This is a genomic window from Escherichia albertii NBRC 107761 = DSM 17582 (genome assembly GCF_000759775.1).
GTDB classification, from domain to species: Bacteria; Pseudomonadota; Gammaproteobacteria; order Enterobacterales; family Enterobacteriaceae; genus Escherichia; species Escherichia albertii.
In genome coordinates this window covers 1-47,816 of sequence record NZ_BBMY01000023.1, presented here as the reverse complement: position 1 = coordinate 47,816, position 47,816 = coordinate 1, and the positions used below count along the sequence as shown (strand labels likewise).

At 51.6% G+C, this 47,816-nt stretch carries 42 protein-coding genes, 4 tRNA genes and 2 pseudogenes; 34 read left to right on the top strand and 14 right to left on the bottom strand.

Features of this window, described 5'->3' with window-relative positions; genetic code table 11:
- A pseudogene (locus EA14781_RS25640) lies at window positions 1-180 on the bottom strand (hypothetical protein); the annotation flags it as partial.
- A gap of 278 nt (window positions 181-458) precedes the next feature.
- Between EA14781_RS25640 and EA14781_RS24700 the strand changes: the two are divergent.
- Together EA14781_RS24700 and EA14781_RS06635 are read left to right on the top strand one after the other, a co-directional pair.
- A pseudogene (locus EA14781_RS24700) lies at window positions 459-554 on the top strand (type II toxin-antitoxin system RelE/ParE family toxin); the annotation flags it as partial.
- The gene (locus EA14781_RS06635) at window positions 551-892 is read left to right on the top strand and encodes a helix-turn-helix domain-containing protein (protein ID WP_000560823.1); all 342 of its coding nucleotides are present in this window, start codon (window positions 551-553) and stop codon (window positions 890-892) included. The pseudogene EA14781_RS24700 and the gene EA14781_RS06635, both read left to right, overlap by 4 nt.
- 2 nt (window positions 893-894) lie before the next feature.
- On the opposite strand, the gene ilvY is transcribed toward EA14781_RS06635, so the two are convergent.
- A complete protein-coding gene (gene ilvY, locus EA14781_RS06630) occupies window positions 895-1,782 on the bottom strand; it encodes an HTH-type transcriptional activator IlvY (protein WP_000365782.1) in 888 nt (295 codons plus the stop codon).
- 149 nt (window positions 1,783-1,931) lie between these two features.
- On the opposite strand from ilvY, the gene ilvC reads away from it, so the two are divergent.
- Entirely contained in the window at window positions 1,932-3,407 is a 1,476-nt protein-coding gene (gene ilvC, locus EA14781_RS06625; RefSeq protein WP_002460484.1) for a ketol-acid reductoisomerase, read from the top strand.
- A gap of 130 nt (window positions 3,408-3,537) precedes the next feature.
- Here ilvC and ppiC read toward each other — a convergent pair whose 3' ends face one another.
- The gene (gene ppiC, locus EA14781_RS06620; protein WP_001140258.1) at window positions 3,538-3,819 is read right to left on the bottom strand and encodes a peptidylprolyl isomerase PpiC; all 282 of its coding nucleotides are present in this window, start codon (window positions 3,817-3,819) and stop codon (window positions 3,538-3,540) included.
- A gap of 86 nt (window positions 3,820-3,905) precedes the next feature.
- On the opposite strand from ppiC, the gene rep reads away from it, so the two are divergent.
- Window positions 3,906-5,927, top strand: a complete 2,022-nt coding sequence (rep, locus tag EA14781_RS06615; protein WP_001238847.1) for a DNA helicase Rep — start codon at window positions 3,906-3,908, stop codon at window positions 5,925-5,927.
- 55 nt (window positions 5,928-5,982) lie between these two features.
- Here the strand turns inward: rep and gppA are convergent, their stop codons facing one another.
- Window positions 5,983-7,467, bottom strand: a complete 1,485-nt coding sequence (gene gppA / locus EA14781_RS06610; RefSeq protein ID WP_002460487.1) for a guanosine-5'-triphosphate,3'-diphosphate diphosphatase — start codon at window positions 7,465-7,467, stop codon at window positions 5,983-5,985.
- A 114-nt stretch (window positions 7,468-7,581) separates the two neighbouring features.
- Complete coding sequence (rhlB, locus tag EA14781_RS06605) at window positions 7,582-8,847, bottom strand: ATP-dependent RNA helicase RhlB (protein ID WP_000047489.1); 1,266 nt, start codon at window positions 8,845-8,847, stop codon at window positions 7,582-7,584.
- 130 nt (window positions 8,848-8,977) lie between these two features.
- Between rhlB and trxA the strand changes: the two genes are divergently transcribed.
- From trxA to EA14781_RS06495, 21 genes are all read left to right on the top strand, one after another.
- The gene (gene trxA, locus EA14781_RS06600; RefSeq protein ID WP_001280776.1) at window positions 8,978-9,307 is read left to right on the top strand and encodes a thioredoxin TrxA; all 330 of its coding nucleotides are present in this window, start codon (window positions 8,978-8,980) and stop codon (window positions 9,305-9,307) included.
- Window positions 9,308-9,446: 139 nt separating this feature from the next.
- The gene (locus EA14781_RS06595) at window positions 9,447-9,545 is read left to right on the top strand and encodes a rho operon leader peptide (RefSeq protein ID WP_010335530.1); all 99 of its coding nucleotides are present in this window, start codon (window positions 9,447-9,449) and stop codon (window positions 9,543-9,545) included.
- An 87-nt stretch (window positions 9,546-9,632) separates the two neighbouring features.
- Window positions 9,633-10,892 carry a transcription termination factor Rho gene (gene rho / locus EA14781_RS06590; protein ID WP_001054527.1) on the top strand — a complete coding sequence of 420 codons (1,260 nt, stop codon included), beginning with the start codon at window positions 9,633-9,635 and terminating at the stop codon, window positions 10,890-10,892.
- Window positions 10,893-11,131: 239 nt separating this feature from the next.
- The gene (gene wecA, locus EA14781_RS06580; protein ID WP_001050963.1) at window positions 11,132-12,235 is read left to right on the top strand and encodes a UDP-N-acetylglucosamine--undecaprenyl-phosphate N-acetylglucosaminephosphotransferase; all 1,104 of its coding nucleotides are present in this window, start codon (window positions 11,132-11,134) and stop codon (window positions 12,233-12,235) included.
- Window positions 12,236-12,246: 11 nt separating this feature from the next.
- Window positions 12,247-13,293, top strand: a complete 1,047-nt coding sequence (gene wzzE / locus EA14781_RS06575; protein WP_000193464.1) for an ECA polysaccharide chain length modulation protein — start codon at window positions 12,247-12,249, stop codon at window positions 13,291-13,293.
- 55 nt (window positions 13,294-13,348) lie between these two features.
- Complete coding sequence (gene wecB / locus EA14781_RS06570) at window positions 13,349-14,479, top strand: non-hydrolyzing UDP-N-acetylglucosamine 2-epimerase (RefSeq protein ID WP_000866668.1); 1,131 nt, start codon at window positions 13,349-13,351, stop codon at window positions 14,477-14,479.
- Window positions 14,476-15,738: a UDP-N-acetyl-D-mannosamine dehydrogenase gene (gene wecC / locus EA14781_RS06565; protein ID WP_000006635.1), complete on the top strand. Its 1,263-nt coding sequence runs from the start codon at window positions 14,476-14,478 to the stop codon at window positions 15,736-15,738. The genes wecB and wecC overlap by 4 nt, the downstream gene beginning before the upstream one ends.
- Complete coding sequence (gene rffG / locus EA14781_RS24690) at window positions 15,738-16,805, top strand: dTDP-glucose 4,6-dehydratase (RefSeq protein WP_001226766.1); 1,068 nt, start codon at window positions 15,738-15,740, stop codon at window positions 16,803-16,805. Before wecC ends, rffG begins: the two co-directional genes overlap by 1 nt.
- Window positions 16,806-16,811: 6 nt before the next feature.
- Window positions 16,812-17,693 carry a glucose-1-phosphate thymidylyltransferase RfbA gene (gene rfbA, locus EA14781_RS24685; RefSeq protein ID WP_000676047.1) on the top strand — a complete coding sequence of 294 codons (882 nt, stop codon included), beginning with the start codon at window positions 16,812-16,814 and terminating at the stop codon, window positions 17,691-17,693.
- Entirely contained in the window at window positions 17,671-18,345 is a 675-nt protein-coding gene (gene rffC / locus EA14781_RS06550; protein WP_001143960.1) for a dTDP-4-amino-4,6-dideoxy-D-galactose acyltransferase, read from the top strand. The genes rfbA and rffC overlap by 23 nt, the downstream gene beginning before the upstream one ends.
- 4 nt (window positions 18,346-18,349) lie before the next feature.
- Window positions 18,350-19,480: a dTDP-4-amino-4,6-dideoxygalactose transaminase gene (rffA, locus tag EA14781_RS06545; protein WP_000612028.1), complete on the top strand. Its 1,131-nt coding sequence runs from the start codon at window positions 18,350-18,352 to the stop codon at window positions 19,478-19,480.
- 1 nt (window position 19,481) lies between these two features.
- Window positions 19,482-20,732 carry a lipid III flippase WzxE gene (gene wzxE, locus EA14781_RS06540; RefSeq protein ID WP_000050232.1) on the top strand — a complete coding sequence of 417 codons (1,251 nt, stop codon included), beginning with the start codon at window positions 19,482-19,484 and terminating at the stop codon, window positions 20,730-20,732.
- A complete protein-coding gene (rffT, locus tag EA14781_RS06535) occupies window positions 20,729-21,808 on the top strand; it encodes a TDP-N-acetylfucosamine:lipid II N-acetylfucosaminyltransferase (protein WP_000217214.1) in 1,080 nt (359 codons plus the stop codon). Before wzxE ends, rffT begins: the two co-directional genes overlap by 4 nt.
- Window positions 21,805-23,151: an ECA oligosaccharide polymerase gene (gene wzyE, locus EA14781_RS06530; RefSeq protein ID WP_000055148.1), complete on the top strand. Its 1,347-nt coding sequence runs from the start codon at window positions 21,805-21,807 to the stop codon at window positions 23,149-23,151. The genes rffT and wzyE overlap by 4 nt, the downstream gene beginning before the upstream one ends.
- A gap of 9 nt (window positions 23,152-23,160) precedes the next feature.
- Window positions 23,161-23,901, top strand: a complete 741-nt coding sequence (wecG, locus tag EA14781_RS06525) for a lipopolysaccharide N-acetylmannosaminouronosyltransferase (RefSeq protein ID WP_000370731.1) — start codon at window positions 23,161-23,163, stop codon at window positions 23,899-23,901.
- Window positions 23,902-24,089: 188 nt separating this feature from the next.
- On the top strand, window positions 24,090-25,475 hold the full coding sequence (gene thrP / locus EA14781_RS06520) for a bifunctional threonine/serine APC transporter ThrP (protein ID WP_000774722.1): 1,386 nt from the start codon (window positions 24,090-24,092) through the stop codon (window positions 25,473-25,475).
- A 102-nt stretch (window positions 25,476-25,577) separates the two neighbouring features.
- Window positions 25,578-25,654 (top strand) — tRNA-Arg (locus EA14781_RS06515).
- Between the two features lie 58 nt (window positions 25,655-25,712).
- Window positions 25,713-25,788 (top strand) — tRNA-His (locus EA14781_RS06510).
- A gap of 20 nt (window positions 25,789-25,808) precedes the next feature.
- Window positions 25,809-25,895: transfer RNA gene (locus tag EA14781_RS06505), tRNA-Leu, on the top strand.
- Between the two features lie 40 nt (window positions 25,896-25,935).
- Window positions 25,936-26,012: transfer RNA gene (locus EA14781_RS06500), tRNA-Pro, on the top strand.
- Between the two features lie 147 nt (window positions 26,013-26,159).
- Complete coding sequence (locus tag EA14781_RS06495) at window positions 26,160-27,395, top strand: anaerobic sulfatase maturase (protein WP_000941497.1); 1,236 nt, start codon at window positions 26,160-26,162, stop codon at window positions 27,393-27,395.
- A 153-nt stretch (window positions 27,396-27,548) separates the two neighbouring features.
- On the opposite strand, the gene aslA is transcribed toward EA14781_RS06495, so the two are convergent.
- The 5 genes from aslA to hemC form a co-directional block, all read right to left on the bottom strand.
- Entirely contained in the window at window positions 27,549-29,204 is a 1,656-nt protein-coding gene (aslA, locus tag EA14781_RS06490) for an arylsulfatase AslA (RefSeq protein WP_000406038.1), read from the bottom strand.
- Between the two features lie 680 nt (window positions 29,205-29,884).
- Window positions 29,885-31,081, bottom strand: coding sequence for a protoheme IX biogenesis protein HemY (hemY, locus tag EA14781_RS06485; RefSeq protein ID WP_000921779.1), 1,197 nt, complete (start codon window positions 31,079-31,081; stop codon window positions 29,885-29,887).
- 2 nt (window positions 31,082-31,083) lie between these two features.
- Complete coding sequence (hemX, locus tag EA14781_RS06480; RefSeq protein WP_000139129.1) at window positions 31,084-32,289, bottom strand: uroporphyrinogen-III C-methyltransferase; 1,206 nt, start codon at window positions 32,287-32,289, stop codon at window positions 31,084-31,086.
- A gap of 21 nt (window positions 32,290-32,310) precedes the next feature.
- Window positions 32,311-33,051, bottom strand: coding sequence for a uroporphyrinogen-III synthase (hemD, locus tag EA14781_RS06475; protein ID WP_000026039.1), 741 nt, complete (start codon window positions 33,049-33,051; stop codon window positions 32,311-32,313).
- A complete protein-coding gene (gene hemC, locus EA14781_RS06470) occupies window positions 33,048-33,989 on the bottom strand; it encodes a hydroxymethylbilane synthase (RefSeq protein WP_002460502.1) in 942 nt (313 codons plus the stop codon). Before hemC ends, hemD begins: the two co-directional genes overlap by 4 nt.
- Window positions 33,990-34,376: 387 nt before the next feature.
- Here hemC and cyaA point away from each other — a divergent pair, with 387 nt between their 5' ends.
- Window positions 34,377-36,923, top strand: a complete 2,547-nt coding sequence (cyaA, locus tag EA14781_RS06465; RefSeq protein WP_002460503.1) for a class I adenylate cyclase — start codon at window positions 34,377-34,379, stop codon at window positions 36,921-36,923.
- A 39-nt stretch (window positions 36,924-36,962) separates the two neighbouring features.
- Here cyaA and cyaY read toward each other — a convergent pair whose 3' ends face one another.
- Both cyaY and EA14781_RS06455 read right to left on the bottom strand, forming a co-directional pair.
- Window positions 36,963-37,283: an iron donor protein CyaY gene (cyaY, locus tag EA14781_RS06460; RefSeq protein ID WP_000999946.1), complete on the bottom strand. Its 321-nt coding sequence runs from the start codon at window positions 37,281-37,283 to the stop codon at window positions 36,963-36,965.
- Window positions 37,284-37,330: 47 nt separating this feature from the next.
- Window positions 37,331-39,355, bottom strand: a complete 2,025-nt coding sequence (locus EA14781_RS06455; protein WP_024164679.1) for a hypothetical protein — start codon at window positions 39,353-39,355, stop codon at window positions 37,331-37,333.
- 188 nt (window positions 39,356-39,543) lie between these two features.
- Here EA14781_RS06455 and lptM point away from each other — a divergent pair, with 188 nt between their 5' ends.
- The 6 genes from lptM to uvrD all read left to right on the top strand — a co-directional run bounded on the left by lptM (window position 39,544) and on the right by uvrD (window position 45,167).
- Window positions 39,544-39,747 carry an LPS translocon maturation chaperone LptM gene (lptM, locus tag EA14781_RS06450; RefSeq protein ID WP_000799882.1) on the top strand — a complete coding sequence of 68 codons (204 nt, stop codon included), beginning with the start codon at window positions 39,544-39,546 and terminating at the stop codon, window positions 39,745-39,747.
- A gap of 36 nt (window positions 39,748-39,783) precedes the next feature.
- On the top strand, window positions 39,784-40,608 hold the full coding sequence (dapF, locus tag EA14781_RS06445) for a diaminopimelate epimerase (RefSeq protein ID WP_001160661.1): 825 nt from the start codon (window positions 39,784-39,786) through the stop codon (window positions 40,606-40,608).
- A complete protein-coding gene (locus EA14781_RS06440) occupies window positions 40,605-41,312 on the top strand; it encodes a DUF484 domain-containing protein (RefSeq protein WP_000812776.1) in 708 nt (235 codons plus the stop codon). Before dapF ends, EA14781_RS06440 begins: the two co-directional genes overlap by 4 nt.
- Window positions 41,309-42,205 (top strand): tyrosine recombinase XerC, encoded by an 897-nt coding sequence (gene xerC, locus EA14781_RS06435; RefSeq protein ID WP_000130684.1) that lies wholly within the window; start codon window positions 41,309-41,311, stop codon window positions 42,203-42,205. Before EA14781_RS06440 ends, xerC begins: the two co-directional genes overlap by 4 nt.
- On the top strand, window positions 42,205-42,921 hold the full coding sequence (gene yigB, locus EA14781_RS06430; protein ID WP_001213595.1) for a 5-amino-6-(5-phospho-D-ribitylamino)uracil phosphatase YigB: 717 nt from the start codon (window positions 42,205-42,207) through the stop codon (window positions 42,919-42,921). The genes xerC and yigB overlap by 1 nt, the downstream gene beginning before the upstream one ends.
- A gap of 83 nt (window positions 42,922-43,004) precedes the next feature.
- The gene (gene uvrD / locus EA14781_RS06425; protein WP_000383382.1) at window positions 43,005-45,167 is read left to right on the top strand and encodes a DNA helicase II; all 2,163 of its coding nucleotides are present in this window, start codon (window positions 43,005-43,007) and stop codon (window positions 45,165-45,167) included.
- 109 nt (window positions 45,168-45,276) lie between these two features.
- Here uvrD and EA14781_RS06420 read toward each other — a convergent pair whose 3' ends face one another.
- Window positions 45,277-46,041, bottom strand: coding sequence for a phosphodiester glycosidase family protein (locus tag EA14781_RS06420; protein ID WP_000951651.1), 765 nt, complete (start codon window positions 46,039-46,041; stop codon window positions 45,277-45,279).
- A 161-nt stretch (window positions 46,042-46,202) separates the two neighbouring features.
- On the opposite strand from EA14781_RS06420, the gene ysgD reads away from it, so the two are divergent.
- Window positions 46,203-46,259: a protein YsgD gene (gene ysgD / locus EA14781_RS25420; protein WP_211180520.1), complete on the top strand. Its 57-nt coding sequence runs from the start codon at window positions 46,203-46,205 to the stop codon at window positions 46,257-46,259.
- A gap of 151 nt (window positions 46,260-46,410) precedes the next feature.
- The gene (gene corA, locus EA14781_RS06410) at window positions 46,411-47,361 is read left to right on the top strand and encodes a magnesium/cobalt transporter CorA (protein ID WP_000947161.1); all 951 of its coding nucleotides are present in this window, start codon (window positions 46,411-46,413) and stop codon (window positions 47,359-47,361) included.
- A gap of 42 nt (window positions 47,362-47,403) precedes the next feature.
- On the opposite strand, the gene EA14781_RS06405 is transcribed toward corA, so the two are convergent.
- On the bottom strand, window positions 47,404-47,784 hold the full coding sequence (locus tag EA14781_RS06405; RefSeq protein WP_000031248.1) for a DUF2628 domain-containing protein: 381 nt from the start codon (window positions 47,782-47,784) through the stop codon (window positions 47,404-47,406).
- Window positions 47,785-47,816: the final 32 nt, after the last annotated feature.

The window sequence follows — 47,816 nt, the reverse complement described above, 5'->3', positions numbered from 1 at the left end:
TGAGTGGTCATGACCTGGGGCGAAAAAGGCATCCGCTGGCGTGCGTTCGCGATAATGAGACGTTAAACACTCCTTCAGCGCCAGGTACTTCACATCCTGAACGGTGATTCCTTTTGGTTTGGCTTGCACGCTGCAACTTACCGCCAAAACCAGAAATAATATCCACTTCCTTATTGTCATTAAGTTGCCCTCTAATATCCGGATACCATCTTCCCCCAGTTTATTGCGCTTTTCTGCCCGAAAACAGGTCGTTTCCGGAGCATCCAGTCATTCAATTTTGCGAGACGTTTTCCAGAAGGCGCTCGACCTGCTTGTGGTGAAATTCTGCTCACCCTATCGTCAACTCCGCTATCACTTGCACCTGTTAAAATAGATGTATAAAATTTTATACACAAGGATGTTATGTTACTCACCCAAGCTCTCCCCAATGAAAAAGAAATCCGATGGGCAGAAACCATTTCCAAAAACAGACGCAACAAACCAGTCAACATGATAAAAACATCGCCAGAACGCGTTATAACCGGGTGGTGCAACAACGGAGAAATAGCCTGTGATTGCCAAAACTGATAGTGATATTCGCCATGTGACGCCATCTGGCGGTAATGTTTTTGCTGATTTGGGGTTTGATAAGCAGGACGCCGAAAAACTTTACGCTGATTCCCTGCGTGAAATCGAAAACACCTTAGCGATCAAAGAACAACTGATGGAAGAAATTACCCTCTGGATTACGCAAAACCAGACGAAGCAAGCCGAGGTGGCAACCGTTTTACATATATCCCGACCACGAGTGTCGGATGTCGTCAACAAGAAATACAGCAAATTCACCATCGATGCTCTGGTGAATATGCTTAGCCGTATTGGTAAGCCCGTCAGGGTAATGGTGGGGCCGTAAAACTAATTCGGCAAAATTTTCCAGAACGCCTCAATCAGCGGCTCATGCAGCCGCTTTTTCTGCGCACAGACGCCCAGTTCAAAAGGTGTTTTCTCATCGCTGCGCTCCAGAATCATCACGCGGTTACGCACCGGTTCCGGGCTGTTTTCCAGCACCACTTCCGGCAGCAGCGCCACGCCACAGCCGAGCGCCACCATCGATACCATCGCTTCATGTCCGCCGACTGTGGCGTAAATCAGCGGGTTGCTGATTTTGTTGCGTCGAAACCATAATTCGATGCGGCGGCGTACCGGTCCCTGATCGGCCATGATAAACGGCACCGTTGACCAGTCGGGCTTTTCAACGGATACCTGGTTACGCACCGGGCAGGGCAGCGCAGGCGCAATCAACACCACCGCCAGATTCTCCAGCATCGAAAATGCCACCGCGCCGGGCAATGTCTCTGGCTTACCGGCAATCGCCAAATCTGCTTCGCCCGTGACCACCTTTTCCATTGCATCCGCCGCATCTCCGGTAGTGAGCTTAATCTCCACCGATGGGTGCTCGGCGCGGAAGCGGTCGAGAATCGGTGGCAGATGGCTGTAAGCGGCAGTCACCGAGCAGAAAATATGTAGCTCGCCAGAGAGCGACGGCCCTTGCTGATCGATGGTGTGGCGCAGTTGTTGATACTGCAATAGCGTTTGTTGGGCGAAAACGCGCAGTTCTTCCCCTGCTTCGGTCAGCGTCACTGTCCGGTTATCACGCACAAATAGCGGCTGGCCTAAGTCTTCTTCCAGGCGTTGAATCTGCCGGGAGAGCGTGGACGGGCTGACGTGCATTGCTCGCGCACTGCGGCCAAAATGGCGGCTTTCCGCCAGATGCAGGAAGGTTTTCAGATCGCGTAAATCCAATGGCGCAGCCCTCAATGTTGACGTTGCAGAAATTGCAATGTGATGTTGTGAATATATCAATTTCCGCAATAAATTTCCTGTCATATAGTGAATTCAATCTCGCCAACGCGAACCGAACAATAACAAGCACAACATCACGAGGAATCACCATGGCTAACTACTTCAATACACTGAATCTGCGCCAGCAGCTGGCACAGTTGGGCAAATGTCGCTTTATGGGGCGCGACGAATTCGCCGATGGCGCGAGCTACCTTCAGGGTAAAAAAGTGGTCATCGTTGGCTGTGGCGCACAGGGCCTGAACCAGGGGCTGAACATGCGTGATTCTGGTCTCGATATCTCCTACGCTCTGCGTAAAGAAGCAATTGCTGAGAAACGCGCGTCGTGGCGTAAAGCGACTGAAAATGGTTTTAAGGTTGGCACTTATGAAGAGCTGATCCCGCAGGCGGATTTGGTGGTTAACCTGACGCCAGACAAGCAGCACTCCGACGTGGTGCGCGCTGTACAGCCGCTGATGAAAGATGGCGCGGCGCTGGGCTATTCGCACGGTTTCAACATCGTGGAAGTGGGCGAGCAGATCCGTAAAGATATCACAGTGGTGATGGTTGCGCCGAAATGCCCGGGCACCGAAGTGCGTGAAGAGTACAAACGTGGATTCGGTGTACCGACGCTGATTGCCGTTCACCCGGAAAACGATCCGAAAGGCGAAGGAATGGCGATCGCTAAAGCGTGGGCGGCCGCAACTGGCGGTCATCGTGCTGGCGTGCTGGAGTCTTCCTTCGTGGCGGAAGTGAAATCTGACCTGATGGGCGAGCAAACCATCCTGTGCGGTATGTTGCAGGCGGGTTCTCTGCTGTGCTTCGACAAGCTGGTGGAAGAAGGCACCGATCCGGCATATGCCGAAAAACTGATTCAGTTCGGTTGGGAAACCATCACCGAAGCGCTGAAACAGGGCGGCATCACCCTGATGATGGACCGTCTCTCTAACCCGGCGAAATTGCGTGCTTACGCGCTGTCTGAACAACTGAAAGAGATCATGGCGCCGCTGTTCCAGAAACATATGGACGACATTATCTCTGGCGAATTTTCCTCCGGCATGATGGCGGACTGGGCCAATGACGATAAGAAACTGCTGACCTGGCGTGAAGAGACCGGCAAAACCGCGTTCGAAACCGCGCCGCAGTATGAAGGCAAAATCGGCGAGCAGGAGTACTTCGATAAAGGCGTACTGATGATCGCGATGGTGAAAGCGGGCGTTGAGCTGGCGTTCGAAACGATGGTGGCTTCCGGCATCATCGAAGAGTCGGCTTACTACGAATCACTGCACGAACTGCCGCTGATTGCTAACACCATTGCCCGTAAGCGTCTGTATGAAATGAACGTGGTTATCTCGGATACCGCCGAGTACGGAAACTATCTGTTCTCATATGCTTGTGTGCCGCTGCTGAAACCGTTTATGGCAGAATTGCAGCCAGGCGATCTGGGTAAAGCTATCCCGGAAGGGGCGGTAGATAACGCGCAACTGCGTGATGTGAATGACGCGATTCGTGGTCATGCGATTGAGCAGGTAGGTAAGAAACTGCGCGGGTATATGACGGATATGAAACGTATTGCGGTTGCAGGATAAGCTGCCACATGCAGTGCCGGATGGCGGCGTAAACGCCTTATCCGGCCTACAAAAAGAGCACGATTCGTAGGCCTGATAAGCGCAGCGCCATCAGGCAAAAACCCGGTGTTCAGAAGCACCGGGTTTTTTGTTAGTTACGGTACAGCACCTTAATGATGTGGTAACCGAATTGGGTATGCAGCGGTCCGGTTGGCTCCAGCACCGGGCAGGAGAAAACCACTTTATCGAATGCCGGAACCATTTGACCCTGACGGAATTCACCTAAATCACCGCCGCGTTTGCCTGACGGGCAAATGGAGTGTTTCTTCGCCAGCTTGCCGAAATCAGCGCCGTTCTTAATCTGCTCCAGAAGTTCCAGAGCCAGTTTCTCTTCTTTTACAAGGATATGCAGTGCTGCCGCTGTTTTTGCCATGATCGTGCCTTGAGTGGTAAGGATGAGGCTGGCTATACTACCACGCTGTTATTTTCCCCTCCCGACTTTCATTGAGCGATTTTTCTATGCGTCTAAACCCCGGCCAACAACAAGCTGTCGAATTCGTTACCGGCCCCTGCCTGGTACTGGCGGGCGCGGGTTCCGGTAAAACTCGTGTTATTACCAATAAAATCGCCCATCTGATCCGCGATTGCGGTTATCAGGCGCGGCACATTGCGGCGGTGACCTTTACCAATAAAGCGGCGCGTGAAATGAAAGAGCGTGTCGGCCAGACGCTGGGGCGCAAAGAGGCGCGTGGGTTGATGATCTCCACTTTCCATACGTTGGGGCTGGATATCATCAAACGTGAGTATGCTGCGTTGGGGATGAAAGCGAACTTTTCGCTGTTTGACGACACCGATCAGCTGGCGTTGCTCAAAGAGTTGACTGAGGGGCTGATTGAAGATGACAAAGTTCTCCTGCAACAGCTAATTTCGACCATCTCTAACTGGAAGAACGATCTTAAAACTCCGGCGCAGGCGGCGGCAGAGGCAAAAGGCGAGCGGGATCGTATTTTTGCCCATTGTTATGGGCTGTATGATGCGCACCTGAAAGCGTGCAACGTTCTCGACTTCGACGATCTGATTTTATTGCCGACGTTGCTGCTACAACGCAATGAAGAAGTCCGCGAACGTTGGCAGAATAAAATTCGTTATCTGTTGGTGGATGAGTATCAGGATACCAACACCAGTCAGTATGAGCTGGTGAAACTGCTGGTGGGGAGTCGTGCGCGCTTTACCGTGGTGGGAGACGATGACCAGTCGATCTACTCCTGGCGCGGCGCCCGTCCGCAAAACCTGGTGCTGTTGAGTCAGGATTTCCCGGCGTTGAAGGTGATTAAACTCGAACAGAACTACCGTTCTTCCGGGCGTATTTTGAAAGCGGCGAACATCCTGATCGCCAATAACCCGCACGTCTTTGAAAAGCGTCTGTTCTCCGAACTGGGCTACGGTGCGGAGCTAAAAGTATTAAGTGCGAATAACGAAGAACATGAAGCCGAGCGCGTTACTGGCGAGCTGATAGCGCATCACTTCGTCAACAAAACACAGTACAAAGATTACGCCATTCTCTATCGCGGTAACCATCAGTCGCGGGTGTTTGAAAAATTCCTGATGCAAAACCGCATCCCGTACAAAATATCCGGCGGCACTTCATTCTTCTCTCGCCCGGAAATCAAAGATTTGCTGGCTTATCTGCGCGTGTTAACCAATCCAGACGATGACAGCGCATTTCTGCGTATCGTCAATACACCGAAACGGGAGATTGGTCCGGCGACGCTGAAAAAACTGGGCGAGTGGGCGATGACGCGTAATAAAAGCTTGTTCACCGCCAGTTTTGATATGGGGCTGAGTCAGACGCTTAGTGGACGCGGTTATGAGGCGTTGACACGTTTTACCCACTGGCTGGCGGAAATCCAGCGTCTGGCAGAGCGGGAGCCGATTGCCGCGGTGCGCGATCTGATCCACGGCATGGATTATGAATCCTGGCTGTACGAAACATCGCCCAGCCCGAAAGCCGCCGAAATGCGCATGAAGAACGTTAACCAGTTATTTAGCTGGATGACGGAGATGCTGGAAGGCAGTGAACTGGATGAGCCGATGACCCTCACTCAAGTGGTAACGCGCTTTACTCTGCGCGACATGATGGAGCGTGGTGAGAGTGAAGAAGAGCTGGATCAGGTGCAACTGATGACCCTGCACGCGTCAAAAGGACTGGAGTTTCCTTATGTTTACATGGTCGGTATGGAAGAAGGATTTCTACCGCACCAAAGCAGCATTGATGAAGATAATATTGATGAGGAGCGGCGGTTAGCCTATGTCGGTATCACTCGCGCTCAGAAGGAATTGACCTTTACGCTGTGTAAAGAGCGACGCCAGTATGGCGAACTGGTGCGCCCGGAGCCGAGCCGTTTCCTGCTGGAGTTGCCGCAGGATGATCTGATTTGGGAACAGGAGCGTAAAGTGATCAGCGCCGAAGAACGGATGCAGAAAGGACAAAGCCATCTGGCAAATCTGAAAGCGATGATGGCGGCAAAACGAGGGAAATAATCACTCCCTGGAAACGCCGGATAAGATGTCAGCATCGTATCCGGCACCTTACACGTTAATGCACTTCCAACGGCCAGTGGACGTAGCTCTGCCACTGGCTTTCTTGATCAATAATCTCTTTGCCCAGCGGATGCTGCTCCAGCCAACCTTGCGGAAGCGTTAACGTTAACTGTTCATGGTTGGCCTGTAATTTAATTTCCGGCACTAAATCATCACGGCGACGGCTGGCAAAAATAATTGCCAGACGTAGTAAACGGCAGAGTTGTTCTGCGACGCGCGGCGGTACGGCATTTTGCTGATGAAGAGACGAGAGATCGATAGGGTTAGTCTGGTTGAGCAACAGTGTCGCCAGCAGTTTTTTCTGTGCGGGAGTAAACCCTGGAAGATCCAGATTACGTACCAAATAAGCGGCATGTTGCGGCGCTTGCTTGAAATCGACGCTCAGACCAATTTCATGAAGCTGACAGGCGCTGATCAGCAAATCGCGGCTAATTGCTTCCAGATGCCACTCATTTTCTACTTTTTCGAAGAAGTTAGCGGCAACCTTAGCTACTCGCTGCGCTTGATCGATATCAATCATAAAGCGACGTTGAATATTACGCAGTGTACGGCTGCGAATATCCTGTTCGACGGCCAGATGCAACATACCGTAGACCAGGCCTTCACGTAGCGCTCCGCCCGCCAGCGTCATACACTGAATATTCAACTCGGTAAAAATGGCGATGAGAATCGCCAGACCACTTGGGAAGACTAACGCGCGCTCCAGCGTTAACCCATCAATCTCCAGTTCTTCCAGACGACCGCAATGAATGGCGCGCTGTTTCAGTTGCTGCAATTTCTCCAGGGTAATGCGTTCATCCATCCCCTGCGCCATCATGATTTCTTGCAAGGCCTGCACGGTGCCGGAAGCGCCAACGCACACTTTCCAGCCGTGATGCCGCAATTCATCCGCAACCGGACGTAACACTTCGCGCGCGGCTTGCTCGGCAGCGACAAAGTTTTCTTGTCCCAGATGACGATTAGCAAAATAACGTTCCAGCCAGGTAACGCAGCCCATCGACAGGCTGAACAAGGCGGTGGTTTGCGCACCTGTGCCGGTTACCAGTTCGGTACTGGCTCCACCGATATCAACCACCAGTCGCTGATCGGCACCGCCAGTGGTATGAGCAACACCCTGATAAATCAGGCGAGCTTCCTCCTCACCGCTGATAACTTGTACCGGACAACCGAGGATTTCCTGTGCTGTAGCGATAAAATCACAGGCATTGACGGCAAGACGTAACGTCGCCGTGGCGACAACGCGAATTTGCGAGGGTGGGATATCTTGCAGACGTTCAGCAAACAGGCGCAGACATTGCCAGCCGCGCTCCATTGCTTCATTAGAGAGGGCATTTTCGCTGTTCAGGCCAGCAGCCAGACGCACTTTGCGTTTTATTCGCGTCAGCGTCTGGATACTGCCAGCCACCTCGCGCACAACCAGCATATGAAAACTATTCGAACCGAGATCAATAGCGGCATATAGCGACGAGGTGGAACCCATACTCTTCATCCTTCAATTTGTCTCTGCATTGACTGCGCTACAGTAAGCCCATCGGGACTCATTTTCTTGCCATCTTGATGCAGTTTGAATGATTTTGAGTATGGCATTGTTTATTTAACCCGAACGACGACGATTACGCGGAGCGCCAGTACGACGCGGACCATTACCTGGGCGCGTGCGCGTCAGGCGCAGCGGTTTTGGCAGATCGGTCATCAATGCGTCTGGATTGTATTTGCTTACCGGAATTGAGTGACCAATATAGGTTTCAATTGCAGGCAAATTCAACGCATATTCTTCACACGCCAGGCTAATGGAGTGACCACTTGCTCCTGCGCGCCCGGTACGACCGATACGGTGAACGTAATCTTCACAGTCATCAGGTAAATCGTAGTTAAAGACGTGTGTCACGGCCGGGATATGCAAACCACGCGCGGCAACGTCGGTGGCAACCAAAATATCCAGATCGCCGCGGGTAAATTCTTCGAGAATACGCAGACGTTTTTTCTGTGCTACATCGCCAGTTAACAAACCGACACGATGACCATCTGCCGCCAGGTGACCCCAGATCTCTTCACAACGATGTTTAGTGTTAGCGAAAATAATCGCTCTGTCTGGCCACTCTTCTTCGATCAGCGTTTGCAGCAAACGCATTTTTTCTTCGTTAGAAGGGTAGAAAAGCTCTTCTTTAATGCGGTGGCCCGTTTTCTGTTCCGGTTCCACTTCGATGTATTCGGCGTTGTTCATCTGCTCGAACGCCAGTTCACGTACCCGGTACGAAAGCGTGGCGGAGAACAGCATGTTGAGGCGCTGATTCGCAGGCGGCATGCGGCGGAACAGCCAGCGGATATCTTTAATAAAGCCCAGATCGTACATACGATCTGCTTCGTCCAGCACGACTACTTGAATGGCGCCGAGGTTAATGTGGTTCTGCTTGGCGTAGTCAATCAAACGCCCCGTGGTGCCAATCAGAATGTCAACGCCGCTTTCCAGCACTTTCAGCTGTTTGTCGTAGCCATCGCCACCGTAAGCCAGCCCCAGCTTCAGGCCGGTTGCCTGCGCCAGCGGTTCCGCATCGGCGTGGATCTGCACGGCAAGTTCACGCGTCGGTGCCATAATTAAGGCACGTGGCTGGTTCACCTTGCGATCGGCAATCGCGGGATGAGAGAGAAGATAATGAAAAGAAGACGTAAGAAACGCCATCGTTTTCCCGGTACCGGTTTGCGCCTGCCCGGCTACGTCACGACCCGCCAGCGTCAGCGGAAGGGCCAGTGCCTGAATGGGCGTGCAGTTATGAAACCCTTTTTTTTCAAGGGCTTCTACAACCTTCGGATGCAGGGCGAAGTCGGAAAACTTCTGTTCTGTTAAATGTGTTTTGCTCATAGTGTGATAGAATATCAGCTTACTATTGCTTTACGAAAGCGTATCCGGTGAAATAAAGTCAACCTTTAGTTGGTTAATGTTACACCAACAACGAAACCAACACGCCAGGCTTATTCCTGTGGAGTTATATATGAGCGATAAAATTATTCACCTGACTGACGACAGTTTTGACACGGATGTACTCAAAGCGGACGGGGCGATCCTCGTCGATTTCTGGGCAGAGTGGTGCGGTCCGTGCAAAATGATCGCCCCGATTCTGGATGAAATCGCTGACGAATATCAGGGCAAACTGACCGTTGCAAAACTGAACATCGATCAGAATCCTGGCACTGCGCCGAAATATGGCATCCGTGGTATCCCGACTCTGCTGCTGTTCAAAAACGGTGAAGTGGCGGCAACCAAAGTGGGCGCTCTGTCTAAAGGCCAACTTAAAGAGTTCCTCGACGCCAACCTGGCATAAGGGAACGTCATGTTCGGGTGCCCCGTCGCTAAAAACTGGACGCCCGGCGTGAGCCATGCTAACTTAATGTTGACTTCGTATTAAACTTACCTTATTAAGTTTGAATCTTGTAATATCCAACGCTTCCCGTTTTTATCTAATGCGAAGTGAACAGATTTCTGGTTTGTCACTCAATCCGTCTTGTCGTTTCAGTTCTGCGTACTCTCTTGTGACCAGACAGCGAAAAGACATGAGCTGATAACCGTAAACAGGCATGGATGATCCTGCCATACCATTCACAACATTAAGTTCGAGATTTACCCCAAGTTTAAGAACTCACACCACTATGAATCTTACCGAATTAAAGAATACGCCGGTTTCTGAGCTGATCACTCTCGGCGAAAATATGGGGCTGGAAAATCTGGCTCGTATGCGTAAGCAGGACATTATTTTTGCCATCCTGAAGCAGCACGCAAAGAGTGGCGAAGATATCTTTGGTGATGGCGTACTGGAGATATTGCAGGATGGATTTGGTTTCCTCCGTTCCGCAGACAGCTCCTACCTCGCCGGCCCTGATGACATCTACGTTTCCCCCAGCCAAATCCGCCGTTTTAACCTCCGCACTGGTGATACCATCTCTGGTAAGATTCGCCCGCCGAAAGAAGGTGAACGCTATTTTGCGCTGCTGAAAGTTAACGAAGTTAACTTCGACAAACCTGAAAACGCCCGCAACAAAATCCTCTTTGAGAACTTAACCCCGCTGCACGCAAATTCTCGTCTGCGTATGGAACGCGGTAACGGTTCTACTGAAGATTTAACGGCGCGCGTACTGGATCTGGCATCGCCGATCGGTCGTGGTCAACGTGGTCTGATAGTGGCGCCGCCGAAAGCGGGTAAAACCATGCTGCTGCAGAATATCGCCCAGAGCATTGCCTACAACCATCCAGACTGTGTACTGATGGTTCTGCTGATCGACGAACGTCCAGAAGAAGTGACCGAGATGCAGCGTCTGGTGAAAGGTGAGGTTGTGGCTTCTACCTTCGATGAACCGGCATCTCGCCACGTTCAGGTTGCGGAAATGGTGATCGAGAAGGCAAAACGTCTGGTTGAGCACAAAAAAGACGTTATCATCCTGCTCGACTCCATCACCCGTCTGGCGCGCGCCTACAACACCGTAGTTCCGGCGTCTGGTAAAGTGCTGACTGGTGGTGTGGATGCTAACGCTCTGCATCGTCCGAAACGCTTCTTCGGCGCTGCGCGTAACGTGGAAGAGGGCGGCAGCCTGACGATCATCGCAACGGCGCTGATCGACACGGGTTCCAAAATGGACGAAGTTATCTACGAAGAGTTTAAAGGTACAGGCAACATGGAGCTGCACCTCTCTCGTAAGATCGCTGAAAAACGCGTCTTCCCGGCTATCGACTACAACCGCTCCGGTACGCGTAAAGAAGAGCTGCTCACTACCCAGGAAGAGCTGCAGAAAATGTGGATCCTGCGTAAAATCATTCACCCGATGGGTGAAATCGATGCAATGGAGTTCCTCATCAATAAACTGGCGATGACCAAGACCAATGACGATTTCTTCGAGATGATGAAACGCTCATAAATTTGTCTTATGCCAAAAACGCCACGTGTTTACGTGGCGTTTTGCTTTTATATCTGTAATCTTAACGGCGCACTGGCAATATTGGGAAAATTCCTGGATTTTGCTCGTGTGTTATGCAATTTGCATATCAAATGATTAATTTTTGCACAGGGCTGGTGGGTTTGGACGGGAGTTTCCCTTCTGAATAAAGGCCTTCGTGGTTATACTTCTGCTAATAATTTTCTCTGAGAGCATGCATTGTGAATTTACTGACAGTGAGTACTGATCTCATCAGTATCTTTTTATTCACGACACTGTTTCTATTTTTTGCCCGCAAGGTCGCAAAAAAAGTCGGTTTAGTGGATAAACCTAACTTCCGCAAACGTCACCAGGGATTGATACCGCTCGTTGGGGGTATTTCTGTTTACGCAGGGATTTGCTTTACGTTCGGAATTGTCGACTACTATATTCCGCATGCATCTCTCTATCTCGCCTGTGCTGGTGTTTTGGTGTTTATTGGCGCACTGGATGACCGCTTCGATATCAGTGTAAAAATCCGTGCCACCATCCAGGCTGCTGTTGGCATCGTTATGATGGTGTTCGGCAAACTTTATCTCAGTAGCCTGGGCTATATCTTCGGTTCTTGGGAAATGGTGCTCGGGCCGTTTGGCTACTTCCTGACGCTGTTTGCCGTTTGGGCCGCAATCAACGCTTTCAACATGGTTGATGGTATTGATGGTCTGCTGGGAGGTCTCTCCTGCGTCTCGTTCGCGGCAATCGGTATGATTTTGTGGTTCGACGGGCAAACCAGCCTCGCTATCTGGTGCTTTGCGATGATCGCCGCCATCCTGCCATATATTATGCTCAACCTTGGGGTTCTGGGCCGCCGCTACAAAGTCTTTATGGGGGATGCGGGTAGTACGCTGATTGGTTTCACCGTTATCTGGATCCTGCTGGAAACCACCCAGGGCAAAACGCATCCGATTAGCCCGGTGACTGCATTATGGATAATCGCCATTCCGCTAATGGACATGGTGGCAATTATGTACCGTCGCTTGCGTAAAGGTATGAGTCCATTCTCGCCTGACCGCCAGCATATTCATCATTTGATCATGCGCGCCGGGTTTACTTCTCGTCAGGCGTTTGTGTTGATTACCCTTGCCGCCGCACTGCTCGCCTCCATTGGCGTGCTGGCGGAATACTCTCATTTTGTCCCTGAATGGGTCATGCTGGTGCTCTTTTTGCTAGCATTCTTCCTCTATGGCTATTGTATTAAGCGTGCCTGGAAGGTTGCTCGCTTTATTAAGCGTGTGAAACGCCGACTGCGCAGAAATCGTGGTGGCAGCCCCAACTTAACCAAATAAACGAGGATGTAATGACGCAACCAATGCCTGGGAAACCAGCCGAAAATGCTGAAAATGAACTGGATATTCGTGGGTTGTTTCGTACCTTGTGGGCTGGGAAGCTGTGGATTGTTGGCATGGGACTGGCGTTTGCTTTAATCGCGCTGGCGTATACATTTTTTGCCCGTCAGGAGTGGAGCGCGACGGCGATTACCGATCGTCCAACGGTGAATATGTTGGGGGGATACTACTCGCAACAGCAGTTTCTGCGTAACCTGGATGAGCGCGCCGGTACGACTCCTGCCGATCAGCCATCGGTAATGGACGAAGCCTATAAAGAGTTTGTTATGCAACTGGCGTCGTGGGATACCCGCCGCGATTTCTGGCTGCAGACGGACTATTATAAACAGCGGATGGTTGGTAACAGTAAAGCCGATGCAGCGTTGCTGGATGAAATGATCAACAACATCCAGTTTATTCCCGGTGATTCTGCCCGTGCAATCAATGACAACGTGAAATTGATTGCCGAAACCGCCCCTGATGCTAATAACCTGCTGCGTCAGTATGTCGCATTCGCGAGTCAGCGCGCGGCCAGCCATTTGAATGATGAGCTGAAAGGCGCATGGGCGGCGCGCACCATCCAGACGAAAGCTCAGGTAAAGCGTCAGGAAGAGGTTGCGAAAGCGATCTACGACCGCCGGGTAAACAGCATTGAGCAGGCGCTCAAAATTGCCGAACAACATAATATCTCTCGCAGTGCGACAGACGTTCCTGCGGATGAATTGCCTGATTCAGAAATGTTTCTGCTTGGGCGCCCTATGCTGCAGGCGCGGTTAGAAAATTTACAGGCCGTCGGCCCGGCCTTTGATCTCGACTATGATCAGAATCGGGCTATGTTGAACACCCTTAATGTTGGTCCAACCCTGGATCCGCGTTTTCAGACCTATCGCTATTTGCGTACGCCGGAAGAACCGGTAAAACGCGATAGCCCGCGTCGTGCCTTCCTGATGATTATGTGGGGCATTGTCGGGGGGCTGATCGGGGCTGGTGTCGCATTAACCCGCCGTTGCTCGAAATAGCAACACTGCTGCGGCGAGCGCCTGAGAGCTCGCCGCTTTTTCGAAGAGAATCGATGTGAAAGTACTGACTGTATTTGGCACGCGCCCGGAAGCCATTAAGATGGCGCCGTTGGTGCATGCGTTGGCAAAAGATCCTTTTTTTGAGGCTAAAGTTTGCGTCACTGCGCAGCATCGGGAGATGCTCGATCAGGTGCTAAAACTCTTTTCCATTGTACCTGACTACGATCTCAACATAATGCAGCCGGGACAGGGACTGACCGAAATAACCTGTCGGATCCTGGAAGGGCTAAAACCTATTCTTGCCGAGTTCAAACCTGATGTGGTGCTGGTGCACGGCGATACCACCACCACGCTGGCTACCAGTCTGGCAGCGTTTTATCAGCGTATTCCAGTTGGTCACGTTGAGGCGGGGTTGCGCACGGGCGATCTCTACTCGCCGTGGCCGGAAGAGGCTAACCGCACGTTGACCGGGCATCTGGCGATGTATCACTTCTCCCCTACCGAAACGTCGCGGCAAAACCTGCTGCGTGAGAACGTCGCTGATAGTCGAATCTTCATTACCGGTAATACGGTCATCGACGCCTTGTTGTGGGTGCGCGATCAGGTTATGAACAGCAACGCGCAACGAACAGCGCTGGCGGCGAATTACCCGTTTATCGACCCTGATAAAAAAATGATTCTGGTGACCGGTCACCGACGCGAAAGCTTCGGTCGCGGTTTTGAGGAAATCTGCCATGCGCTGGCGGAAATCGCCACGACTCACCAGGACATCCAGATTGTCTATCCGGTACATCTCAATCCGAATGTCAGAGAACCGGTCAATCGCATTCTGGGGCACGTGAAAAACGTTATTCTGATCGATCCGCAAGAGTATTTACCGTTTGTCTGGCTGATGAACCACGCCTGGCTGATTTTGACCGATTCCGGCGGCATTCAGGAAGAAGCGCCCTCGCTGGGGAAACCGGTACTGGTGATGCGCGATACCACTGAGCGCCCGGAAGCGGTAACAGCGGGTACGGTGCGTCTGGTTGGCACAGATAAACAGCGGATTGTCGAGGAAGTGACGCGTCTTTTAGAAGACGAAAACGAATATCAAACCATGAGCCGCGCCCATAACCCATATGGTGATGGTCAGGCATGCTCTCGCATTTTGGAAGCGTTAAAAAATAATCGGATATCACTATGAGTTTTGCGACCATTTCTGTCATTGGATTGGGTTACATTGGGCTGCCGACGGCGGCGGCGTTTGCCTCCCGACAAAAACAGGTGATTGGCGTCGATATCAACCAACAGACGGTTGATACCATCAATCGTGGCGAAATCCATATCGTCGAACCTGATTTGGCGAGCGTGGTAAAAACTGCCGTGGAAGAGGGTTTTTTGCGAGCGAGTACCACGCCCGTTGAGGCCGATGCCTGGCTGATTGCTGTACCGACGCCGTTTAAAGGCGATCATGAGCCGGATATGGCCTATGTTGAATCGGCTGCCCGTTCCATCGCGCCAGTACTGAAAAAAGGCGCGCTGGTGATCCTTGAATCCACCTCTCCGGTAGGGGCAACCGAGAAAATGGCAGAATGGTTAGCAGAGATGCGCCCGGACTTGACCTTTCCGCAGCAGGTCGGCGAGCAGGCGGACGTGAATATTGCCTACTGCCCGGAGCGTGTGCTGCCAGGACAGGTGATGGTTGAGCTGATTAAAAATGATCGCGTGATTGGCGGTATGACGCCAGTTTGCTCGGCGCGCGCCAGCGAATTGTACAAAATCTTCCTTGAAGGTGAGTGTGTCGTCACTAACTCGCGGACGGCGGAAATGTGCAAGCTGACCGAAAACAGCTTCCGCGATGTGAATATTGCCTTCGCTAATGAACTGTCGCTGATTTGCGCCGATCAGGGAATTAACGTCTGGGAATTGATTCGTCTGGCCAATCGTCACCCTCGCGTCAATATTCTGCAGCCTGGTCCGGGCGTGGGCGGTCACTGCATCGCTGTTGATCCGTGGTTTATTGTGGCGCAGAACCCGCAGCAGGCACGCCTTATTCGTACTGCCCGGGAAGTGAATGATCACAAACCTTTTTGGGTAATTGATCAGGTGAAAGCGACGGTAGCTGATTGTCTGGCCGCCACTGATAAACGCGCCAGCGAGCTAAAAATTGCCTGCTTTGGGCTGGCGTTTAAGCCGAATATTGATGACCTGCGCGAAAGTCCGGCGATGGAAATCGCTGAACTGATCGCTCAATGGCACAGTGGTGAAACGCTGGTTGTCGAACCGAACATTCACCAGTTGCCGAAAAAACTGACCGGGCTTTGCACGCTGGCGCAGCTTGATGACGCGCTGGCGACGGCTGATGTGTTGGTGATGCTGGTCGATCATAGTCAGTTCAAAGTTATCAATGGCGACAACGTTCGTCAGCAATATATTGTTGATGTTAAAGGAGTCTGGCGCTGATGAGAAAAATTCTGGTGACAGGTGGTGCCGGGTTTATTGGCTCGGCGCTGGTGCGTTATATCATCAACGAAACCCGTGATGCGGTAGTGGTTGTCGATAAACTGACCTACGCTGGAAACTTAATGTCGCTGGCACCGGTCGCACAGAGCGATCGCTTTGCCTTTGAGAAAGTTGATGTTTGTGATCGGGCAGAGTTGGCGCGCGTTTTTGCCCGGCATCAACCTGACTGTGTGATGCATCTGGCGGCGGAAAGTCACGTTGACCGTTCTATCGACGGTCCGGCGGCATTTATCGAAACCAACATTGTGGGTACTTACACACTTCTTGAAGCGGCGCGGGCTTACTGGAATACGCTGGCGGATGATAAAAAATCGGCTTTCCGTTTCCACCATATCTCTACCGACGAAGTGTATGGCGACCTGCACTCTACGGATGATTTCTTCACCGAAACCACGCCGTATGCGCCGAGTAGTCCTTATTCCGCGTCAAAAGCCAGCAGCGATCATCTGGTCCGCGCCTGGCTGCGTACCTACGGTTTGCCGACGCTTATCACCAACTGCTCGAATAACTACGGCCCTTATCACTTCCCGGAAAAACTGATCCCGCTGATGATCCTCAACGCGCTGGCGGGTAAACCGCTACCGGTATATGGCAACGGGCAGCAAATCCGTGACTGGTTGTATGTCGAAGACCACGCTCGCGCGCTGTATTGCGTGGCGACCACCGGAAAAATCGGTGAAACCTATAATATTGGTGGTCACAACGAGCGTAAGAATCTCGATGTGGTGGAAACCATTTGCGAACTGCTGGAAGAACTGGCACCAAACAAACCGCAGGGTGTGGCGCACTATCGTGACCTGATCACCTTTGTCGCCGATCGTCCTGGGCATGATTTACGTTATGCCATCGATGCCTCGAAAATTGCCCGTGAACTTGGCTGGCTGCCGCAGGAAACTTTTGAAAGTGGTATGCGTAAAACAGTGCAGTGGTATCTGACCAATGAAAGCTGGTGGAAGCAGGTACAGGACGGCAGCTATCAGGGCGAACGTTTGGGGCTGAAGGGGTAAGCAGACATGAAAGGGATTATCCTGGCGGGCGGTTCTGGCACTCGCCTGCACCCGATTACGCGCGGTGTGTCGAAGCAGCTACTGCCGATTTACGATAAACCAATGATTTACTATCCGTTGTCGGTGCTGATGCTGGCGGGTATCCGCGAAATTCTCATCATCACCACGCCGGAAGATAAAGGTTATTTTCAGCGCCTGCTGGGCGACGGCAGCGAGTTCGGTATCCATCTGGAATATGCAGAACAGCCCAGCCCGGACGGCCTGGCGCAGGCGTTTATCATCGGTGAAACCTTCCTTAACGGTGAACCTTCCTGCCTGGTGCTGGGCGATAATATCTTTTTTGGTCAGGGTTTCAGTCCGAAACTGCGGCATGTTGCGGCGCGTACGGAAGGCGCGACGATTTTTGGCTATCAGGTGATGGATCCAGAACGCTTCGGTGTCGTGGAGTTTGACGATAATTTCCACGCCATTTCACTGGAAGAAAAGCCAAAGCAGCCGAAATCAAACTGGGCGGTAACCGGACTTTATTTCTACGACAGCAGCGTGGTGGAGTACGCGAAGCAGGTGAAGCCGTCGGAACGCGGTGAGTTGGAAATAACCTCCATTAATCAAATGTATCTGGAGGCAGGTAACCTGACCGTTGAACTACTGGGGCGCGGATTTGCCTGGCTGGACACCGGTACTCACGACAGCCTGATTGAAGCCAGTACCTTTGTACAGACGGTGGAAAAACGCCAGGGCTTTAAGATTGCCTGTCTGGAAGAGATCGCCTGGCGCAACGGCTGGCTCGACGACGAAGGCGTGAAGCGCGCCGCAAGTTCGCTGGCGAAAACCGGTTACGGTCAATATCTGCTGGAGTTACTCCGTGCCCGTCCACGCCAGTATTGAACCACTCATCTGGGAAAATGCCTTCTTTGGCGTTAACAGCGCCATTGTGCGCATCAGTGCTGAAGCGCCTCTCTTGACGCCAGACGCGTTAGCGCCGTGGTCGCGGGTACAGGCCAAAATTGCCGCATCAAACACCGCTGAGCTGGATGCTCTGCAACAGTTGGGATTCATACTGGTGGAAGGTGAAATCGATTTGGCGTTACCGGTGACTAATGCTGGTGAAAGCAATGCGGAAGTGGCACAAGAGACTGATATTCCCGCATTACGTCAGTTAGCCAGCGCCGCATTTGTGCAAAGCCGTTTTCGTGCGCCGTGGTATGCGCCTGACGCCAGCGGTCGCTTTTATGCGCAGTGGATTGAAAATGCCGTGCGCGGCACCTTTGATCATCAATGTCTGGTTTTACGTTCGGCGTCTGGCGCTATTCGCGGCTATGTTTCCCTGCGGGAGTTGAACGCCACCGATGTGCGAATTGGTTTGTTGGCAGGGCGCGGAGCAGGTGAACAGTTGATGCAGGCAGCGCTAAACTGGGCGTATGCTCGCGGTAAAACAACTTTGCGGGTGGCGACCCAGATGGGCAACACCGCCGCGCTTAAACGATACATACAAAGCGGTGCGAATGTAGAAAGCACTGCATACTGGTTATACAGGTGATCACATGATTCCATTTAACGCTCCGCCGGTGGTGGGAACCGAACTCGACTATATGCAGTCGGCTATGGGCAGCGGCAAACTGTGCGGCGATGGTGGTTTTACCCGTCGCTGTCAGCAGTGGCTGGAACAACGTTTTGGCAGTGCCAAAGTGTTGTTAACGCCTTCCTGTACCGCTTCTCTGGAGATGGCGGCGCTGTTGCTGGATATTCAGCCGGGCGATGAAGTGATCATGCCGAGCTACACTTTTGTCTCCACCGCTAACGCTTTTGTACTGCGTGGGGCAAAAATTGTCTTTGTCGATATTCGCCCGGATACCATGAACATCGACGAAACGCTGATTGAAGCGGCGATCACCGACAAAACGCGCGTTATTGTGCCGGTGCATTACGCGGGGGTGGCCTGTGAAATGGACACTATAATGGCGCTGGCGAAAAAGCATAATCTGTTTGTGGTGGAAGATGCCGCTCAGGGCGTGATGTCCACTTACAAAGGGCGTGCGCTGGGAACCATTGGTCATATTGGCTGCTTTAGCTTCCATGAAACCAAAAACTACACGGCGGGCGGTGAAGGCGGTGCGACGCTGATTAACGATAACGCGTTGATCGAGCGAGCGGAGATCATCCGCGAAAAAGGTACTAACCGCAGCCAGTTCTTCCGTGGGCAGGTTGATAAATATACCTGGCGCGATATCGGTTCCAGCTATTTGATGTCCGATCTGCAAGCGGCGTACCTGTGGGCGCAACTGGAAGCGGCGGATCGCATCAACCAGCAGCGCCTAGCGCTGTGGCAAAACTACTACGATGCGTTAACACCTCTGGCGAAAGCTGGGCGTATCGAACTGCCGTCTATTCCCGATGGTTGCGTGCAGAATGCGCATATGTTCTACATTAAACTGCGGGATATTGATGACCGGAGCGCGTTGATAAACTTCCTGAAAGAAGCGGAAATCATGGCGGTGTTCCACTATATTCCGCTACACGCAAGCCCGGCGGGTGAACACTTTGGTGAATTCCATGGCGAAGATCGTTACACCACCAAAGAGAGTGAGCGTTTGTTGCGCCTGCCGCTGTTCTATAACCTGTCGCCCGTCAATCAGTGCACGGTAATTGCGACCTTATTGAACTACTTCTCCTGATATGTCACTGGCAAAAGCGTCTTTGTGGACGGCGGCCAGTACGCTGGTCAAGATTGGTGCCGGGTTACTGGTTGGTAAATTACTGGCGGTGTCATTTGGTCCGGCTGGACTGGGGTTGGCGGCGAATTTCCGCCAGTTGATTACCGTGCTCGGCGTACTGGCGGGAGCGGGTATCTTTAACGGTGTAACTAAGTACGTTGCCCAGCACCATGATAATCCGCAGCAGCTGCGCCGCGTGGTTGGTACTTCATCTGCAATGGTGCTTGGCTTCTCCACGCTGATGGCGCTGGTTTTTGTGCTGGCAGCTGCGCCAATCAGCCAGGGATTGTTTGGTAATATCGACTATCAGGGACTGGTGCGTTTAGTGGCGCTGGTGCAAATGGGGATCGCCTGGGGCAACCTGTTGCTGGCGTTGATGAAAGGCTTTCGCGATGCCGCAGGTAATGCGTTATCGCTGATGGTCGGCAGCTTGATTGGCGTCATCGCTTATTACGTCAGTTACCGTTTGGGCGGTTATGAAGGTGCGTTGCTGGGGCTGGCGTTGATTCCCGCGCTGGTGGTGATTCCTGCCGTCATCATGCTGATGAAGCGTGGCGTTATCCCGTTAAGCTATCTGAAACCCAGCTGGGATAGCGGTCTGGCAGGGCAGTTGAGCAAGTTTACGCTTATGGCGTTGATTACGTCGGTGACCTTGCCCGTTGCGTACATCATGATGCGTAAGCTACTGGCGGCGCAGTATAGCTGGGATGAAGTGGGTATCTGGCAAGGGGTGAGCAGTATTTCCGACGCCTACCTGCAATTTATTACGGTATCATTCAGCGTATATTTACTGCCCACGTTGTCGCGGCTAACGGAAAAGCGCGATATCACCCGGGAAGTGGTTAAATCGCTGAAATTCGTCTTACCGGCGGTAGCGGCGGCGAGTTTTACCGTCTGGCTGCTACGTGATTTTGCCATCTGGCTGCTGTTGTCGAATAAATTTACCGCCATGCGCGATCTCTTTGCCTGGCAGTTGGTGGGTGATGTGTTGAAAGTGGGCGCTTATGTCTTTGGTTATCTGGTGATCGCCAAAGCGTCGCTACGGCTTTATATTCTGGCGGAAGTTAGCCAGTTCACTTTATTGATGATATTTGCCCACTGGCTGATCCCCGTGCATGGCGCACTGGGCGCGGCGCAGGCCTATATGGCAACCTATATCGTCTATTTTTCTCTTTGTTGTGGCGTGTTTTTACTCTGGCGTAGGCGGGCATGACTGTACTGATTCACGTTCTGGGATCGGATATCCCTCACCATAATCGAACCGTTTTGCGGTTTTTCAACGACGCGCTGGCCGCGACGAGTGAGCACGCGCGCGAGTTTATGGTTGCTGGTAAGGACGACGGCTTAAGTGACAGCTGCCCGGCGCTTTCTGTGAAATTTTATCCAGGTAAAAAATCGCTGGCAGAAGCGGTAATTGCTAAAGCAAAAGCTGATCGCAATCAGCGGTTTTTCTTCCACGGTCAGTTCAACACCGCACTGTGGCTGGCGTTGCTTAGCGGTGGCATTAAGCCCAGTCAGTTTTACTGGCATATCTGGGGGGCAGATTTATATGAAGTCTCCAGTGGGTTGAAATTTAGACTGTTTTATCCCATTCGTCGTTTGGCGCAAAAGCGGGTCGGCTGCGTATTTGCCACTCGCGGTGATTTGAGCTTTTTTGCCAAAACGCATCCAAAGGTGCGGGGCGAACTGCTCTATTTCCCGACGCGGATGGACCCTTCTCTCAATATGATGGCGAACGATCGGCAACGTGAAGGGAAAATGACCATCCTTGTGGGAAACTCCGGCGATCGTAGCAATGAGCATATCGCCGCTCTGCGCGCTGTTCATCAACAGTTTGGCGATACGGTAAAAGTGGTGGTGCCGATGGGCTATCCGCCTAATAACGAAGCGTACATCAACGACGTTCGCCAGGTGGGGCTGGAATTATTCAGCGAAGAAAATCTGCAAGTTCTGAGCGAAAAACTGGAGTTTGACGCTTATCTGGCGCTACTTCGCCAGTGCGATCTCGGCTACTTTATTTTTGCCCGCCAGCAGGGCATTGGTACGCTGTGCTTACTGATTCAGGCGGGTATTCCTTGTGTGCTTAACCGGGAAAATCCGTTCTGGCAGGATATGACGGAACAGCATTTGCCGGTGTTGTTTACTACCGACGATCTCAACGAGGATATTGTGCGTGAAGCGCAGCGCCAGTTGGCGTCGGTGGATAAAAACACCATTGCCTTCTTTAGCCCGAACTATCTGCAAGGCTGGCAACGGGCGCTGGCTATTGCCGCCGGGGAGGTCGCATGAGTCTGCTGCAATTCAGTGGCCTGTTTGTTGTCTGGCTGCTTTGCACGCTGTTTATTGCCACGCTGACCTGGTTTGAATTCCGCCGTGTGCGCTTTAACTTCAATGTCTTCTTTTCATTGCTGTTTTTGCTCACTTTTTTCTTTGGCTTCCCGCTGACCAGCGTGCTGGTGTTTCGCTTTGATGTTAGCGTCGCACCGCCGGAAATCTTGTTGCAGGCGTTGCTTTCTGCGGGCTGCTTCTATGCGGTTTACTATGTCACCTACAAAACTCGCCTACGCAAACGTGTTGTCGATGTATCGCGCCGTCCGCTGTTTACCATGAATCGCGTGGAGACCAATCTCACGTGGGGGATTCTGATGGGCATCGCGCTGGTGAGTGTCGGCATCTTCTTCATGCACAACGGCTTTTTGCTGTTCCGGCTTAACTCTTACAGTCAAATCTTTTCCAGCGAAGTCTCCGGTGTGGCGTTAAAACGCTTCTTTTACTTTTTCATCCCGGCGATGCTGGTGGTCTACTTTCTGCGCCAGGACAGCAAAGCGTGGCTGTTTTTTCTTGTCAGCACCGTCGCGTTTGGTTTGTTGACTTATATGATTGTCGGCGGCACTCGCGCCAATATCATCATCGCATTCGCTATCTTCTTGTTTATCGGCATTATTCGTGGCTGGATTTCGTTATGGATGCTGGCGGTGGCGGGCGTGTTGGGGATTGTTGGCATGTTCTGGCTGGCGCTAAAACGCTATGGAATGAATGTGAGCGGCGATGAAGCGTTCTATACGTTTCTCTATCTCACCCGCGATACCTTTTCGCCGTGGGAGAATCTGGCGTTGTTGTTGCAGAACTACGACAACATCGACTTCCAGGGGCTGGCGCCGATTGTCCGTGATTTCTATGTTTTTATCCCTTCCTGGCTGTGGCCGGGGCGCCCGAGTATGGTGCTGAACTCTGCCAACTATTTCACCTGGGAAGTGCTGAATAACCACTCCGGGCTGGCGATCTCGCCTACGCTTATTGGTTCGCTGATTGTCATGGGCGGCGTACTGTTTATTCCGTTGGGGGCGATTGTGGTTGGGTTGATCATCAAATGGTTTGACTGGTTGTATGAACTGGGCAACCGCGAAACCAATCGCTATAAAGCGGCGATTTTGCACAGCTTCTGCTTCGGGGCGATCTTCAATATGATCGTGCTGGCGCGTGAAGGGCTGGATTCGTTTGTTTCACGCGTCGTCTTTTTTATCGTGGTCTTCGGCGCAAGTCTGATGATCGCAAAACTGTTGTACTGGCTTTTTGAAAGCGCCGGACTCATTCATAAACGCACAAAATCATCGCTCCGGTCACAAAGTTGAAGGATAACAATGGATAACACCACCACGGCACCGACCTATACGCTGCGTGGCTTACAGTTAATTGGTTGGCGTGATATGCAGCATGCCCTCGATTATCTGTTCGCCGACGGGCAACTGAAGCAGGGAACGCTGGTAGCCATCAATGCTGAAAAAATGCTGACCATTGAAGATAATGCTGAGGTCAGGGAGTTAATTAACGCTGCCGAATTTAAATATGCTGATGGCATCAGCGTTGTACGTTCAGTGCGTAAAAAGTACCCGCAGGCGCAGGTTTCCCGCGTTGCCGGGGCCGATCTCTGGGAAGAGCTGATGGCGCGCGCAGGCAAGGAAGGGACGCCGGTATTTCTTGTCGGTGGTAAACCGGAGGTGCTGGCGCAAACCGAAGCAAAACTGCGCGACCTGTGGAATGTGAATATCGTTGGCAGCCAGGACGGTTATTTTAAACCCGAGCAGCGGCAGGCGTTGTTTGAGCGTATCCATGCCAGCGGAGCGCAAATCGTCACCGTCGCGATGGGATCGCCAAAGCAGGAGATCTTTATGCGCGATTGCCGTCTGGTGCACCCGGATGCGCTGTATATGGGCGTTGGCGGGACTTACGATGTCTTTACCGGTCATGTGAAACGAGCGCCAGAGGCCTGGCAAAAACTGGGGCTGGAGTGGCTTTATCGCCTGCTATCACAGCCGAGTCGTATCAAGCGTCAATTGCGTTTACTGCGTTATTTACGCTGGCATTACACTGGTAATCTCTGATTCTCTCCTCTGTAAGCGACGTAGGTGCTCACTCCGTCGCCCTTCTGCTGTTTTATTACACAAAGCATTCAATTTTTTAATGCTTAATTTGCCATTTCTCCTGAATTACGAAAACATTTGCAACACTCGATGTACCCATAACGATACCCGGTAACACCGGAAAACATGCAAACACAACACGAGGATTTATGGCTGATAACAAACCAGAGCTACAGCGTGGGCTGGAAGCTCGACATATCGAACTCATCGCCCTGGGGGGCACCATTGGCGTCGGCCTGTTTATGGGGGCCGCCAGTACCCTGAAATGGGCCGGGCCATCCGTATTGTTGGCCTATATCATCGCCGGGCTGTTCGTCTTTTTCATCATGCGCTCAATGGGTGAAATGTTGTTTCTTGAGCCGGTTACCGGTTCATTCGCCGTCTATGCGCATCGTTATATGAGCCCGTTCTTTGGCTATCTCACCGCCTGGTCTTACTGGTTTATGTGGATAGCGGTGGGGATCTCGGAAATCACCGCTATCGGCGTTTACGTTCAGTTCTGGTTCCCGGAGATGGCGCAGTGGATACCCGCGTTGATTGCTGTTGCGCTGGTGGCGCTGGCGAATCTGGCGGCGGTGCGGTTGTACGGCGAAATCGAGTTCTGGTTCGCAATGATCAAAGTTACCACCATTATCGTGATGATTGTCATTGGCCTGGGCGTGATTTTCTTTGGTTTTGGCAACGGCGGGCAGTCGATTGGTTTTAGCAATCTCACAGAGCATGGCGGTTTCTTTGCAGGTGGCTGGAAAGGGTTCCTGACCGCATTGTGTATTGTGGTGGCGTCCTACCAGGGCGTGGAGCTGATTGGCATCACCGCTGGTGAAGCAAAAAATCCACAGGTCACGCTACGTAGTGCGGTAGGTAAAGTGCTGTGGCGGATCCTGATTTTCTACGTTGGCGCGATTTTCGTTATCGTTACCATCTTCCCGTGGAATGAAATAGGCAGCAACGGCAGCCCGTTCGTACTGACTTTTGCCAAAATCGGTATTACCGCAGCGGCGGGTATTATCAACTTTGTGGTGCTGACGGCAGCGCTTTCTGGCTGTAACAGCGGCATGTACAGTTGCGGACGTATGCTCTACGCACTGGCGAAAAATCGTCAGTTACCGGCGGCGATGGCGAAAGTTTCCCGTCATGGCGTACCGGTTGCGGGGGTAGCGGTCTCAATTGCTATTCTGCTAATTGGCTCGTGCCTGAACTATATCATTCCCAATCCACAGCGTGTGTTTGTCTACGTCTACAGTGCCAGCGTGCTTCCAGGGATGGTGCCGTGGTTTGTGATTTTGATAAGCCAGTTGCGTTTTCGTCGTGCACACAAAGCGGCGATTGCCGATCATCCGTTCCGCTCCATTCTGTTCCCGTGGGCCAACTACGTAACAATGGTGTTCCTGATTTGCGTTTTGATCGGCATGTATTTTAATGAAGATACCCGTATGTCGCTGTTTGTCGGCAGCATCTTTATGCTGGCGGTGACGGCGATTTATAAAATTTTTGGCCTTAATCGCCACGGTAAAGCGCATAAACTGGAGGAATAAGCAACAAAACGCATAAACCGTAACCAAACGCGCATTTTATTTAAAAAGGGACTAGACAGAGGGGCGGGAAGTCCGTATTATCCACCCCCGCAACGGCGCTAAGCGCCCGTAGCTCAGCTGGATAGAGCGCTGCCCTCCGGAGGCAGAGGTCTCAGGTTCGAATCCTGTCGGGCGCGCCATTTAGTCCCGGCGCTTGAGCTGCGGTGGTAGTAATACCGCGTAACAAGATTTGTAGTGGTGGCTATAGCTCAGTTGGTAGAGCCCTGGATTGTGATTCCAGTTGTCGTGGGTTCGAATCCCATTAGCCACCCCATTATTAGAAGTTGTGACAATGCGAAGGTGGCGGAATTGGTAGACGCGCTAGCTTCAGGTGTTAGTGTCCTTACGGACGTGGGGGTTCAAGTCCCCCCCCTCGCACCACGACTTAAAGAGTTGAACTAAAATTCAAAAAGCAGTATTTCGGCGAGTAGCGCAGCTTGGTAGCGCAACTGGTTTGGGACCAGTGGGTCGGAGGTTCGAATCCTCTCTCGCCGACCAATTTTGAACCCCGCTTCGGCGGGGTTTTTTGTTTTCTGTGTATTCCATCACTTCCCCTTCGCAATAAACGCCCGTAGTAATGTTTTGCCGCGCAGTATGATTTCGTCCTTACACTCATCGAAGGACGACTTCAGACAAGGAGCGACCATGCTGCAACAGGTTCCGACGCGTGCTTTTCATATTATGGCGAAGCCGAGCGGTTCTGATTGTAATCTGAACTGTGACTACTGTTTTTATCTTGAAAAACAATCCCTTTATCACGAAAAGCCAGTCACGCATATGGACGATGACACGCTGGAAGCGTATGTCCGCCACTATATCGCCGCCAGCGAACCACAAAACGAGGTGGCTTTTACCTGGCAGGGCGGCGAACCAACGTTACTCGGACTGGATTTTTACCGTCGTGCCGTAGCGTTACAGGTGAAATATGGCGCTGGCAGGCGGATAAGTAATAGCTTCCAGACTAACGGCGTGCTGCTGGATGACGAATGGTGTGCATTTCTGGCAGAAAACCATTTTCTTGTTGGGTTATCGCTGGACGGTCCGGCTGAGATCCACAATCAATATCGCGTGACCAAAGGCGGCAGACCCACGCATAAGTTGGTGATGCGCGCCCTGACGCTGCTGCAAAAACATCATGTCGACTATAACGTACTGGTCTGCGTCAATCGCACCAGCGCGCAGCAACCGTTGCTGGTTTATGATTTTTTGTGCGATGCGGGAGTTGAATTTATCCAGTTTATTCCGGTGGTCGAGCGTCTGGCTGATGAAACAGCTGCCCGTGATGGACTGAAATTACATGCGCCTGGCGATATTCAGGGTGAGCTGACGGAATGGTCGGTGCGCCCCGATGAGTTCGGTGAATTTCTGGTGGCGATATTCGACCACTGGATCAAACGCGATGTCGGCAAGATTTTCGTAATGAATATCGAATGGGCATTTGCCAATTTTGTCGGTGCGCCGGGCGCGGTTTGCCATCATCAGCCAACCTGTGGGCGCTCGGTGATTGTTGAGCATAACGGCGACGTTTATGCCTGCGATCACTATGTTTATCCGCAATATCGACTGGGGAATATGCATAAGCAGACGGTTGCAGAAATGGTCGATTCCTCACAACAGCAGGCATTTGGTGAAGATAAATTTAAGCAGTTACCGATGCAGTGCCGCAGTTGCAACGTGTTAAAAGCATGTTGGGGAGGTTGCCCGAAACATCGCTTCATGCTCGATGCTGGCGGTAAACCGGGGCTGAATTATTTGTGTGCCGGGTATCAGCGTTATTTCCGCCATCTACCGCCGTATCTGAAAGCGATGGCTGATTTGCTGGCGCATGGTCGCCCGGCCAGCGACATAATGCAGTCGCATTTGATGGTGGTGAATAAGTAAAAAGTGGTTGATTGCCGGATGCGATGCTGGCGCATCTTATCCGGCCTACAGAACGCTGCAATATATTGAATTTATACGATCTGGTAGGCCGGATAAGGCGTTCACGCCGCATCCGGCAATGGCAGCGCTGTCCAATACAGCGATAGCGCTGAATTAATCAGATTTAATCTGCGCGCGTGGCGGATATTTTTTCAGGATATCCATATACGCGTGCATTTCTGTCTGTAGCGGCACACCCATTGGGATATGGCGCACCCCGATGGAGTCGCTTTCCTGCGGATCGGTATACAAATTAAATACCGCAGACCCCGCAGTTTGCATTACCGTACCCGAGAACCCTCCCTGGTATCCGCTCTGGGTATACGCATATGGCTGCTGAATCAGCACGTGATACTTGAACTCATCCATACGTACAGCAGAAAGTTTGCCGTTGAGGAAGTAATGCTCCGCCTTACGGTTAGACTGACCATTTGTTCCCAGGAAGAAAGATGTCTGGTCCACACCATCAATAAAGGTTGTTTTCGGCACCAGTTTCGCCACTTTCGCTCCAGGATGACCTGCCAGATCCAGCGCGGTTGGGAAGAGATCCGCCAGATCAACAATACCGTCAGATTTACGCGGTTGGATCATGCCTTTCCAGTAAACGAAAGTCGGTACGCGAACGCCGCCTTCCCAGGTCGAACCTTTAGCGCCACGGAACGGAGTACGACCGTGCGGCGGTACTTCGGCTTCTGGTCCGTTATCGGAAGTAAAGACAATCAGCGTGTTATCCAACTGGCCGTTTTTCTCCAGCGTTTTGTACAGGTTGGCGAAGATATCGTTCATTTCCACCATACAATCGCCATAAGAGGTACGTGCTGGGGAGCTACCGGCATACTTCGCATTCGGGTAGTTATCAAAGTGGCAGCCGCGAGTGCCATAATAGAGGAAGAAAGGCTTATCGCTCTTCGCCATCTTATCGAGGAACTTAACGCCATATTCCATCCAGCGTTGATCCAGGTCTTCCATATATTTCGGTGTAATGTCGGCAATGGCTTGCTGTTCGCCACCACGTACGGCATGAACATCATCTTTGCTGAACGGTAATTGTTTGATGTATTCAGAACGGTCCGGGCTCAGGGCGACCTCTGGGTTGACGTGAACATCGCGCCATTCGGTATACATATCAGAGACAGAGTTAAAGCCGCGGAAATCATCAAAACCGACGTTCTGCGGTTGGGATTCTTTGTTTTCACCCATATGCCATTTACCGATAGCCTGGGTTACATAGCCTTGATCGTGCAGCAATTGCGGCAGAGTCGTTAAGCCTTGTAAGCCTCCTGGTTGCCCGTACATCGGTGGCATCAGAATACCGTGGTGAATTGAGTATTGTCCGGTGAGAATAGTGGCGCGGGTCGGAGAAGAACTTGGTTGTGAATATGCAGAGGTTAAAATCAGCCCCTGACTGGCAACTGAGTCAATGTCTGGCGTTGGATTGCCCACCGCCACGCCGCCGCCGTTAAAGCCAACGTCCATCCAGCCCACATCATCCAGCAAGAAAATAACTACGTTCGGTTTCTTGCCGGTTTTTTTCTCCAGTTCTGCCAGCTTCTGCTGAGTTTCTTTATCCTGTGCAGGATGCTGCATCACCGGCATCATGTTGTCGGCAATTGTGGTTGCCGGTTTAACCAGATATTGATTTGGGTGATCGTAACCAGCAAAACCCTTGCGCGCAGTGGCGGTTGACGGGGTATCTGCAGCGTTGGCGAGTAAAGGAATGGCGGCAGCGACTGCGACCACAAGAAGTTTGGGTGAAAACGAAATTTCCATGCAAAATGCTCCGGTTTCATGACATCAAATTGATGTCGTAATTAAGCATTGATAATTGAGGTCCCTCTCTCTGACAGGATGGCTATATAAATAACTATGATGAAAATAAATTATTTATTTATCCTATAAATGAATTGGAACATCAGGAGAGCGTTTTCAATCCTACCTCTGGTGCGAGAGATATGTAAGGCTGGTTTATTATATCGCGTTGATTATTGATGCTGTTTTTAGTTTGATGTGTGATTAATATATATATTGTTAATTGAATGATTTTAATTATTCATTATATCCATGAAAAAAATTCAGTTGCCAGGGAATATTTGCTCAGGAAACTATTGTGTGTGAAGGGAAAAGAGGTTGCAGAATTATCTTATTATAAGTGTTAAAGGATGTTATTTCCCTGACCGCTGTGGCATAATAAGCGGGTAGATGCTCATTCCATCTCTTATGTTCGCCTTAGTGCCTCATAAACTCAGGAATGACGCAGAGCCGTTTACGGTGCTTATCGTCCACTGACAGATGTCGCTTATGCCTCATCAGACACCATGGACACAACGTTGAGTGAAGCACCCACTTGTTGTCATACAGACCTGTTTTAACGCCTGCTCCGTAAGAAGAGCAGGCGTTTTTTTATACCTTGAGAAAAGCCCCGGAGATACTTATCTCCGGGTGTGAAGAAACTACTGCGGTGGGTTGTTCTGCAGCGTTAACATCAAGCCGTCGCGGCGCATCGCTGCGGCATCTTCCGGCTTGTGCAGCCTGTCCAGAGCGTCGGCAAGCCATGCATAATCGTAGGCGTCAGGACGTTGCTTCAGTGCTGCGCGGAAGGCGATTGACGCTTCCTGCCATTCGCCGTGCTTCATCAGCGATTGTCCCAGCGTGCTCCATAATAACGGACGATCGCCGACGTTTTTGATTTGCTGACGTAGCACTTTTTCCAGTTGTTCTGGGTTATTGGTTTTCAGGCGCGGGATTGGCAGCAGCAGGCGATCATCATACTGACGCTTCAGGCCATCGATGATAATTTGCTGGGCTGTATCATGATCGTCACACTCAATAAGATGTTCCGCCATTGCTACCTGCAACGCCACCTGATGGCGCGTTTTCCGGCTTTGGTTTTTCCACCAGTTACGCAAGCCTTCGCTACCGTCATTGGCTCGCGCCTGATCCATCAGACCAATCCATGCCTGTTGTTCCAGCGCCGCACGGTGTTCTTCATCACCAACGTGAGCTTTTGCCATCGACGGGATAATGTCCAACAGCGAACTCCACGCGCCGGTGCGGATATAAGCCTGCTCCGCCAGACGCAGTACTTCAGGATGGCGTGGCGTGACTTCCAGCAACTTGTCCACGCCGTGGCGAGCGGCATGGTTTTCATTACGGGCAAGTTGCAGGCGTACACGGGTGATTTCTACCGGAATGGTGTCGTTGCCCGCCAGCTCCGCTGCGCGTTCCAGATGTTGGTTGGCGCGAACTTCATCACCGCGTTGTTGTGCGGCTTCGGCAGCCAGCAGATAGTTCACTACTGGCTGTTCAGCGTGATCGGCATTTTTCGCCATCAGCTTTTCAACTTGCTGATAATCGCCTTCCGCCAGTTTCAGTAATGCTTGTTCGGTCTGCTTACGCGCGCGGCGACGCTTACGCCCGACAAACCACCCGCGAGTGTGCGCGCCGGTGCGGAAAATACGCCGTAATAACCACTCGATCGCAAACAGCACCACCATCGCCAGAATAAAGATGATCGCCAGGCCCGTGACGCTGGTTTCGATATTGTAGTTATCGGTCTGGATTAGTACGTAACCTTGATGTCCGGCGATCATTGGACCAACCACAATTCCCGCAATCAGCAGAACAAAGAGCAATAACACTTTTAGCATGGTTATTCTCCTTGCGGCGCGGCTGCCGGAGTATCAGCTTGCGGTGCAGGTGCAGGTGCAGGTGCAGGTGCAGGTGCAGGTTTAGCTTCTGTTGCCGGTGCCGCCGGTTGTGCCAGCAGATTGCGCACTCGGGTCTGCATCAATTTTTCCAGCATCGCCTGACTTTGCAGCGTTTCCGGGAGATCCATCGAAATATTCTGTTGGCTTAGCTGATCCACCTCGTCGAGGAACGCTTTGGTGGTAGCATCGTTAGTGTCGTAATAAGCACGAACCCATGTAGAGACATTCTCCAGTGCCTGGCGGTAGGTTTCTTCCTGATGACGTGGCACAGCCTGGGCTGCGACCAGCAGACGGGAATGAATATTCTCGCGCAGGTAGATATCCTGATTCGGCGCCAACAGTGGTACGGCGGTATCATCACGACGGCGAATCGTAATGAAGTTGTCCATAAAGTTCTGCCAGCTCTTTTGCAGATTGATGCGCCACTCGCTGATAGAACTGGAAAGTTCTTCACCATCAGAATCCATCGGCGAGCCGTCGCTGTCATTATCGGCCAGGCGCAGGTTATCCACCTGATTAGAAAGCTGATTCAGTTTGAGGATGATGCCGTCATAATCTACCTGCGATATTGCAGAAAGGCCGGCGATGTCATCAGTAATCGCACGACGAACGGCGATAAGGCTTGGGTCATTCATGTCGGCCAGACTGGCGTCCGCACTTTTCAGTAGCGCAGCGGCAGTGGTGACGTCCTGATCGCTCCACAATTTCCGTCCGGCAAGTTTCACCAGAAAATCAGCCTGTGCCAGCAGCCAGGTTTTGGCATCGCTGCCGGAAATGGTGGCGACCTTCTGTTGAACTTCATCCAGTTGTTTTGCCAGCGTTTCTTGTTGGCGATTCGCCTGTTCTAACTGCACAGTTTGTTGCTTGATGATATCTTCCAGCTCCGCTTTTTGGCTCTCCTGGGCTTTTTGTAGAGCTGCGAGTTGGTTAGCCAGAGCATCACTGGTAGCCGTCTGATTAACGGCCTGTTGTTTACCCCAGCCATACAAACCGACACCTGTAGCCAGAGCAATAGCGATAGCCACCGCACCTAAAATTAGAGCAGTACTGTTCTTACTCTTTTTTTCTACAGTGGCAGACTGTGGCGTGGTATCCACGGTCTCCCTGGTCTCTTCAACCACGGCGGAGGTTTTTTCTTGTTCCGTCATTATGGCTTCCTGTTATGAGAGTTATTGTAATGCCCGTAATAGCGCATCGTTGTCGGCGTTATCGGCGACCTTAATATCTTTCCAGCCCAGTTCCCGGGCGAGTTTCGCCAGACGCTCACTGACGACCAATAGCCGACAGCAAAGTAACCAGTGTTCACGATACCATTGCGGGATTAGCGTCCAGAGCTGTTGCAACATTTCACCGCTGGTAACAACAATCGTTGTCACTCCGCGGGATTGCCAGCGCATCGCTTCTTCTGCACCATCGTAATGGATTGCGCATCGTTGATAACATTCACAAAAAACGACTTCGGCGCCGCGTGCTGTCAGGTTTTCTCCGATCAGCTCACGACCACCGTTACCACGCAAGACTAGCGCACGTTTGCCTACAATATTTTGTAATTCAGGTAATTGTAGCAAGACTTCACTAATTTCCCGATCCTGTGGGTAACGAACGTTGTGTCCGCTTACGGTATGCAGCGCCAGCGCAGTGGTGCGGCCAATGGCAAAATAGGCGGGAAGCGTGGGCCACTCAAGGCTTTGCTGATGCAACTGTGATTGGGCAAAAGCGACGGCATGTTGCGAAAGCGCAAACAGTAGATCGCCTTCACCAAGCGCTGTCAGCTGGTCGGCAAGTTGTGGTAATTGCCGACCCGGGGAAAACTCGATCAGCGGAAAATGCCAGGCCACCTGCCCCAGTGCGCGCAGACGGCTCACTAACTCTTCTCCAGCGGGAGACGGGCGGGTGACTAGGATACTCATGCTGGCACGTCTCCGTTGTAGACTTCGGCGAGAATCTCGCGCGCGCCGTTATTCAACAACTCTTCCGCCAGCGAAATACCCATTTGCTCGGCATCCTGCGGCGAACCACGGCGCTCACCACGAATAATCTGCGAACCATCCGGCGCGCCAACCAGCGCCCGTAACCAGATTTCGCCGTCAACCAGTTCTGCATAGCTGCCAATGGGGACCTGACAACCGCCTTCCAGACGGGTATTCATGGCGCGTTCAGCCGTGACACGCAGTGCTGTTTCGTTATGATTCAGTGCGGCGAGCAGCTCGCGAGTACGCGTATCATTAAGGCGGCATTCAATGCCCACAGCGCCTTGTCCTACTGCCGGAAGAGAAACTTCGGGCGGTAGTGCGGTGCGAATACGTGATTCCAGTCCTAAACGTTTTAATCCGGCTACGGCAAGAATAATGGCATCGTATTCGCCGTTATCCAGCTTGCTAAGGCGTGTGCCGACGTTGCCGCGCAATGAACGAATAATCAGATCCGGGCGGCGTTCAGCCAACTGGCACTGGCGGCGTAAGCTGGACGTTCCGACGATGCTGCCTGCGGGTAACGCATCCAGACTGTCATAGGTGTTGGACACAAAGGCATCGCGAGGATCTTCACGCTCGCAAATGGTGACCAATCCCAAACCTTGCGGGAATTCAACGGGCACATCTTTCATTGAGTGAACGGCGATATCAGCGCGATTTTCCAGAAGGGCGACTTCCAGCTCTTTCACAAATAAACCTTTTCCGCCTACTTTCGCCAGCGGCGTATCAAGAATCACATCGCCACGCGTCACCATTGGCACCAGTTCAACCACCAGTCCGGGGTGGCTCGTCATCAACTTATCTTTGACATAGTGTGCCTGCCAGAGTGCAAGTGGGCTTTGGCGTGTGGCAATTCTTAAAACATTGTCTAACATGCTTGTTACCGTCATTATCATCCGTGGTCCATCCTAACATCCTTGTCAGAGCGATGTCAGTGTTATGGTGAAACGTAGAGGCCGGCATAAACCGTAAAATGTTGCCTGGTTGTGGATCCTGATTGACGCTTTGAGCCCTCGTAATAAGGAATTTACACAGAATAAACGGTGCTACACTTGTATGTAGCGCATCTTTCTTTACGGTCAATCAGCAAGGTGTTAAATTGATCACGTTTTAGACCATTTTTTCGTCGTGAAACTAAAAAAACCAGGCGCGAAAAGTGGTAACGGTTACCTTTGACATACGAAATATCCCGAATGCCGCGTGTTTCCGTTGATGTTGGCGGAATCACAGATATGACGGGTAGCGAAATCAGGCGATACGTCTTGTACCTCTATATTGAGACTCTGAAACAGAGACTGGATGCCATAAATCAATTGCGCGTGGATCGCGCGCTTGCCGCTATGGGGCCTGCATTCCAACAGGTCTACAGTCTACTGCCGACATTATTGCACTATCACCATCCGCTGATGCCGGGTTACCTTGATGGTAACGTTCCCAAAGGCATTTGCCTTTACACGCCTGATGAAACTCAACGCCACTACCTGAACGAACTGGAACTGTATCGTGGAATGTCTGTACAGGAACCGCCAAAAGGCGAGCTTCCGATTACTGGCGTATACACCATGGGCAGCACCTCGTCCGTAGGGCAAAGCTGTTCCTCTGATTTGGATATCTGGGTCTGTCATCAATCCTGGCTCGATAGCGAAGAGCGCCAATTATTACAACGTAAATGTAGCTTGCTGGAAAGCTGGGCTGCCTCGCTGGGGGTAGAAGTCAGCTTTTTCCTGATTGATGAAAACCGTTTCCGTCATAATGAAAGCGGTAGTCTGGGGGGCGAGGATTGCGGCTCTACCCAACATATCCTGCTGCTTGACGAGTTTTACCGTACCGCCGTGCGTCTCGCTGGTAAACGTATTCTGTGGAATATGGTGCCGTGTGATGAAGAAGAACATTACGATGACTACGTGATGACGCTCTACGCACAGGGCGTACTGACGCCTAATGAATGGCTGGATCTCGGCGGCTTAAGCTCACTTTCTGCTGAAGAATATTTTGGCGCCAGCCTTTGGCAACTCTATAAAAGTATCGATTCTCCGTATAAAGCAGTGCTGAAAACTCTGCTGCTGGAAGCCTATTCCTGGGAATACCCGAATCCGCGCCTGCTGGCGAAAGATATTAAACAGCGTTTGCACGACGGCGAAATCGTGTCGTTTGGCCTCGACCCGTATTGCATGATGCTGGAGCGTGTTACTGAATATCTGACGGCGATCGAAGATTTCACCCGTCTGGATTTAGTACGCCGCTGCTTCTATTTGAAAGTATGCGAAAAACTCAGCCGCGAACGCGCTTGTGTAGGCTGGCGTCGCGAAGTGCTAAGCCAATTGGTGAAAGAGTGGGGCTGGGACGAAGCTCGCCTGGCAATGCTTGATAACCGCGCCAACTGGAAGATTGATCAGGTGCGTGAAGCGCACAACGAGTTGCTCGACGCGATGATGCAGAGCTACCGTAATCTTATTCGCTTCGCTCGTCGTAATAACCTTAGCGTCTCCGCCAGCCCGCAGGATATCGGCGTGCTGACGCGTAAACTGTACGCGGCGTTTGAAGCATTGCCGGGTAAAGTGACGCTGGTAAACCCGCAGATTTCGCCAGACCTTTCCGAACCGAACCTGACCTTTATTTATGTGCCGCCGGGCCGTGTGAACCGCTCTGGTTGGTATCTGTATAACCGCGCGCCAAATATTGAATCGATCATCAGCCATCAGCCGCTGGAATATAACCGTTATCTGAATAAGCTGGTGGCATGGGCATGGTTTAATGGCCTGCTGACGTCACGTACTCGCCTGTATATTAAGGGCAATGGCATTGTTGATTTGCCGAAGTTGCAAGAAATGGTGGCTGATGTTTCGCATCATTTCCCGTTACGCTTACCCGCTCCGACACCGAAGGCGCTCTACAGTCCGTGTGAGATTCGCCATCTGGCGATTATTGTGAACCTGGAATATGACCCGACGACGGCGTTCCGTAATCAGGTTGTGCATTTTGACTTCCGTAAGCTGGATGTTTTCAGCTTTGGAGAGGATCAAAATTGTCTGGTGGGTAGCGTTGACCTGCTGTATCGCAACTCGTGGAATGAAGTGCGTACGCTACATTTCAACGGCGAGCAGTCGATTATTGAAGCATTGAAAACCATCCTCGGAAAAATGCATCAGGATGCCGCTCCGCCAGATAGCGTGGAAGTGTTCTGTTATAGCCAGCATCTGCGCGGTTTGATTCGTACTCGCGTGCAACAACTGGTTTCTGAGTGCATTGAACTGCGTCTTTCCAGTACTCGTCAGGAAACCGGACGCTTCAAGGCGCTGCGTGTCTCCGGTCAAACCTGGGGCTTGTTCTTCGAACGTCTGAATGTCTCGGTACAAAAACTGGAAAATGCCATCGAGTTTTATGGCGCGATTTCCCATAACAAACTGCATGGTTTGTCAGTACAGGTTGAGACTAACCACGTTAAATTACCGGCGGTTGTAGATGGCTTTGCCAGCGAAGGGATCATCCAGTTCTTCTTCGAAGAAACGAATGATGAAAACGGTTTTAATATCTACATCCTTGATGAAAGTAACCGGGTCGAGGTGTACCACCATTGTGAAGGCAGCAAAGAAGAGCTGGTGCGTGACGTTAGCCGTTTTTATTCGTCATCGCACGACCGTTTTACCTACGGTTCCAGTTTCATCAACTTTAACCTGCCGCAGTTCTATCAGATTGTGAAGGTTGATGGTCGTGAACAGGTCATGCCGTTTCGCACCAAATCTATCGGCAACATGCCGCCTGCCAATCAGGAGCATGACGCGCCGCTGTTGCAGCAGTATTTTTCGTGATGCTAATGCCGGAAAGCAAGGCTTATCCGGCATGCAATCTTAGCGAAAACGCACCGTTTCACCTGCCTGCTGTGTAGCTGCTTGCTCCAGCAGATCCCAGAAGGTTTCACCGCTACGATCGCAAATCCACTCGTCGCCTTTCAGATCAAAATGGTAGCCGCCCTGTTTGGTTGCCAGCCACACCTGGTGCAGCGGTTCCTGGCGGTTGATAATGATTTTGCTGCCGTTTTCAAAGGTAATGGTTAGTACACCGCCGTTGATTTCGCAGTCGATATCGCTGTCGCCATCCCAGTCGTCCAGACGCTCTTCAATGGTCAGCCACAGTTGATCCGCCAGACGATGAAATTCACTATCGTTCATTGTAGTTTCCTGTTTTTAGGTGATGGCGGCAGTATAGCGATATGGGGTCAGGGCTTCAAAGTTTGCCCGTCTGCTGTCTTTCGGCACTCTTCCCCCGTCTTCAAGATGATGATGTCATCATTAGATGAAAACATGTTCTGATCCAGATTACGGGTCTTTGCCGGACAGGGCGATGCGGTTCGATAAAGTTGGCTGCCAATCCACGTATAGACATAGTGATTGTCATAAGCAAAGCGTTTGGTGGTCTTCAATGGTCCATCAATGGCAAAAACCTGAATATCATCGCGTAATCGGGAGGAACGCATAAAGTAGCCGTAATTTTCCCCGGCGTTAATTCGTTGCTCCAGGAAGGAGATGGGAGAGTCCAGCTCTATCGTTTCCAGATAGTCTTCACCAAAAGGAGATAATTTCGCAATGTACAGACTATTTTTGTACTGCGCGACACGATCGGTGATGGGATGAAATTCTTTTGGGTCAATATCGGGGAGTTTCTCCCATTGACTCCATTCCTGGTCTGTAGAGCGAAGCTTATGCCAGCTAACATCGGTTTCGCCGACGAGAAAAGCGCTCTCGCCAGCAGAATATTGAGCAATGTTAACGGATGAGTCATAGGGAATTCCCGTTGGAATAAACGTACCGTTTTCCAAAAGCCTGCCGTCCAGTTCACCACTACGATAGTCTGCCCAATAGCCATAACCTGAATGTTCGGTTTTCCATTTCACCCGCACGGCTTTGGTATTGGGCGTTGGGTAGCGCCAGAGCTGTGAGCCATCGAATGCGTAAACATAACGATCGTCGTGTGCATACCATTTCTTGTAATGGGGGCTATCGCCAAGGTGAGCTTCACGTTCGCCGGGAACACGATAATCCAGCAGGATAAGCGGCCCGGAAGACTCAAACACCTGAAGGCTATCTTCTTCTTCACCATCAATTTGTAATTTGGTCAGTAAATAGCCGTGGGTTCTTCCCGCGTTAAAACGTTTATCTATCACCAGATTAGGGTTATCCAGCGTGACGATATCCAGCTTGTTTTCACCAAATTCCGTTTTTTTGATGACGTATAGCTTGTCCTGATACTGCGCGACAGTTTTACTCAGAGGGTGAAATTGTTCTGGATCGAGACCGGGTAGTATTTCTTGCTGGCATTTTGGCCCTTTACGCCATGAAACGTCGTGTTCCTGTACACCGAACGTTGCACAGTTCTTTGCCATATCTTTATCCAGATTCCCCTGATTCAACACCTTTCGGTGCAGGCCGCTTTTATCTCGCCAACTCAATAACGAACCGGGCATCCAGCGTACAACGATGAATGTCTCTGGGTCGGCATTAAGTTGTTCGCCATTGATCATGATTTTCGTCTGTGTGCGGGCTAGCGTATCCCAGGGGCCAAATGGTACGGCAACGCAGGGGTTAAACTCGGTGGAAAACTTTCCTCGCTGATCCCAGGACTTTTGTGCCAGCACGCGGAAACTATCGGGATCTGCGAGGCGATGACCATCGACATACAAGAATTTAGCGTCACGCAATATCAGCCCAAGGAAGTCAGGCTTCCATGGATGAGGAAATTTCACCTGATGCAGTGTTTTAATATCCAGGCTATTTTCCCCGCCATTGCTATCGGCGCGCTTGCCTTCGAAATAGAGACTGTTTTTATCTGCGGCAAAATCACCCCATGCCTTGAACGAGGCGACATCGACGAGTGGTTTGTCGGGAGGGTTTTGCACAACTTTACCCGCGTAGAGGATATAGCGACCATCGCTATGGTAAGCATAATGCGGAAACCAGGCCTGTGCGCCTTCATAGAGGTAGTCGGTTGTCAGATCGGTCAGAGGCGGTATTTCATCCCATTCGTCTAGTGTTTTCGGGTCTATCAATAAATTGGGTAACCGACGTAATCTCTTGTAATTCACGCCAGATAGAAAAAGGTTTGTTTCTTCATAAGGGCGCAGGTACACCACGCCTTTGCCCTGTTGCTGGTAAACATTGTGTTCAGGCTCATCAAGCCGGCATCCCCATGCAGACGATAAGAACAACGAATAAGACAACAAACAAACCACATTGCGATAGTGCATAAAGCCATCCTGGCGCGCGGTGTTGATCACGAAACTACCAGCAAAACATAAATCCCCACGTGTAAGCGTTATACTCGCAGCAATTCCTCACTTTTCAGACTTCATAAAGAGTCGCTAAACGCTTGCTTTTACATCTTCTCCTGCGATGATAGAAAGCAGAAAGCGATGAACTTTACAGGCAATCTATAATGAAAAACGTGTTTAAGGCACTTGCAGTTCTTCTTACTCTCTTCAGCCTGACCGGCTGTGGTTTGAAAGGTCCGCTCTATTTTCCGCCCGCAGATAAAAACGCGCCGCCGCCGACTAAACCGGTAGACACACAAACGCAATCCACGGTGCCGGATAAAAACGACCGCGCCACAGGTGACGGCCCATCTCAGGTGAATTACTAAAAGCCAGTTTCTGTACCCGCGTGAATGGAGTAAATGATGCAGTTCTCGAAAATGCATGGCCTTGGCAATGATTTTATGGTCGTCGACGCGGTAACGCAGAATGTCTTTTTTTCACCGGAACTGATTCGTCGCCTGGCGGATCGGCATCTGAGTGTGGGTTTTGATCAGTTACTGGTGGTCGAACCGCCTTATGATCCTGAACTGGATTTCCACTACCGCATTTTTAATGCCGATGGCAGTGAAGTAGCACAGTGCGGTAACGGTGCGCGTTGCTTTGCCCGCTTTGTGCGTCTGAAAGGGCTGATCAATAAGCGTGATATCCGCGTCAGTACTGCCAATGGCCGGATGGTGCTGACTGTCACCGATGACGATCTGGTGCGGGTCAATATGGGGGAACCCAATTTCGAACCATCCGCCGTGCCATTTCGCGCTAATAAAGCGGAAAAAACCTATATTATGCGCGCCGCTGAGCAGACAATCTTATGCGGCGTGGTGTCGATGGGAAATCCGCACTGTGTGATTCAGGTCGATGATGTTGATACCGCAGCGGTAGAAACGTTGGGGCCTGTTCTGGAAAGCCACGAGCGTTTCCCGGAGCGCGCTAACATCGGTTTTATGCAGGTGGTTAAGCGTGAGCATATTCGTTTGCGCGTTTATGAGCGTGGGGCAGGAGAAACTCAAGCCTGCGGCAGTGGCGCGTGTGCGGCGGTGGCGGTAGGGATTCAGCAAGGTTTGCTGGCCGAAGAAGTCCGCGTGGAACTTCCCGGCGGTCGCCTTGATATCGCCTGGAAAGGTCCGGGCCATCCGTTATATATGACGGGGCCGGCGGTACATGTCTACGACGGATTTATTCATCTATGAAGCAACCAGGGGAAGAACTGCAGGAAACATTCATGGAGCTTGATGACCGGGCGGTTGTCGATTATCTAATTAAGAATCCTGAGTTTTTTATCCGCAATGCGCGTGCGGTAGAGGCAATTCGCGTACCGCACCCGGTACGTGGTACGGTTTCGCTCATTGAATGGCATATGGCTCGTGCACGTAACCATATTCATGTTCTGGAAGAGAACATGTCGCTGTTGATGGAACAGGCTATCGCTAATGAAGGTCTGTTTTATCGCTTGCTCTACTTGCAGCGTAGTCTCACCGCCGCCAGCAGTCTCGACGATATGCTGATGCGTTTTCACCGCTGGGCGCGCGATCTTGGCCTGGCAGGCGCAAGTCTGCGCCTGTTCCCGGACCGCTGGCGTTTAGGCGCGCCGTCGAACCATACTCATCTGGCACTAAGCCGTCAGGCTTTTGAACCACTGCGTATTCAGCGTCTGAGGCAGGATCAGCACTATCTGGGGCCGCTTAACGGGCCGGAGTTGCTGGTGGTGCTACCAGAAGCGAAAGCGGTGGGATCGGTGGCGATGTCGATGCTGGGAAGCGATGCTGACTTGGGGGTCGTACTGTTCACCAGCCGCGATGCCAGCCACTATCAACAAGGGCAGGGAACGCAGTTACTTCATGAAATTGCGCTGATGTTGCCAGAGCTTCTGGAGCGTTGGATTGAACGCGTATGACCGATTTACACACCGATGTAGAACGCTACCTACGTTATCTGAGCGTGGAGCGTCAGCTTAGCCCGATAACCCTGCTTAACTACCAGCGCCAGCTTGAGGCGATCATTAATTTTGCCAGCGAAAACGGCCTGCAAAGTTGGCAACAATGTGATGCCGCGATGGTGCGCAATTTTGCTGTACGCAGTCGTCGTAAGGGGCTGGGAGCGGCAAGCCTCGCATTACGCCTCTCTGCGCTACGTAGTTTTTTTGACTGGCTGGTCAGTCAGAACGAACTCAAAGCTAACCCGGCAAAAGGAGTTTCGGCACCGAAAGCGCCGCGCCATCTGCCTAAGAATATCGACGTCGATGATATAAATCGGCTGCTGGATATTGATATCAACGATCCCCTCGCTGTACGCGATCGGGCAATGCTGGAAGTGATGTACGGCGCGGGCTTACGTCTTTCAGAACTGGTGGGGCTGGATATCAAACACCTCGACCTGGAGTCCGGCGAAGTGTGGGTGATGGGAAAAGGCAGCAAAGAGCGCCGCCTGCCGATTGGTCGCAACGCCGTGGCGTGGATTGAGCACTGGTTTGATTTGCGCGACCTGTTTGGTAGCGAAGACGATGCGCTTTTCCTGTCGAAACTGGGCAAGCGTATCTCCGCGCGTAATGTGCAGAAACGCTTTGCTGAATGGGGCATAAAACAAGGGCTGAATAATCACGTTCACCCGCATAAATTACGTCACTCGTTCGCCACCCATATGCTGGAGTCGAGCGGCGATCTTCGTGGTGTGCAAGAGTTGTTAGGTCATGCCAACCTCTCCACCACACAAATCTATACTCATCTTGATTTTCAACACCTTGCCTCGGTGTACGATGCGGCGCATCCACGCGCCAAACGGGGGAAATAATGCGTTTTTACCGGCCTTTGGGGCGCATCTCGGCGCTCACCTTTGACCTGGATGATACCCTTTACGATAACCGTCCGGTGATCCAACGTACTGAGCAGGAAGCGCTCACTTTTGTGCAAAATTATCATCCAGCGCTGAGCACCTTCCAGAATGAAGATCTGCAACGCCTGCGTCAGGCGGTACGGGAAGCGGAACCCGAGATTTATCATGACGTGACGCGCTGGCGTTTTCGTTCAATTGAACAAGCGATGCTCGATGCCGGGCTGAGTGCGGAAGAAGCCAGCGCAGGCGCACACGCGGCAATGATCAACTTTGCCAAATGGCGTAGTCGGATTGAGGTGCCGCAGCAAACGCACGACACCTTAAAACAACTGAAAAAGAAATGGCCGCTGGTGGCGATCACCAACGGTAACGCCCAGCCGGAACTGTTTGGTCTGGGCGACTATTTTGAGTTCGTGTTGCGCGCTGGTCCGCACGGGCGTTCGAAACCGTTCAGCGACATGTACTTACTGGCGGCGGAAAAACTCAATGTGCCGATCGGTGAGATCTTACATGTGGGAGACGATCTCACTACCGACGTTGGCGGGGCGATCCGTTGTGGAATGCAGGCCTGTTGGATCAGACCGGAAAATGGCGACCTGATGCAAACCTGGGACAGTCGTTTACTGCCGCATATAGAAATTTCCCGGTTGGCATCTCTGACCTCGCTGATATAATCAGCAAATCTGTATATATACCCAGCTTTTTGGCGGAGGACGTGACGCTTCTTCGCCCAACCTATTTTTACGCGGCGGTGCTAATGGACGTTTCTTACCTGCTCGATAGCCTTAATGACAAACAGCGCGAAGCGGTGGCCGCGCCACGTAGCAACATTCTGGTGCTGGCGGGGGCGGGCAGTGGTAAGACGCGCGTACTGGTGCATCGTATCGCCTGGCTGATGAGTGTGGAAAACTGTTCACCATACTCGATTATGGCGGTGACGTTTACCAACAAAGCCGCGGCGGAAATGCGCCATCGTATCGGGCAACTGATGGGCACCAGCCAGGGCGGCATGTGGGTAGGCACCTTTCACGGGCTGGCACACCGCCTGTTGCGTGCGCACCATATGGACGCCAATCTGCCGCAGGATTTCCAGCTCCTCGATAGCGAGGACCAGCTGCGCCTGCTTAAGCGTCTGATTAAGGCGATGAATCTCGACGAAAAGCAATGGCCGCCGCGCCAGGCAATGTGGTACATCAACAGCCAGAAAGATGAAGGGCTGCGTCCGCATCATATTCAAAGCTACGGTAATCCGGTGGAGCAAACTTGGCAGAAGGTGTATCAGGCGTATCAGGAAGCGTGCGACCGCGCGGGCCTGGTGGACTTTGCCGAACTGCTGCTGCGCGCTCACGAACTGTGGCTTAACAAGCCGCATATCCTGCAACACTATCGTGAACGTTTTACCAATATCCTGGTAGACGAATTCCAGGATACCAACAACATTCAGTACGCGTGGATCCGCCTGCTGGCGGGCGATACCGGCAAAGTAATGATTGTTGGCGATGACGACCAGTCAATCTACGGCTGGCGCGGTGCGCAGGTGGAGAATATTCAGCGTTTCCTCAATGATTTCCCCGGTGCCGAAACTATTCGTCTGGAGCAGAACTATCGTTCCACCAGCAACATTCTGAGCGCCGCGAACGCCCTGATTGAAAACAACAACGGGCGCTTAGGTAAAAAATTGTGGACCGATGGCGCGGACGGTGAGCTGATTTCTCTCTATTGCGCCTTTAATGAACTCGATGAAGCGCGTTTTGTGGTTAATCGCATCAAAACCTGGCAGGACAACGGCGGGGCGCTCGCAGAGTGCGCCATTCTCTACCGCAGCAACGCTCAGTCGCGTGTACTGGAAGAGGCGCTGCTACAGGCGAGTATGCCGTACCGTATTTACGGCGGGATGCGCTTCTTCGAGCGTCAGGAAATCAAAGATGCGCTCTCGTATCTGCGCCTGATTGCCAATCGCAACGACGACGCGGCGTTTGAGCGCGTGGTCAATACGCCAACGCGGGGTATTGGTGACCGGACGCTGGACGTGGTGCGTCAGACATCGCGCGATCGCCAGTTAACTCTCTGGCAGGCATGTCGTGAACTGTTGCAGGAAAAAGCGCTCGCCGGACGTGCTGCCAGCGCCTTACAGCGTTTTATGGAGCTGATCGACGCCTTAGCGCAGGAAACTGCCGATATGCCGCTGCATGTACAGACTGACCGGGTCATTAAAGACTCCGGCTTGCGCACCATGTACGAGCAGGAGAAAGGCGAAAAAGGCCAGACGCGTATCGAAAACTTAGAGGAACTGGTGACGGCGACGCGTCAGTTCAGCTACAACGAGGAAGACGAAGATTTAATGCCGCTGCAGGCATTCCTCTCCCATGCGGCGCTGGAAGCGGGCGAGGGGCAGGCGGATACCTGGCAGGATGCGGTGCAGTTGATGACGCTACACTCGGCGAAAGGCCTGGAGTTCCCGCAGGTATTTATCGTTGGTATGGAAGAGGGCATGTTCCCAAGCCAGATGTCGCTGGATGAAGGCGGACGTCTGGAAGAAGAACGCCGTCTGGCCTATGTCGGCGTAACCCGCGCGATGCAGAAACTAACGCTAACCTACGCGGAAACCCGCCGTCTGTATGGCAAAGAGGTTTACCATCGCCCGTCGCGCTTTATCGGTGAGTTGCCGGAAGAGTGTGTGGAAGAGGTGCGCCTGCGTGCCACGGTAAGCCGCCCGGTCAGCCATCAGCGTATGGGGACACCGATGGTCGAGAACGACAGTGGTTACAAACTCGGTCAGCGCGTGCGCCACGCTAAGTTTGGCGAAGGGACTATCGTCAATATGGAAGGCAGTGGCGAACATAGCCGTTTGCAGGTGGCATTCCAGGGCCAGGGGATTAAATGGCTGGTGGCGGCTTACGCTCGTCTGGAGACGGTGTAATTTCGCACCTTATCCGGCCTACAGAAATGGCACCAGGTAGGCCGGATAAGGCGTTTACGCCGCATCCGGCATCTGCACCATATTCTGTATCTGGCACAAAACCATCGTTCTAACTTTTCCGCTCGACGGAAATCATGGTGACAAAAGGATAACGTTGCCACGGGATTGCCCCGCCTTTCACATACATATGTGAAATCGTGCCATCAAGATAAAGCAGCTGCTCGACGTCCAGTTTCGCTTTGGCATAGCAGGCAAAATCATAAAAGTTTGTCCCTTGCTGGCTAAGTAAAAACACGGCGTTCCCTTGTTTATTAATTCCTACTCCATTACGAATTTTGCGTGAGGCGACGTTGGGGAGAATACGCGGATTAATGACGCCGTTTTCCAGCAATAATGGCCCTGACTGCACTGCAAACTGAATCTCTTTACTGGCTTTGAATGCATCCAGACGAACGATGCCGACTTTATCTCCCGCGACATAAAACACGCCGCCAGGACGAATAAAGAAATTCCCTTCCCCTGAGGTGCGATTTAACGCCACTTTCTGCTGACCGTTTTCGATGTACAAACCGAGTGGCGCATAGTTTTCACCATAAATACCGCCGTTCATCGCCATCTGAACCTGTCCTTTGTCATCAATATCAGCCAGCAGTGAATGTAATGTTCCCCACGCTTCGCCATTGGCCTTTTGCCAGTACATTTTTACCCGTTCGGTTTGAAGATTAACGGTATACGCCTGCACGGTCAGCGTTGGATCAGAGAGTGCGCAGTCATCAGCCGCAACAGCAAATAAGGGGAGTAAGACGAGGATGGGTAAAATCCGTTTGAGATTCAAGGTGATCATTCCTTTACCAATGAGTAGCCAATGCGCCATTATAGGCCCTGGATGTGGGATTTTTTTATCCTGTTAGCGACCTTGATGAATACTAAAAAGCGCGAAGTTCAACTATTGTTCTGTGGTGTTCCGTTGCGTGTTGACGGCAAAATTTTGCTGGCGTAACATGCGCGCACGATCACTCTAAGAGGACATTCGCCTTGGACACACCCAGTAGATACTGGCTCACTATCCTGTCATCCAGGATCAACTCCTAAGGCTATCCCTTTTTGCTGATAGCCTTAGCGGTTGTCAGCGACCTCAATTTTTCCCGTCGCGCTGAGTCAGGCTGTTTAATGGTCTGAAACCCAATTTGTTTCTGTGTGCCCACCGAACTGTCCGATATTTTAAGCATTGGGAGTCCCGGTCATGCTGAGCGCATTTCAACTGGAAAATAACCGACTGACCCGGCTGGAAGTCGAAGAGTCACAACCCCTTGTAAATGCAGTATGGATTGATCTTGTCGAACCGGATGACGACGAGCGACTGCGCGTACAATCTGAATTAGGTCAGAGCCTGGCAACCCGCCCGGAACTGGAAGACATTGAAGCATCGGCACGTTTCTTTGAAGACGAAGACGGCTTGCATATTCACTCCTTCTTCTTCTTTGAAGATGCGGAAGATCACGCGGGGAACTCTACCGTGGCATTTACCATCCGTGATGGTCGCCTGTTTACCCTGCGTGAGCGCGAGCTGCCTGCATTCCGACTCTACCGTATGCGCGCCCGTAGCCAGTCAATGGTTGACGGTAACGCCTATGAACTGCTGTTGGATTTGTTCGAAACCAAAATCGAACAGTTGGCGGATGAAATTGAAAATATCTACAGCGATCTGGAACAGCTTAGCCGCGTGATTATGGAAGGGCATCAGGGCGATGAGTACGATGAGGCGCTCTCTACGTTGGCTGAACTGGAAGATATCGGCTGGAAAGTTCGCCTGTGTCTGATGGATACCCAGCGTGCGCTCAACTTCCTGGTGCGCAAAGCGCGTTTACCGGGTGGGCAACTGGAGCAGGCGCGTGAAATCCTGCGAGATATCGAGTCCCTGCTGCCGCATAACGAATCTCTGTTCCAGAAGGTGAACTTCCTGATGCAGGCGGCGATGGGCTTTATCAACATTGAGCAGAACCGCATCATCAAAATCTTCTCAGTGGTATCCGTCGTGTTCCTGCCGCCAACGCTGGTTGCTTCCAGCTACGGGATGAACTTCGAGTTTATGCCGGAACTGAAATGGACCTTCGGCTACCCTGGCGCGATTATCTTTATGATCCTCGCGGGTCTGGCGCCGTATCTGTACTTTAAGCGGAAGAACTGGCTGTAAAAAACGAGAACGGTGGCTTAGCCTGGCTAAGCCACCGATTATTTAAAGGCTCCAGGTATGAATACCTTTTACTTCTTTTTCATAGAACCATCTGTTGGTATTGTATGAAACATAAGCGGCGATAATGAATCCAAATACATTATAGCCAATCATGTAACCAAAAATTAAAGAAAATATCGCCAAGAATAGAACAACAATAGCCTTCTTCCATAAACCCAATACAAATAAATAGACCCACGAGAAGAAAAAAGCAATAACATTTGTTCTAATTGTTATCTTTTGCCTTGTGTTTAATCCTTTTAATGCTTGTTTATATTCTGGGCTTGCACCCCAAAATCCAGGGAAGCCATGTTCATCATAAAACGAAAAGCGGTACTTCCACTTTTCAGTTAATGAGCCATCTGCCATATAATCCTTACTCATAAAATCTCCATTAATTATTTACGGGGGGAATC

What these genes read in the sequence shown, in the direction of transcription:
- ilvC (WP_002460484.1), top strand. Translation starts at nt 1,932, where the DNA reads ATGGCTAACTACTTCAATACACTGAATCTGCGCCAGCAGCTGGCACAG.
- gppA (WP_002460487.1), bottom strand. Translation starts at nt 7,467, where the DNA reads ATGGGTTCCACCTCGTCGCTATATGCCGCTATTGATCTCGGTTCGAAT.
- hemY (WP_000921779.1), bottom strand. Translation starts at nt 31,081, where the DNA reads ATGCTAAAAGTGTTATTGCTCTTTGTTCTGCTGATTGCGGGAATTGTG.
- yigB (WP_001213595.1), top strand. Translation starts at nt 42,205, where the DNA reads ATGCGTTTTTACCGGCCTTTGGGGCGCATCTCGGCGCTCACCTTTGAC.
- EA14781_RS06595 (WP_010335530.1), top strand. Translation starts at nt 9,447, where the DNA reads ATGCGAAGTGAACAGATTTCTGGTTTGTCACTCAATCCGTCTTGTCGT.
- cyaY (WP_000999946.1), bottom strand. Translation starts at nt 37,283, where the DNA reads ATGAACGATAGTGAATTTCATCGTCTGGCGGATCAACTGTGGCTGACC.
- aslA (WP_000406038.1), bottom strand. Translation starts at nt 29,204, where the DNA reads ATGGAAATTTCGTTTTCACCCAAACTTCTTGTGGTCGCAGTCGCTGCC.
- EA14781_RS06420 (WP_000951651.1), bottom strand. Translation starts at nt 46,041, where the DNA reads ATGGCGCATTGGCTACTCATTGGTAAAGGAATGATCACCTTGAATCTC.
- wzzE (WP_000193464.1), top strand. Translation starts at nt 12,247, where the DNA reads ATGACGCAACCAATGCCTGGGAAACCAGCCGAAAATGCTGAAAATGAA.
- rho (WP_001054527.1), top strand. Translation starts at nt 9,633, where the DNA reads ATGAATCTTACCGAATTAAAGAATACGCCGGTTTCTGAGCTGATCACT.
- wzyE (WP_000055148.1), top strand. Translation starts at nt 21,805, where the DNA reads ATGAGTCTGCTGCAATTCAGTGGCCTGTTTGTTGTCTGGCTGCTTTGC.
- dapF (WP_001160661.1), top strand. Translation starts at nt 39,784, where the DNA reads ATGCAGTTCTCGAAAATGCATGGCCTTGGCAATGATTTTATGGTCGTC.
- lptM (WP_000799882.1), top strand. Translation starts at nt 39,544, where the DNA reads ATGAAAAACGTGTTTAAGGCACTTGCAGTTCTTCTTACTCTCTTCAGC.
- hemC (WP_002460502.1), bottom strand. Translation starts at nt 33,989, where the DNA reads ATGTTAGACAATGTTTTAAGAATTGCCACACGCCAAAGCCCACTTGCA.
- rhlB (WP_000047489.1), bottom strand. Translation starts at nt 8,847, where the DNA reads ATGAGCAAAACACATTTAACAGAACAGAAGTTTTCCGACTTCGCCCTG.
- wecG (WP_000370731.1), top strand. Translation starts at nt 23,161, where the DNA reads ATGGATAACACCACCACGGCACCGACCTATACGCTGCGTGGCTTACAG.
- uvrD (WP_000383382.1), top strand. Translation starts at nt 43,005, where the DNA reads ATGGACGTTTCTTACCTGCTCGATAGCCTTAATGACAAACAGCGCGAA.
- xerC (WP_000130684.1), top strand. Translation starts at nt 41,309, where the DNA reads ATGACCGATTTACACACCGATGTAGAACGCTACCTACGTTATCTGAGC.
- ppiC (WP_001140258.1), bottom strand. Translation starts at nt 3,819, where the DNA reads ATGGCAAAAACAGCGGCAGCACTGCATATCCTTGTAAAAGAAGAGAAA.
- hemD (WP_000026039.1), bottom strand. Translation starts at nt 33,051, where the DNA reads ATGAGTATCCTAGTCACCCGCCCGTCTCCCGCTGGAGAAGAGTTAGTG.
- rep (WP_001238847.1), top strand. Translation starts at nt 3,906, where the DNA reads ATGCGTCTAAACCCCGGCCAACAACAAGCTGTCGAATTCGTTACCGGC.
- EA14781_RS06440 (WP_000812776.1), top strand. Translation starts at nt 40,605, where the DNA reads ATGAAGCAACCAGGGGAAGAACTGCAGGAAACATTCATGGAGCTTGAT.
- rffG (WP_001226766.1), top strand. Translation starts at nt 15,738, where the DNA reads ATGAGAAAAATTCTGGTGACAGGTGGTGCCGGGTTTATTGGCTCGGCG.
- rffA (WP_000612028.1), top strand. Translation starts at nt 18,350, where the DNA reads ATGATTCCATTTAACGCTCCGCCGGTGGTGGGAACCGAACTCGACTAT.
- thrP (WP_000774722.1), top strand. Translation starts at nt 24,090, where the DNA reads ATGGCTGATAACAAACCAGAGCTACAGCGTGGGCTGGAAGCTCGACAT.
- trxA (WP_001280776.1), top strand. Translation starts at nt 8,978, where the DNA reads ATGAGCGATAAAATTATTCACCTGACTGACGACAGTTTTGACACGGAT.
- EA14781_RS06405 (WP_000031248.1), bottom strand. Translation starts at nt 47,784, where the DNA reads ATGAGTAAGGATTATATGGCAGATGGCTCATTAACTGAAAAGTGGAAG.
- wecC (WP_000006635.1), top strand. Translation starts at nt 14,476, where the DNA reads ATGAGTTTTGCGACCATTTCTGTCATTGGATTGGGTTACATTGGGCTG.
- EA14781_RS06455 (WP_024164679.1), bottom strand. Translation starts at nt 39,355, where the DNA reads ATGCACTATCGCAATGTGGTTTGTTTGTTGTCTTATTCGTTGTTCTTA.
- corA (WP_000947161.1), top strand. Translation starts at nt 46,411, where the DNA reads ATGCTGAGCGCATTTCAACTGGAAAATAACCGACTGACCCGGCTGGAA.
- EA14781_RS06495 (WP_000941497.1), top strand. Translation starts at nt 26,160, where the DNA reads ATGCTGCAACAGGTTCCGACGCGTGCTTTTCATATTATGGCGAAGCCG.
- rffT (WP_000217214.1), top strand. Translation starts at nt 20,729, where the DNA reads ATGACTGTACTGATTCACGTTCTGGGATCGGATATCCCTCACCATAAT.
- hemX (WP_000139129.1), bottom strand. Translation starts at nt 32,289, where the DNA reads ATGACGGAACAAGAAAAAACCTCCGCCGTGGTTGAAGAGACCAGGGAG.
- wzxE (WP_000050232.1), top strand. Translation starts at nt 19,482, where the DNA reads ATGTCACTGGCAAAAGCGTCTTTGTGGACGGCGGCCAGTACGCTGGTC.
- rfbA (WP_000676047.1), top strand. Translation starts at nt 16,812, where the DNA reads ATGAAAGGGATTATCCTGGCGGGCGGTTCTGGCACTCGCCTGCACCCG.